The following is a 57,671-nucleotide window of genomic DNA, read 5'->3' as shown; positions in this document are numbered from 1 at the left end:
TCTCCAACGAAGCCGGCAACGAATGCTGTTTTCGGGTTGTAATAAAGATCTTGTGGTGCGCCCACCTGCTCAAAACGGCCGGCATTCATGACGGCAACCTGATCCGACATCACCAGCGCTTCGGACTGGTCATGGGTGATATAGACAAAGGTGGTGCCGATCTCGTGCTGAAGCTGTTTGAGTTCGACTTTCATATGTTCGCGCAACTTAAGATCAAGCGCGCCCAATGGCTCGTCGAGAAGAAGCACAGCCGGGTCAAGCACCAGACAGCGGGCAATGGCGATGCGCTGTTTCTGACCACCGGAAAGCTGATTGACCTGTTTGGGCCCGGCATCGGGCAACCCGACACGGGCCAAGGTTTCGTTGACCTTTTTGGCAATCGTTTGTTTGTCAACACCGCGCCGTTTCAGACCATAGGCAACGTTTTCCGCGACATTCATCATCGGAAACAGGGCCAAATGCTGAAACACCATATTGACAGGCCGACGGTTTGGCGGAACGCCAAGCACCGATGATCCCTTGATCAGGATGTCGCCGGATGTTGGCGCCTGAAACCCTGCCAGCATCCGAAGAAGCGTCGTCTTGCCACATCCGCTTGGACCCAGGATCGAGAAAAAAGAACCCTTCGGGATCGCAAGGGAAATGTCATCGACGGCGGTAAAGTCGTCAAAGGTTTTGACCACATTGCGGCATTCAAGGTCAAATTGGTCAGCCATAGGAGCCCTGTTCACGTTATTTTTGTTGGTGGAGCCTGTTGAACGGTTATTGCCGTTCCTGAAAGCACGATATCCCCGGCACATAAATATGCCGGGGACAAAGGTGTTTGGAAATGTGTTCCGTTAGTTCGACTGTGCTGCTTTCACACGGTCAAGGGTCTTGCCTTCGAGCACTTCCAGACCTGCCGGAACCGTCGGATACCACTTGATGTTGTCAAGATCAGCAGGCGGGAAACTGCCCTGGAACTGAGCTTTCAGCTTGTCATCTGCAAACTCGTCGGCACCTTTGGACGCGGTGAAGTTACCCGCACTTGCCGTGATTTTGGCGGCGATTTCCGGCTGCATCACAAAGTTGATCCACTTATAGGCGGCATCTTCGTTTTTGGTCTTGCGCGGCAAGGCAAAGGTATCGATCCAGCCAAGCGCACCAGACTTCGGTGCAACAAAGGTGATGTCGGCATTGTCGTTATTGAGTTTCCAGCCGCCGGTATCCCACGCCATTGCAGCAACAACTTCACCCGAACGCACCAGGTTAAGCAGCGCATCGCCGCCTTCCCAATAGGTTTTCACGTTGGCTTTGCATTCGATCAGCTTGGCTTCGACGGCATCAAGGATTTCCTGATACTTGGCTTCGTCACCATAAGCGGCAAACGGATCCATACCCATTGCATAGGCAAAACCGATCAGCGTCGGGCGTTTCAGACGATAGGAAACCTTGCCGGCCACTTCCGGTGCGCAAAGATCGGTATAGTCTTTGACAGCCGCCGCTTTGGAAGTGTCAACGATCAAGCCGCTCGTACCCCATACGTGGGGTACACCATACACTTCGCCGTCAACGGTGGTGTTTGATTTGGTTGCGTCGAGCATCGACGGAATGAATTTGTCGCTGTCAATTTTGCCAAGATCAATCGGCTTGTAGATGCCATACTCAAGCTGTGCACCTGCAATGCGATCCTGGGACGGCTGAGCAAGATCGAAACCGCCGCCGCCAGTAGCGCGCAATTTCGAGATCATGTCTTCGTTGTTCGACAGCGTCACTTCAACATCAATGCCGGTTTCTTTTTCGAACAGCTCGACAACTTCGTCAGGGGCATAGCCACCCCAGGTCAGCAGACGAAGTTCTTCAGCCTGAGCAGCCGAAACAAGCGAAACCATTCCTGCAAGTGCTGTAAGGCTGAGCAAGGAACCACGCAATGCGCCGTGTTTTTTTGACATTTTGAACCCTCGTAATAAACGTGATGGCATTTCCCTGTAGCCGGACCGCGCATGCCATTTGGCTTTTGTTTCGTTCCGGCACGGAGCAATATCGCAAACATTGTTGTTGATACGAAAGAAAAAAGGTCATTTTTTCTTTCTTTTGAACAAATCACGTTCATTTTTGCGCCGACACCCGCATCAGGGCAAGTTAAAGTTCTGCAACAATTAATCGACCTTGACGGTCGGTGCGCCCCCAAACGCCAAAAGGCGCCGGTTGTGGCGCCTTTTGATCCGAAGTCCTGAGATTGGAAGCTTTGTGAAATCTATTCTTCCGCGCTGAATTCAGCCGGACAATCGACTTTCTGGTACGCTTTGCCCTTGTCATTGAAAAGATGCGCGGCACCGGCTGGTGCGGATGCTGTAACGGTTTCGCCGATTTTGACACGGCTATGTCCCGGCGCGCGAACAGTGACTCGGTCACCATTGGCAAGCTTCAGATACAAATAGGTAGAGTCGCCCAGCTTCTCGACCACATCGACCACGCCACTGACAGTAAGCGCGCCTTCGTCGCCAAGTCCAAGATGTTCGGGGCGAATGCCAAGCTCAACCTGTTTGCCGATGTCAGCCTGATCAACATTGAACGGCAGAACCGATTGCATGCCCCCGGGGACGGAAACTGTGGCCTGCCCCTGCCCGACGGCATCAATAGTGACCTTGGTGAAGTTCATGGCCGGTGACCCGATAAAACCGGCAACAAAGCGGGTTTCCGGATGATGATAAAGCTGCATCGGCGATCCGACCTGCTCGACATTCCCGCCATTCATCACGACGATCTTGTCCGCCAGTGTCATGGCTTCGACCTGATCGTGCGTGACATAGATGATTGTTGATTTCAGGTCCTGATGCAGCTTGGCAATTTCAATGCGGGTCTGGACACGCAATGCGGCATCAAGGTTGGACAACGGTTCGTCAAACAGGAAGACCTTGGGTTGGCGCACGATCGCACGGCCAATCGCAACGCGCTGGCGCTGACCACCTGAAAGCTCGGACGGACGCCGGTCAAGAAGCTGATCAAGTTGCAGGATGCGGGCGGCTTCGCGTACCCGGGCATCGATTGCCGCCTTGTCCTGTTTGTCGAGCTTAAGCCCGAAGGCCATGTTTTTGTATACCGTCATATGCGGATAAAGTGCATAGGACTGGAACACCATGGCAATACCGCGATCACGCGGGCTTTTGGTGTTTACCACCTCTCCATCGATCATCAGATCGCCGCCCGTGATGTCTTCAAGGCCTGCAATAATTCGCAACAAGGTTGATTTGCCGCAGCCCGACGGTCCAACGAACACGACAAATTCACCGTCTTTGACATCCAGATCAATGCCGTGCAGCACATCCACAGCGCCATAGCTTTTACGGATCTGGTCAAGTTTCAAGTCAGCCATTTATTCAAAGCTCCTATCAGCCAACAGTTACTTCACCGCGCCGGATGTCAGGCCGCGAATGAGTTGTCGGGAGAAAATCAGATAAAGGATAAGGATCGGAATGATCGCAAGGCTTAGCGACGCCAGAACCGCATTCCAGTCTGTCACATACTGGCCAATGAATTGCTGCACACCAAGGGTGATGGTCTGCTTGCCGTCACCGGGTGCAAGGATCAGCGGGAACCACAGATCATTCCAGATCGGGATCATTGTAAATACAGCAACCGTCGCAACAGCGGGCCGGATCAAAGGCAAAATGATCGCAAAGAAAATCTTGAACTCCCCGACCCCGTCGCATCTTGCGGCTTCTTTCAAATCCTTGGGAATTTGATGCATGAATTCGGTCAGGATAAAGATTGCCAAGGGCAAGCCTTGTGCGACATAGACCAGCACCAGTGCCGTCAGGGTGTTGACCAACCCCATATCGACAATCAGGTTCAGGATAGATACCGATCCCAGACGGATCGGCACCATGATGCCAATCGCAAGATACAGGGCCAATGCGGTGTTACCCGGAAACTTGTATTCCGACAGCGCCCATGCCGCCATTGCTGCCAACAGCAGAACAATAACGATGGTCACGATGGTCACGGTAAAGCTGTTATAGAAAAACAGTTCGAAATTGGATTTCGCCAGAACCTTGGTGAATCCTTCAAGACTGAAGGTCTCCGCATTCGGCAAGCCCATCGGATCGCGAAAGATCCCTTTGCGCGTCTTGAAGGCGTTGATGACCACAAGAAAAATCGGATAAAGCGCAACCAGGGTATAGGTCAGCAAGATCGCGTGCACGATGACTGCGCGGCTGGCGTCTTCTCTACGGATGTTTGCAAAACTCATATTCGCCCCCGACTACAGCTGATAGCGCGCCAGTCGGCGCTGAATGGCGAACAGATAGAACAGAACGCCTGCCAGAATGATCAGGAACATCAAGGATGCAACGGTGGCACCCAAATGCGGATCGCCCAGCTGCAACTGATAACCAAAGAATGTGCGATAGAACAAGGTGCCCATAATGTCGGTCGAAAAGTTGGGGCCGGCCAACGCACCCTTTACCGCATATATCAGATCGAATGCATTGAAATTACCGACAAAAGTCAAAATCGACACCATCGCGACAGTCGGCAAAACCAATGGCAGTTTGATGTGAATGAAGACTTCGAAATGGGTCGCGCCATCAACAATGGCCGCATCCACCAGATCGTCCGGAATGGCCAGCAAGGCCGCATAGATCAGCATCAAAGGAATGCCGACCCACTGCCAGACCGAAATGAAGGAAAGCGTAATCAGTGCACTGCCTTCTTTGCCAAGCCACGGCCCAAACAGCGACTTCAGGCCAATAATATCAAGAAGGTCCGCACCAACTCCCCAAACCGGGCTCAGGATCAACTGCCAGATGAAGCCGACAATCACGACTGATAACATGGTCGGCATGATCATCATGGTGCGATATGTGTTGCGGAACCGCAATTGCGGCAGGCTCAGAATACCGGCCAGCGCGATACCGATCGGGTTCTGGATCAGCATATGAACCGCAAAGAACTTCATATTGTTCCAGAAGCTGTTCCAGAAGGTCGCAGACCAGTCCGGATCCGCCAAAATCGTACGGTAATTGTCAAGGCCGACAAAAGCCGCCTCACCGCCGCTTGGCGTTGCGTAGAAGCTTAACCGGATGGAATCAAGCAGCGGATAGATCATAAACAGTGTGTAAATGATCGTTGCTGGGGCCAGAAAGGCAATCACAGGCAGTTTTGCCTTGCGCCAATCGGTCATGGGGCCGGAATGCGCCATACCCTGTCCTGTTATCCAAGATTTGAAAGAATGAAGACCTGCTTGGATCTTCTGTAATCAGTGAACCGCATTTTCGCCCGGCGGTCGGGCTGCTTGCCTGCAATGTCACGGCAAACATCAACGATGAATGAAGGATGGCAGAAACCGGTCGTTCCCGCCATCCTTTCAGTTCTTTACTGGTGCGGTGCGTACCATTTCGCCAGACCAGCTTCCGCAGCGCCGGCTGCTTCTTCCGGGGTCAGCGTACCGTTGATAACCTGGGCGGAAAGGTTCCACAGGTCGTTTTCAAGGTTCGGCGTGCCACGCGAAAGGATCTGGTAAGAGTTACGAATGGTGGACTCGCACTTCTGGCGCCAGCTTACAAACTCGCTGGCGACCGGATCGGTTACTTCGACCGTGTGGTTCGACAAGGAGAAGAATCCCGGCAGCGCGTTGGAATAAAGCTCGGCAAATTCCGAACCGGTCATCCATTCAAGAAACAGCTTTGCTTCGGCCGCGTTTTTGGAATCCGCATTCAGACCAAGTGCAATATCGGTGTGGTCACTGATATAGCAGGTGTCTGCACCGGCTGCTGCGGGCGGCGGGAATGCACCGAACTCGAAATCGGCCTGGTTGTTAAACAGCGAAATGTCCCAGGAACCTGCCGGATAAACGGCGGCACGACCAAGCGAGAACAGGTTCTGTGCATCCGGATAGGAAATGGCTTCATAGCCGTCCGGAAGGTAGTTTTTCCAGCTTGCCAGTTCCTTGAAGGTGTCGACATAGGCGGCATCGGTGAATTTTGCGCTGCCATCGATCAATGCCTTGCGGCCTGCTTCACCGTCCCAGTAGTTGGGACCGATATTCTGGAAGCCCATGGTGGCTGCTTCCCACTGGTCCGCAGTGCCCATCGCCATCGGGATGTAGCTGCCGTCTTCCTTGATCTTATCAAGGGCAGCATAAAACTCTTCGCGGGTTTTCGGGACTTCAACACCAACTTCTTCAAAGGCTTCCTTGTTATAGATGAAGCCATGAATGACCGATGCCATCGGCAAGCAGAAAGTGACTGCGCCATCGTCGGTCTGCCAGGCAGATTTGGCAACGTCCGAGAAGTTGTCCATGCCTTTAAGGTCATCAAGAGCGGCAAGATTGCCCTGCTTGTAAAGTTCAAGCGATGCATCAAACGGACGGCAAGTGATCAGGTCACCCGCGGTACCACCAGCCAGTTTTGCGTTTACCGATGCGTTATATTCGGTCGGCGGGGTCGGCTTGAACGACACCTTGATGTCAGGGTGAACTTCATTGAATGCCGGAATGATTTTTTCATTCCAGATATCAATATCGTCATTGCGCCAGCTTTCAATTACGAGTTCGCCAGCAGACGCTATCAACGGAACCAGGGCGACACTTGCCGCCAGGGCCCCGGCCAGGCCTTTTGCTAAGACTTTATTCGACATTTATGCCTCCTCTGATCAATGTCGGCGGACTGGCACCGTGTTGATGTCAGTTCCTGTACTCAAGTGCCGCCCGGAGATTTCCATTAGACAGCGCAAGAATTTCTTTTGCCTGGTCGGGGCTGTGGCCCTTGGTCACCAGCACCGCCACGCGGATATCGAAATCGGATTTTTCAAGGGCGTCTGATGCAAGTTCGGCGTCGCAATATGCAATATGTGACACGATCCGTACTGCCCGGCCCCGAAGTTTGATGTTCTCGGCGCGCATGCCAACCATCAGGTTGTCAAACAATCGGCCCAACTTGTTCATCACAAGGGTCGACAGAATGTTCAAAGCTGCTTTTTGCGCGGTACCGGCCCCCATGCGGGTGGATCCGGCAACCACTTCCGGCGCGCTATCAAGAAAGATACCGGTTTCTGCGACGCCAAGAATTTTGCCATCCTGATTGTTACAGATGCCCACCGTGAAGGCCCCGCGATCACGGGCAAGTTCGAGCGCGCGCACCGTATAAGGGGTCGCGCCGCTGGCAGCGATCGCAATTACTGCATCATTTTCTGAAATGTTGTTCTGGGAAATTTCACGTTCGGCAAGGCTGGTATCATCCTCGGCACCATTGAATTCGTTCGGCGCACTTTGAACCCCGCCAGCCAGCATCACGATGGTATGGCTTTCAGGCCAGCCAAAGGTGCCGCCAAGTTCTTTGGCATCTTGCCAGGCGACAGTACCCGATGTTCCGGCTCCGACGTAAACGAGACGCCCGCCGCCCCCAAGGCGGCGCGCTATCCCGTTGGCGGCTGTCGCCAAATCCCCCAGGATCGGACCAACCGAGGCCACAGCGCGCATCTGGCCTTCCCACAAGGCCATAAGGAAATCGGCGTCGGACCATTGATCCAACCCGGCAAATCGCGAATCAAAATCTTCTGTGCGTGATGCCATTTTTCCGTCTCCCTCTGCAAATTAAATACCATTGTGATACCAGCAACGCAAGCCGCTTGATGAATAATTTGTGCCATAGCTCGGGTATTGGGAGATATCTCTAGTTAAAACAATGCATTGCATAGGGATGTCAATTTTGTGCAAAAGCTTCTGCGTAGATGTACGGACTCCAAACTCAGACCAGTAACAGTTTTAGTGGCGTTATATTGGTATTGCTTTTTAAGATACCACTCTGCTATGCTCGCCCCATGAATGAGAAGGCAGTTGCTTTGAGATGAAAAACGAACAGCTTTATCTTGGTGTTGATGGCGGCGGAACGCAGTGCCGCGTTCGGATTGCAGATGCATCCGGACGGATCCTTGGTGAAGCTGTGCGTGGTGGTGCGAATACGCGACTTGGAGTCGATTACGTATTTGGCGAAATCATCGCGGCGGCGAAAATGGCCCTTTCCAATGCCGGACTTGATGAAAAATACCTTGGCGATCTGCATGCGGGCCTTGGGCTTGCGGGACTTCCGCTGACGCGTGATCGTCAACTTGTGCAGTCCTATAATCACCCGTTCGCCGACATCTGCTTTGCGACTGATGCCTACACAGCATGCCTTGGTGCGCATGATGGCCAGAATGGCGCCATCCTGATTGTCGGGACCGGAACATGTGGTCAGGCAATCATCGGGGATCGACAGTTGTCTGTTGCCGGTTGGGGGTTCGAGGTTTCCGATCTTGGAAGCGGCGCGAGAATTGGACGCAATGCCATTGAAACCGCCCTGCTCGCCCATGATGGTCTGGCAAAGAAAACCGATCTGACCGCAGCGGTCATGGCCCGGTTTGATAATGACCCCGAAAATATCGTCATATTTGCGGAAACAGCAAAGCCGTCCGACTATGGAAAACTCTGCCCGATGGTGTTTGATGCCGAAGCGGCTGGTGACAGTGTGGCGATTGACCTGATCCAAGTTGCCGTCGACGCCAATCTGGCAATCTTGCGCCGGTTGGTTGATTTCGGTGCGCCGCGACTGACCCTGATGGGCGGACTGGCAGAACAGATGGCCCGGCGCATGCCACCCGAAATTGCCGAATTGCTGGTTCCCGCGAAATTTGACGCCATGCATGGGGCTATCTTGATGGCCAAGCAACATGAAAGAGCCGCCGCATGATCGCAACGTCGGACGTCATTGCCAATCTCAGAACCCGCGACATCGAAAATAACGGGAATGGTCCTTTGTACCGTCGGCTGCAATCGGCGCTTAAGGCTGTGATTGATGATGGAATTTTGCAGGTCGAAGATGCCCTGCCCAGTGAACGCGATCTGGCAACGGAACTTGGCATTTCACGGGTAACGGTTCGCAATGCGATGCGCGCCCTTGTCGAGGAAGGTGTTCTGGTTCAACGCCACGGTGCCGGAACGTTCGTTGCACCGCGTGTCGAGCAGGCCCTGTCACGCCTGACATCCTTTACCGAGGACATGATCACCCGTGGCATGGATCCCGGTGCCATCTGGATCGAAAAAACACTTGGCCATGCCTCACCCGAAGAAGCCATGGCGCTTAATCTGTCGCCGGGTACCGAAGTTACAAGGCTGCGTCGTCTGCGTACTGCCAATGACAAGCCGATGGCACTTGAATATGCGGTAATTCCGCGCGCTTTCCTTCCCAGCCCGGATGAAGTCGACAAATCGCTTTATGACGCGCTGGCGAAATACAACAAAAAGCCTGAACGTGCGCTTCAGCGGCTTCGGGCAGAACTTTTCGATGGCGAAACCGCCAAAATTCTGGGCGTTCCGGAAGGCAGTGCCGCGCTCTATATCGAGCGGCGGTCCTTCCTGGCAAATGGAACCCCGGTTGAGTTCACCCGGTCCTATTACCGCGGTGACAGTTACGACTTTATTGCTGAAATGCAGGTGGATGCCCGTTGACCAGATCAACGCATCCACCGGAAACCAAGGGAATACGGCATATGACAACGAATTGGCGCCCGCAAACACAGATGGGCCGCGAATTGGCAGAGGCCCCGGAAGTCGTTGCAACGCAGCTTGCCGGCAACAAGGACGCAATTGCCAAACTTGCTGACGATCTGCGCGCCAATCCACCGAAATTTGTTGTGACCTGTGGTCGTGGCAGCTCGGACCACGCGACCCTTTATGCCAAGTACCTTATTGAAAGTCAGTTGGGCATTCCGGTGGTATCGGCCGCACCCTCGATCGTATCAATCTATAACCGGTCGATCGCTTCAAAGGATGCACTGTTCATCGCAGTTTCCCAATCAGGCAAGAGTCCCGACCTTGTCAAAAATGCCGAGGCGGCCCGTGACGCAGGCGCGCGAACCGTCGCACTGGTCAATGTGGTCGACTCCCCGCTTGCCGAAACTGTCGATCATGTCATCCCCCTGATGGCTGGTCCGGAAACAAGTGTTGCGGCGACCAAATCCTATATCGCCACATTGTCGGCGATTGCCCAGATCGTCGGTGCATGGACACAGGACGACGCATTCAACAAGGGTCTTGGCAATCTTCCGCAATCCCTGCGCACGGCACTTGAAAAGGATTGGCTGGGGGCCTCGGAAACCATCGCCAAATCAAACGGGCTTTATGTCATTGGCCGCGGACCTGCCTTTGCAATCGCCCAGGAGGCCGCCCTTAAATTCAAAGAAACCAGTAGCTTGCATGCCGAAGCTTTCAGCGCGGCTGAAGTCAAGCATGGCCCGATGGCGCTGGTAACGCCGACCTTCCCGATGTTGGTCTTTTCACAGCAAGACGCATCGCGTGACAGTGTCGAGGACTTCCTGGCGGAAATGCGTGCCAAGACCGACAACCTGTTTGCAGCCGAAACCGGCTATGCGGACGTAAAGGGACACCTTCCGGTGGTCGAGGATATCCATCCGTTGCTTGCCCCGATTACGATGATCCAGACCTTCTATACACTTGCTGAAAGTGTTGCGCTGGCGCGCGGCTGTAATCCGGATGCTCCGCCGCATCTATCGAAAGTGACGGAGACGCACTAATGACCAGTTTTGCCATTGCAAATGCCCGCATTTTCGACGGGACAGAATTTCTCGACGGAATGGCGGTTGTTATACGCGATGGCAAAATTGATGCCATTTGCCCGGATACCGCCCTGCCCGACGGGATTGACGTTGTCGATGGCAAGGGACAGGTTCTTGCCCCCGGACTGATTGATGTTCAGGTCAATGGTGGTGGCGGTGTTCTTTTGAATGATCACCCGGATGTCGCTGGTATTCGCGCCATCATGGCAGCCCATCGCAAATTTGGCACCACGGCGATGCTACCGACCTTGATCACGGATTATCGTGACAAGATGGAAGCAGCCATTGCGGCGGTTGAGGACGCGATTAACGAAAACGTCCCTGGCATCGTCGGCATTCATCTTGAAGGGCCGTATCTGAACAAAGAACGCAAGGGTGTGCATTCAGCCGACATCATCCGCCCGATGGAAGATGACGCAATCGATCTTCTAAGCCGTCTTCCAAATGGCCGGATACTGGTAACAATGGCACCGGAAAAGGCCACCAGCGGGACGATCAAGAAGCTTTCTGACAAAGGCGTTCTTGTCTGTGCCGGGCACACGGCAGGTACCTATGACGACATTCAAATGGCGATCAGCGAAGGTTTGCGCGGCTTTACGCATCTGTTCAATGCCATGAGCCCCCTTACCCATCGCGAACCCGGTGTTGCCGGGGCTGCGATGGCGGATGATGCGACATGGTGCGGCCTGATTGTTGACGGTTATCACGTTCATCCGGCCGCGGTGAAGATTGCTGTAAACGCAAAGGCAACCGGCAAGATCATGCTGGTCACTGATGCCATGCCTACTGTCGGGGCTGCGGACAAGCGATTCAATCTTGGCGGGGAAGAAATCATTGCCACGGATGGCCGTTGCGCCCTTGCGGATGGGACACTGGCGGGCTCCGACCTTGATATGATTGGTGCGGTTCGAAATTGTGTGGAAATGGTCGGGATTGACCTTGGCGAAGCCCTTCGGATGGGATCACTTTACCCGGCTGCGTTCTTGAAACTGGATCATAAAATGGGGCGTATCGCCCCGGGTTATCAGGCGGACATGATCCTGTTTGATGGCGAATACAACGTGACCAGAAGCTGGATCAATGGCGCCGAATAACAGGTACAATCAATAATTTATCAGGTATTTCAGGAGGCACAAAATGAAGCCGGTTCGCATTCTTGTAATTGGGCTTGGCAATATGGGGATGTCCCATGCAAAGGCCTATCACGCCCTTGACGGGTACGAGATTGTCGGCATCTGTGCCCGGTCGCCAATTCCTGCTGATAAATTGCCGGACGGTTTTGCAAACTATCCTCAGTTTACCGATTTTCACACTGCCCTTGCCGAAACGAACCCGGATGCAGTTTCGATAAATACATATACCGAGACCCATGCGGACTTTGCGATTGCCGCCTTTGAAGCCGGTGCGCATGTCTTTATCGAAAAGCCGCTTGCAGCCACTGTCGAAGATGCCGAACGGGTTGTGGCAAGCGCACGCAAACATGACCGCAAGCTCGTGATTGGCTATATCCTGCGCCATCATCCGTCCTGGGAAAAGTTTGTTGAAATTGCCAAGACCCTTGGAAAACCGCTTGTGATGCGCATGAACCTTAACCAGCAAAGCAGTGGTGCATTCTGGGAAACCCATAAACGCCTTCTGAACAGCGTATCGCCCATTGTCGATTGCGGTGTTCATTATCTTGATATCATGTGTCTGATGACCGGGGCCAAACCGGTGTCGGTCAATGCAATCGGTGTTCGCCTGTCTGACGATGTCGCGCCCGACATGTATAATTACGGGCAGTTGCAAGTTCGCTTTGATGACGGTTCTGTTGGCTGGTACGAAGCCGGCTGGGGCCCGATGATCAGCGAAACCGCCTTCTTTGTGAAAGATGTTATTGGCCCGAAAGGCAGCGTATCAATCACCGATGTCGAAGAAAAAGGTGCTGGATCGGCTGACATCGATACGCATACCAAGACAAATGCATTGCGCCTGCATCATTCGGAAACAGACAGTGCCGGTGAATTTACCCGCACAGACGAGATTATCCGCACCGATGACGAACCTGATCATGATGGTCTTTGCCTGCGCGAACAGCAATTTTTCCTAAAGTCTATAACAGAAAATCTTGACCTGACGCAGCATATGGAAGATGCATTGGGCTCTCTACGGATTGCCCTTGCCGCGGATCAGTCGGTTCGCACGGGGGCACCTGTTTTACTCTGACCCCCAGGAGGAGTACCCACATGCCTTCCGTTAAACCCGGTGTTGTTACCGGTGCTGCCTATCGTGACCTTGTCGCTGCCTGCAAGCAGGACGGTTACGCCCTTCCTGCTGTGAATATTACATCGTCAAGCACGATGAACGCAGCCCTTGAAGCCGCTGCGAATGCCGGTTCTGACATCATCATTCAGCTTTCGAATGGTGGCGCACAGTTCTTTGCCGGCAAGGGCATCAAGGACGCCGATGCGGCCCGTGTCGTGGGCGCAGTCTCGGCTGCCCGTCATGCGCAGCTTCTTGCTGAATATTATGGTGTTGCTGTTGTCATGCATACCGACCACGCGAACCGCAAGTTCGTTCCGTGGGTCGATGAAATGCTGAAATGGAGCGAAAAGGCCTATGCCGAAACCGGCAAGGCGCTTTACAGCTCCCACATGCTTGATCTGTCCGAAGAATCGCTTGAAGACAACCTGTCGACTTGCGAAACCTTCCTCAAACGCATGTCCGCCATCGAAATGAGCCTGGAAATCGAACTGGGTGTAACCGGTGGCGAAGAAGACGGAATCGGTCACGAACTTGATACTTCAAGTGACGAGATCGACCCGCGTCTTTACACCCGTCCGGAAGAAGTCGAAGAAGCCTATCGTCGCCTTTCGCCGCTTGGCCATTTCTCGGTCGCAGCTGCATTTGGTAACGTCCACGGCGTCTACAAGCCGGGTAACGTCAAACTGCGTCCGGAAATCCTTTTGGAAAGCCAGAAGTTTGTCGCCGAGAAGCATGGTCTTGATGACCGTCCGCTGGACTTCGTGTTCCATGGCGGTTCGGGTTCGGAAAAAGAAAAAATCGAAGAAGCCGTCGACTATGGCGTCTTCAAGATGAATATCGACACCGATACCCAGTTTGCCTATGCCCGTCCGGTCGGTGAGTATGTTGAAGCAAATGCACGTGCTTTCAAATACCAGGTCGATCCGGAAACGGACAAACCCTACAAGAAAAATTACGACCCGCGTGTCTGGATCCGCGAAGCTGAACTGTCGATGGCAGCGCGCCTCGAAGAAGCCTTCAAGGATCTTGGTGCCACCGGTCGTTCCGTGACCAAAGGCTAAGCCATCTTTTGCTTTGTCTGACCCGTTGGGTCACAGGATTTATGAAACCCGCCGGACTTGTTCGGCGGGTTTTTTCATGCATTTTTGGGTGCGGCGATTGTGTAATGTCAGTCTCCTGACAAATACTGACAGGAACTGTCAGGGGTGCGCTTGCGTATAGTGTTTGCGTCCTCTATACACTTTCCGAACAATTCAGGAACAAAAGGCCCGACATGCTGACGAAAATTTCGGTTCGCGGTGCGAAAGAACACAATCTTCAGAACATTGATGTTGAATTGCCCCGCGATTCACTGGTGGTCATTACCGGCCTGTCGGGATCGGGTAAAAGTTCGCTTGCGTTCGATACGATCTATGCCGAAGGCCAGCGTCGCTATGTCGAAAGCCTGTCTGCATATGCCCGTCAGTTCCTTGAACTGATGCAAAAGCCGGATGTCGAATATATCGATGGTCTGTCGCCGGCCATTTCCATCGAACAAAAAACCACGTCGCGTAACCCGCGTTCGACCGTGGGGACCGTGACCGAGATTTATGACTATATGCGCTTGCTTTGGGCGCGTATCGGCATCCCCTATTCGCCGGCGACCGGCCTTCCGATTGTCAGTCAGACCGTGTCGCAGATGGTCGACCGTGTGATGGAAATGGAAGAAGGAACACGGTTGTATCTTTTGGCGCCGATCGTCCGTGGTCGTAAGGGTGAATACAAAAAAGAACTGCGTGATTTGCGCTCGCGCGGGTTCCAGCGCGTCAAAATTGACGGCGAAATGTATGACATCGATGATGCGCCGGAACTGAATAAAAAGCTGAAGCACGACATTTCTGTTGTTGTCGATCGGTTGATCGTGAAAGACGGCATCGCAACCCGCCTGGCCGACAGTTTTGAAACCGCTCTTGAACTGACTGACGGCATTGTTCTTACCGAAGATGCCAAAACCGGCGAAACAACCGTATTCTCGGCAAAATTCGCCTGCCCGGTTTCCGGCTTCACGATCGAGGAAATCGAACCGCGTCTGTTTTCATTCAACAACCCGTTTGGCGCCTGCCCGGCCTGTGACGGTTTGGGAACCCAGATGGAGTTTGATCCGATGCTGGTTGTTCCCGATGAAAGCAAGACGCTTGAAGATGGGGCGGTCGCACCATGGGCCAGCACCACGTCGAAATATTACCTGCAGACCCTGAAATCAGTCGCAAAGCATTTCGGCTTTAAAACCAATGTTGCCTGGGAAAAATTGCCCAAAACGGCGCAAGACATCATCCTGCATGGGTCGGGTGACGAAGAAGTCACTGTCACCTATGACGATGGATCGCGCAGTTACAAGGTTTCGCGCCCGTTCGAAGGTGTCATTCCGAACATGGCGCGGCGCTGGCGCGAGACAGACAGTCAGTGGGCCCGCGATGAACTGGCCAAATATCAGATGGTGTCGCATTGCCCAACCTGTGCGGGTAAACGTCTGAAGCCCGAAGCATTGGCTGTCAAAGTCGATGGTTGCGACATCTCGCAGGTGACGGATCTTTCAATTGCCAAAGCAGGTGACTGGTTCATCGCCCTTGAAGGCAAGCTGAACGAAAAGGAAACCGAAATCGCGCGCCGTATTCTGCGCGAAATTAATGACCGCTTGCGCTTCCTGCGCGATGTCGGGCTTGATTATCTTTCCATGTCGCGCACATCAGGCACCCTTTCGGGTGGTGAAAGCCAACGTATCCGTCTGGCGTCGCAAATCGGGTCGGGTTTGACCGGTGTTCTGTATGTGCTGGATGAACCGTCCATTGGTCTGCATCAGCGCGACAATGACCGCCTGCTCGATACACTTAAGCGGTTGCGTGATCTCGGGAATACGGTTCTGGTCGTTGAACATGATGAAGACGCCATTCGTGCGGCGGATTATGTGATTGATATGGGCCCGGGTGCCGGTATTCATGGCGGACGCATCGTTGCCCAGGGCACCCCGGAAGAAATTCAGCAAAACCCCGAAAGCCTGACCGGCAAGTATCTGGTTGGTCTTGAACAGATTGCCGTTCCAAAGGAACGTCGCAAAGGCAACGGCAAGTCCATCACGATCAAGGGGGCCAAAGCCAACAACCTTCAGGGCATTGATGTCGACTTCCCATTGGGCAAGTTCATCTGTGTTACCGGCGTGTCAGGTGGCGGGAAATCCAGTCTTGTCATCGAAACGCTATATAAGGCGCTGGCAAAGCGGATGCATAATGCCCGCCATCATCCCGGGGCACATGATGCAATTACCGGGATCGAGCTGATCGACAAGATCATTGATATCGACCAAAGCCCGATCGGGCGAACCCCGCGTTCGAACCCGGTGACCTATACCGGTGCCTTTACCCCGATCCGTGACTGGTTTGCCCAACTGCCGGAAGCCAAGACCCGCGGTTACAAGCCCGGACGTTTTTCATTCAACGTCAAAGGTGGTCGTTGCGAAGCCTGTCAGGGTGACGGTGTCATCAAAATCGAAATGCACTTCCTGCCCGACGTTTATGTCACGTGTGATCAGTGCAAGGGCAAAAGATACAACCGCGAAACGCTGGAAATATCTTTTAAAGGCAAATCGATATCTGATGTTCTTGATATGACGGTGGAAGAAGGCGCGGACTTCTTCAAGGCCGTCCCATCGATCCGTGACAAGATGGAAACCCTTAAACAGGTTGGTCTGTCCTATATCCATCTGGGCCAACAGGCCACAACCCTTTCGGGCGGTGAAGCGCAGCGCGTGAAGCTTGCCAAGGAACTGTCAAAACGGGCGACCGGGCGGACAATCTATATTCTGGATGAACCGACCACCGGTCTTCATTTCCATGATATCCGCAAATTGCTTGAGGTCCTTCATACCCTTGTTGACCAGGGCAACACCGTCGTTGTGATCGAACACAACCTTGATGTCATCAAGACTGCCGACTGGATCATTGATATTGGTCCCGAAGGGGGCGACGGTGGTGGACAACTGGTCGGCACCGGCACGCCCGAAGCCATCATGGCCAATGAGCGAAGCTATACCGGGCGCTATCTTAAACGGCATTTAGGGCTTGAATAACCAAAGGGCTGCTTTCACCAACCGCCGTTACAAAAGCCGCCACGATACAAAGAGAGGCACGAACATTTTCTATGATGTTCGTGCCTCTTTTCTTTTGGACCCTGTATGAGCAGGTATCTTTGTCCTAACTGTTGCTTGCCACCCGGTTTTCGACCCGCCGCACAAGTGCAGTGCTTAGTCGTTCACTAAACCCGGACAGAAACGCAAAAACCAGAACGATTGACAGTTGCCGTCCGGCCGGTGACGAACTGCTGATCTGGTCGAGGTCGTCAAGATTATGCAAATCGTCAAGCGGAATGGGCAACATCCCTGCCCGCAGCGCGAAAAGCACAATCAGGGCGAAACAAAATCCCATGCATGGACGGAACAGAAAATTGAAAAAGACCGATGATGGCTCCATCTCGGCCCATGGTGTCTGTTTGCCAAGCCGCATCATCATGCTGGTCAGAGCCCCGATCGCGCCAAAGCTGCCAACAAAGAACAAAAGATCATAGCTGAACCCGAAAAGCTTGCCGTTTCCGGTACTGATGATGGTGTCAATCTGAACAAACAGCAGCACCGCAAAAATCAATACGATCGGCGACAGGGCAAGTGCCAGTGCGGCAATACGCAGACTTTTGTTGAATGCCTTTTGCAGGGTTGTTTGCGGTGATGACGGTTTCGGGTGTTCTTTGGCCTCGTCCTGCAGATCATGCAAATAGCCATGAACGAACCCGTCACGGCCCTGGTTAAGTGCAAGAAGCATCAAAATCGCATCTGACTGCTTGCGCTCCCGGCCGGGATCATCAAGGGTTTCGTCTTCATTGCGCCACCAACGCAAAAACGCCCGTGTAACAAGGGATGCGCGCCATCCCTGACGTGTTGCAACCACATATTCGATCATGCTTTCGATGTCGGTGGCGGTGAAATTGCCGTCATTAAAGCCGCCGAATGGAAAACCGACCCTGCGTTCACTGTTATCAGGCTTTTCATTGTCCTGCGCGTCGCATCTGTCCTTGTCATCAATGATGACGGGGCGCCGCCGTGGCACCAGACCGATAACCGGGCAATGTGTGGGTTCGTATCCATATGGGTGATGCGGGTAGCTCATGTTGGCCCCAGTTTCACATATGTTTGACAGAACGGGTCTGGCATTTATGACGGGGAAGATGTGGCTTTGTGAATTATTCATGCCTGCATGCACAAAGCCCACGGGCAATATGGCGCAAATCACTTGAAATCTTCCCCCATGCACCGCTATGTGTGTGCCAAGCATTCAAACACATTCTTCGCGAGGAGTTCGCACACGTGAATACGGTGAAACCTGTTCATATCATTGGCGCCGGTCTGGCGGGCAGTGAAGCCGCCTGGCAACTGGCCGAGGCCGGTGTGCCGGTGGTTCTGCATGAAATGCGCCCGGTTCGCCCGACAGACGCGCACCATACCGACAAATGCGCCGAACTCGTCTGTTCAAACTCGTTCCGGTCCGATGACAAGGAATATAATGCCGTCGGCCTGATCCATGACGAAATGCGCCGTGCGGGTTCGATCATCATGCGGTGTGCCGATCAGCACAAAGTCCCCGCTGGCGGTGCCCTTGCCGTTGATCGCGAAGGTTTTTCGCAGGCGGTCACCGATGCGCTTGAAAACCATCCGTTGATCACAATGGAGCGCGGCGAGATTGATGGTCTTCCCCCCGAGGAATGGGAACAGACCATCATTGCCACCGGTCCCCTGACATCTGGTGCGCTGGCCGACGCTATCCGCAAGGTTACCGGCGAAGAAAGCCTGGCCTTCTTTGATGCGATTGCACCGATTGTCTATAAGGAAAGCATCGATTTCGACAAGGCCTGGTTCCAGTCGCGATATGACAAGGGCGACGGCAAGGATTACATTAACTGCCCGATGGATGCGGACGAATATAACCGCTTTATCGACGCCCTGATCGAAGGCGAGAAAACCGAATTCAAGGAATGGGAAAAAGACACGCCCTATTTCGACGGCTGTCTTCCGATTGAAGTCATGGCCGAACGCGGTCGTGAAACCTTGCGCCACGGGCCGATGAAGCCGGTAGGACTGACCAACCCGCACAACCCGACTGTAAAGCCACGCGCGATTGTTCAGCTTCGTCAGGATAATGCCCTTGGTACGCTTTACAATATGGTCGGTTTCCAGACCAAACTGAAATACGGTGCACAGATCGACGTTTTCCGCACCATTCCGGGGCTGGAAAATGCCGAGTTTGCCCGCCTTGGCGGCATTCATCGCAATACGTTCCTGAATTCACCGCGTTTGCTTGATGCAACACTGCGTCTTAAAGCCCGTCCTGATCTGCGATTTGCCGGTCAGATTACCGGTTGCGAAGGCTATGTTGAAAGTGCTGCAGTCGGTTTGATGGTTGGTCGGTTCACAGCTGCGGAAAAAGCCGGTGTTGCCATCCCCACCCCGCCGCTGGCGACCGCGATGGGCGCCCTTCTGAACCACATTACCGGTGGTGCCGATGAAAGCACCTTCCAGCCGATGAATGTCAATTTTGGTCTGTTCCCTGATCTGGAGCTGACCAAACGGGTCAAGGGCCGCGACCGCAAAAAGCTTTATACAGATCGTGCCATTCCGCTGTTTGATGAATGGCTAAGTGCGATCAACGCCGCCTGATATGACAAAAGCCGCATCTTCGGATGCGGCTTTTTCATTGGCACCAGTGCAATGCGCGACTAGTAGCTTTTCTTCTGACGGGTCAGTTTCCCGGTAACATCGCGGATTTGCTCGCCATCGCGGAACCGCCGGAAAATCAGATCCATATTGCCGTCTTCGTCAAGTTTCCGTTCATAGACCTGCATCTCGTAGCCGCCCTCGTCCGTGATATAAAGGGCGTGTATGGTCAAGGTCTTGTCAACGATACGGGCCCAAAAGAACGGCTCGCCCTTTAACGGGTCATTGGGAATGCGTTTCCCGAACAATCCCGAACGCATGGCACTGCCATAAATGTCGGGACGTTCGGTCGAATAAAACTCGATGCTTAGTGATACGTTCTTTTCGCGGCCATCGGCCTTGTGGATGACAGTCGCCCAATCAACGTTGAAACCGCGTTCTGTCTTGGCGATTGTAACGTCAAGATCACGTGCCTGCAGCTCACCTTCGGCATGTTCAATGGTCACCCCGTGATAGACCCCGACAAACGGGTCAATGCTGGCGGCCTGGCCAATTGATGGCAAAAATCCCATCAGGCAAATCACCCCGGCCAGCATCAGCCGGGTCAGCCAATCACGTCCGGGTCTGGAATGCGGATATGCCATATGAGCCCTCATTCTGGGTGGCTACTGAACGTTACGCCGCGAAATCAACGCGTTAATCACGCTAGCACGGACAGAACAAACCTGTCTTATCCTTTATCGTTAATGTAGATGATATTTTTGCAATATCCAGTCTGTCCGATGAAACCTAATATCGTTTCAACAGACCACTCACCATCAGACGGACACTGGCCGGGCGCGCCAAACCAAATTCGGCCGAGAACGGATCGAATTTCGCCTTGGCAAGTTTGCGCAAATATCCATCGGCCAGCACAGTCGGCAGGACTGCGGCATGTGCGCCCTTTGGAACAGCGCGGCGATGTTTGCGTGCTTCTTTGATGCGGCTTTGCGCAAGTTCGGCCAGTTCACGGGTCAGATTGCGAACTTCATCCTTCTTACGAAATTCGAAAATGTCACTTTGTACGACATTGTGGTGTTCCATCCGGTCCTTCGGCAGATAAAGACGTTTGGCGCGCCCGTGAAACACCATGGCGCGCATAATCCCGACCAACCCGTAAGCGTTGCCGGCAAGGCGCACAGCCTGCTGGCCCGCTTCATCCGTAACACCCAGTATACGTGCTGCAAGAACCGCCATCTGACCCGATGTTTGATCAATATATCGGTCAAGCTCTGCCTGATCTGCCGGTTGGCGATCCTCTAGATCGAATTCACGTGCGGCCACAACGGTTTCCAGATCGTCGACGGACAAAGCCCCGGTTTGCACCAGATTTGCCAGCGGTTCGACGACCTCATGCTTTCGGACCTTGCCTTCGGCGATTTCCGAAAGCGTATCGCGCCACCATTGCAGGCGGATATGGCCCAGCATGATCTCACTGACCATTTCACGGGTTTTCGAAACTTCCTGATTGAAGGCATAAAGGGTGAAAAGGTCTTCGCGCTTTTCCGGTGCCGCAAACAGGGCACACAGAAAACGGTCGCGGTCGTGGCGGCGCGTATAGTCTGCACAATGTGATAATTTTGGCGTATCAGTCATTCTGTTTATCCGATCTGACGTGCGGGTCGCTGATCGTTTTTGGTGTCGACAAGGTTATCAGGAAGGCTTTCGACATAAAGCGATTGGGATGGGAAGGCAAAGGCAGCGTCTTCTTCCTCGACGATGCGCTTGAATGCGATGATGTGGCGGTTACGAATTTCACGCCATGTAACCCAGTCAGTGGTCTTCGTAAAGTAATACAGATCAATATTGATCGAGCTTGCACCGAAATCGGACAAATGAACCATCTGCGCGACATTCGTCTGTGCGACGTCGTCGTCATTTTTCAGAAAGTCACGCAGCTTTTCAACAATCTGTTCCATCTGTTTGGCTGTTGTGCGGTATTCCAGTCCGATGACCATTTTAATGCGACGATGGGTCATGCGTGACCAGTTGATCACGGGTGAGTCCACAATCTGGGCATTCGGCATGGTAACAAGCGCCTTGGCAAAGGTCCGGACCTTGGTCGCCCTGAGGCCCACCTCCTCGACCGTTCCTTCGAAATGGGGCGTTTCAATCCAGTCACCGCGCTTGTAAAGATTGTCCGCAAAGATCGTCAGGCCGCCAAAGATGTTGGCAACCGAATCTTTGGCCGCCAGCGCCACAGCCATCCCGGCAAGGCCAAGCCCGCCCAGAAAGGCCGAAACATCAATTCCCCACCCTTCAAGGAAGATAACGAAGCCGATCACAACGATCAGCGTTTTGACCCCGCGGATAAAGAATTGCCGCAAGTCGTCACCAAGACCCGCACCAAACCGCCCGATCAGGCTGTTAAGTGACACCGCAACCGGTTCGACAGCCCGAAACAGGGCCCAGAACACGCAAAACATTGCTGCGATATGGACTGCCTCGATCAGGGGCGCATCAATCGCCACCGGCAGGTCCAGAAGCTCCACGGCGAAATACGCGCCAAGCAACATCACCAGCACCTGAAGCGGCAAGGCAAAGGCATCAAGGACATTTGCAATCATGCTGCGTTCGGTTTGATGCGCGATGCGTCTCAAAACGCCAAGTACCCCGCGCACCAGAACGCGCTTGAACACAAAGAATACGAACAGGACCAAAACCGCACCAACAAGCCGTCCGACTTCGCCGCCGCCAAGCAGATCGACCCAACTGTTCATTTGGTCGATGACTTCGGTGTTCAGGCTGTCCAGTTCGTTTGAAATTTCATCCATGGCTTGTAAGCTGTTCTGCTGTTAAGGTTATTTTGTCAGACCGAATGACACGATAACGTGCAAACCAGTTAATTCTGGCCTTGTATAACAATTAAAGTGGCGCAGGCATATGGCATCCTTCACGTCTGGGAAAGTTCACGTTGTTGGCGGCGGCCTTGCCGGGGCGGCATTGGCAACCCGGATGGCAGAAGATGGTGCAGAAGTCGTCCTTTATGACGAAGGCGAGCCGTTTGAAAGCCGTTGGACGCGTGGCATGCAAACCGCCCCTGAAAACCACAAAACTGCTGAACCCGAGATTTTCTATGACCCCGAAGGACTGGCTGCCGATTATTTTGCCGGTTTCCCGGAAATTCCCAAAAAGCTGATCCGGCCAGCCCATTGCGTGATCGGACTTAAACGAGGCCGGCGCAAACCAGCCGTTATTTCACTTGATCACGGTATCGCGCGTGCCCTTGTTGCCCGACGACTTGGCTTTGTCGCGCGCGCCTATACTGCCCTGGGTTTGTCGCGGCAACGCTTTGCCAGTGAAGAAAGCCGGGTTGATAACGTTTTGTCTTCGGGTGACTTCGATAGTGACGAACAGGCCAACCAGCCCGGCACATACCATCGCGATGCATTGGCGGTGTTGGCGGAAACATTGTTTTCGATCCCGGCGCACCGGTGTTCACGCGCCCTGTTGGCACGTGTTCTTGTTCCGAAAATATCCGCATTGTTTTCAAAGTCACATGAACCGGTATTCTCGGCCATTGATCCGATCATCCTGAATGACATTGCCCTTCCGACCTTGCGCGAACGATTTGTTGCCGCGGGTGGCACAGTGATGGCACGCACAAAACTTGGTGACATTGACAGTACATCGGAGTTCGCAACAGACTTGCTGTTTAATGATGATATTCAGGTGGTTCTGAAGCCAGGTGACGCCGTTGTGCTGGCGCTGCATCCACGGCCGCTTTGCGATGCGGTGCCTGATATCGGCATTCCACCAGCCCCTGCCCGCCGTCAGACCGTTGCCTTTGAAATGCGACGGCCATTTGCCGAACCAAGTTGCCTTCTGGTCAGTGACGACCTTGTCCGGGCAATCTACTGTCATCGCCGCCACGTGCAGGTCAGCCTCAATAGCAGCTTTCACATGCCGACCGACGGCACCACTGATCAGATTGTTGCCCGGGTCTGGCAAAGATGTCTGTGGTTATGCAATCAATATCTCAATGTCGATCTGCAAGCACGGTCTCGCAATGCTGACGGGATCGACCATCCGAAATTCAGCTTCATCGATGCCGAGGCCCCCTTCCCGGAATTCACACCGGGCCATGCGGCTTTACGTGATCGTTTGCGATTGCCGTGGAAGAACCTGTTTCTGTGCGGGGAATCGTTCCCGGCCGGTTATGCACCGGGCCCTGCTGCAATATTTGCCAGCGTAAAGCAGGTTCGCCATCAGTTGCAGTACTATCTGCGCGGCTAGCCTTGATCAAACCGCAATCAAGGCTGCGGCGACGCGGCGTGCTTCGGCGACAAGAACGTTATAGGTCCGGCATGCAGCACCGGTATCCATCGGTTCGATCACAATGCCATGTTCCTTCAATGCGTGGCGCCACGCCAATGGCACCGGCATCAGGCGGCTGCCCATACCAAGCAGCAGAATTTCGATCTCGTCTGCTTTTTCGATCACGCGGGCGAATGAGTCGACCGTGATATCGTCCATGGATTTGACATTCCAGGAATAGATCGATTCCGGAAACAGCAAGACCGACCCATTGACGGTTTCTTCGCCAAAGCGGAACAGACCGTCACCGTAACTCGACACCAGATTGCGACCTTCGGCAACAAGTGGGCTGACTTCAAGTGACATGGCAATCCTCATATGGTCTGGTGCGCAGTTTTCCACCCGGTTCAGGCAGAAAGCCAAAAGAAAAAGGCCGGGGCGTTTTCGCACATCCCCGGCCTTCTTGCAAATTCTAGATCATCCGATCAGCGATCAGGCTTTTGCTTCCTGACCTTCTTCGGCTTCCGGAATTTTCCGTTTGAGACGCAACACAATCAGAAGCGGCGATGCCACACAGATCGATGAATAGGTCCCGATCACGATGCCAAAGATCAGCGCCATGGTGAAACCGCGGATCGCCTCGCCGCCAAAGGCAAACAACGCAATCAGCGCCAACAAGGTCGTGAACGACGTCATGGTCGTACGCGACAATGTCGAGTTGATCGAAAGATCAAGCAGATCCGGGATTTCCATTTTGCGGAACTTGCGCAGATATTCACGGATGCGGTCAAACACAACGACCGTATCGTTGATCGAATAACCTGCAACCGTCAAAACCGCCGCCAGCGTTGCCAGATCAAACTGCACACCAGTGATCACAAAGAAGCCAACCGTGATCACGACGTCATGCAAAAGCGCAACAACGGACGCCACGGCAAACTGCCATTCAAACCGGAACCAGATATAGATCATGATCAGCAGAAGCGAGATCACAACCGAATAGAATCCGGCCTCCTTGAGTTCGTCACCGACTTTCGGGCCGACGAGCTCGCTTCGACGGATGGTTACATTTTCGCCAAGGGCTTCTGTAACTTTCGCCAATGCGGCCATCTGGGCCTTTTCATCACCATCCTGACGCTGGAGCTGGATCAACACGTCGTCAGCCGCCCCAAATTCCTGGATCGAGACATCGCCAAGACCAAGACTGCCCAACTTGTCGCGCAAACCGCTAATGTCTGCTGGGCCTTCGGTCTTGATCTCGACCAGGATACCCCCGCGGAAATCGATCCCGAAATTAAGGCCTTTGGTCGCAAACAGTGCCGCCGATGCAAGAACCAGCACCATCGATACGATGTAAAAGATTTTCCGGAATTTGAGGAACGGGATGTTCACGTCATCCGGGATAAGATGCAAAGGTTTCATATCTTCCCTGTTCCCTTCCTCAAAGTACCAGTTCCGTCGGGCGGCTGCGCTTGACCCAGACGGAAATCATCAAACGGGTCAGCCAGATCGCCGAGAACATCGACGTAATGATCCCGATGGCCAGCGTCACGGCAAAGCCCTTGATCGGGCCAGAGCCGAAGCTGAACAGCACCAGGGCCGCAATCAGCGTCGTGATGTTCGCATCAAGAATGGTCGACATGGCACTGCGATAACCGGCATCAATCGAATTGATGATCGTTCGGCCATTACGGCGTTCTTCGCGAATACGTTCAAAGATCAGAACGTTGGCATCAACCGCCATACCGACCGTCAGAACGATACCTGCAATCCCCGGCAGCGTCAGTGTTGCCTGCAAGACAGACATCACCGCCAAAACAAGGATCAGGTTCATCATCAGGGCGATGTCGGCATAGATGCCAAAACGTCCATAGCTGATCACCATGAAGGCAATAACAAACACCAGACCAAGAACAGCAGCGATTTCGCCAGCTTCAACTGAATCCTGACCAAGGCCTGGACCGACAGAACGTTCTTCAAGGATCTGCATTGGGGCCGGCAATGCACCAGCGCGCAGCAGCAGCGAAAGATCGTTGGCTTCCTGCACGCTGAATTGTCCGGTGATGATGCCGTTGCCGCCCAGGATCGGTTCATTGATCCGCGGCGCGGAAATCACTTCACCATCCAGAACGATTGCCAGGCCACGCCCGGCATTCTTGCTGGTGACATCGCCGAAACGGGCGCCACCGGCCGCATCAAAGCGGAACGATACAACAGGACGACCGTCACTGAAGGTCGGCTGGGAATCAACAAGATTGTCCCCGGATACGACAATACGACGATCAATCAGATATTCGCGGATGCCCGCGGCCTTGTCCGACGCATCAGCAGCCGGCAGGATCATGGTTCCCGGCGGAAGACCGGTTGCACGGGCTTCAGCAGCCGTTTTCTCGTTATTCACAAGATGGAAGTTCATCTTGGCGGTACGGCCAAGGATCGCACGCAACCGCGACGGGTCATCAAGACCGGGCACCTGAACAACAATGCGATTTTCGCCCTGACGCTGGATCGACGGTTCCGTCGTACCAAGTTCGTCAACACGGCGACGCACCACTTCAAGTGACTGCGCAATGGCACGGTCGATCAATTCCTTGCGGGCAACGACGTTATAGGTGACGTGGATGTTGTTCCCCTCGCCGCTCAGCTCCGTATTGGGTTCTGCTGCGCGGGCGATCTCGCGGGCTTTTTCAACATCTTCAGGCTTGAGGATGGTGATCTCGGCACCGTTAGCGGTCGCTTCGCGCGGGCGGTTGCGGATCTGTTCCTGGCGCAGGTCGGTGCGGATCGTATCGGCAAGTGCGTCATAACGTTCACGCAGGACACTGTCCGTATCGACTTCAAGCAGCATATGCGAGCCGCCACGAAGGTCGAGGCCAAGATTAATCTGCTTGCCGGGCAAATAGCTTGCCTCGGTCGGGAATGTTCCCGACGGCAGGAAGTTTGGCGCGGCGTATATCACGCCCAAAGCACACACCAGAAGGACCAGTGCTGCTTTCCATTTGGTAAAATAAAGCATGTGTTCTTTGACCGGATCTGTCTGGGTCAACCTTGGTCTGGTTCCAAGGTTCTTGGAACAACGGGTATTTTGTACCGCTTCAGGCCACCGGTAAAATGCAAGAAGGCGGAGCCATGTGCCCCGCCTCACTTAGCGCGAAGAGATCAGTCTTTTTTGGTCTCTTCTTCTTTTTCTTCATCTTTGGCGTCGTTCTTGGCCGGTTCGGTTTTCGACAGAACTGTCGAAACCATGCCGCGTGCCACTTTGACTTTTACGCCTTCGGCAATCTCGACGGACAACTCGTCATCACCAACAACTTTGGCAACGGTGCCGATCAGGCCACCTGCGGTGACGATTTTGTCGCCACGGCGGATCGCCTCGAGCATTGCTTTATGTTCTTTCTGTTTTTTCTGCTGAGGACGGATGAGCAGGAAATAGAAAACAACGAAAATCAGGATAAGCGGTGCGAACTGCATCAGTGCGCCTGCACCATCTGCACCACCAGCGGCCTGAGCGTAAGCCGTCGAAATAAACATTAGGAACTCCTAATTCCTCAGAACAAAAAATATCAACTGCCGGAATATAACGGCGTACAACGCCAAAGCAAGGAAGAACCGGATATAAAGGCGGAAAATTGGAAAACATGTGGTTTGGATCACCTCGATCCCGAATGGGTCTGACCGTAACAAGCTGTTCCATTTGGCAGTCGGTATGCTAGTTTTCCCGCCAACAGGGTCTGTATTTAATGCAAGGACTGAAATGATCACCCGTCTTGAACGGGTCATGGCGCGACCTGCCCTACGTAACGTGCGGGCTTGGTGTCGTGTCATTCGTTTCGGCAACCGGTTTTCCGCAGTCCCTTGTGTCACCAAAAACAACAAACATCCAAGAGGCTTCGATGAGTACGGATTTCGATAAGTTGCTGCCAACGCTTGAACGTATTGCAACAGCACTTGAACGCATGGCCCCACCTGCACGAACCGAAAATGACCTGAGCGCGGCGGACGCCTTTGTATGGCAGGCCGAAACCGGCTATTTGCAGCCGGTGCGCAACGTCAACCGTATCGATATCGAGCTGCTGCAAGGCATCGGCCAGCAAAAGGAAATCCTGTATAACAACACGAAACGTTTTGCGGACGGATTACCAGCCAACAACGCCCTGTTGTGGGGCGCACGCGGCACGGGCAAAAGCTCCATCGTCAAGGCGATGCACGCTAAAATCAACGCAGAACGTCCGGCCGCCTTGGCCCTGGTGGAAATTCATCGTGAAGACATTCCCAGCCTGCCCGACTTGCTTCACATTCTTGAACAAAGTGGCCGCCGCACGATCCTGTTTTGTGATGACCTGTCATTCGATATGCAGGATGAAAGCTACAAGTCGCTGAAAGCCGTGCTTGAAGGCGGAATTGAAGGCCGTCCCAAGAACGTTATTTTCTATGCCACGTCAAACCGCCGTCACCTTATGGCCCGTGACATGATTGAAAATGAACGTTCAACCGCGATCAACCCGTCCGAAGCGGTTGAGGAAAAGGTTTCACTGTCGGACCGCTTTGGTCTGTGGCTTGGCTTCCACAACATTTCCCAGGACGTCTATTTCGAAATCATCGAAGGCTACGCAAAGGAATTCAACCTCGATATGCCGGTTGAAGAACTGCACGCACGGGCCAAGGAATGGACCGTTACCCGTGGCAGCCGTTCGGGCCGCGTTGCCTGGCAGTTTATTCAGGAAATTGCCGGCGAACTTGGCAAGTCGCTCGATTAAGCCGGTGCACAAGCGCGTTGGCGCCACATCAAAAAAAAAACACCCGGATCTTTGTCCGGGTGTTTTGCTATCTGGAAACCATGACACTTGGCAGATATTTCAACGGGTCTGATGACTTGCGCCCGTTGCGGACTTCAAAATGAAGCTGCGGGAATGTCACAGCGCCGGTTGTGCCGACACTTGAGATCCGCTGCCCACGTTCAACAACATCGCCGCGCGCCACCAGCGGGTTTTCGGTATGGGCATAGGCCGTAACAAAATTGTCGGCATGCTTGATCAGGATCAGGTTCCCGAAACCGCGCAACTCATTCCCGACATAGGTCACAACACCATTTTCGGCTGCAAGGATCGGTGTTCCGCGATTGGCCTGAATGTTGATCCCGTCATTAAACAGGCCCCCCGTACCGGCCCCGTATTTCAGGACCACCTTCCCTTGCACTGGCCAGATGAAGCCTTTGCGATCGGCCGGCTCGGCAATCACCACATTCTTGCGGGTGTCGCTTCCTTCACCGGCAACCGGTGTCGGTCGGGTGTCTGTTACCCAGCTGCGTGTGGATGCGATTTCACGCTGTGCATCCGCAGCAAAGTCTTGCGGCTTGATCCCGGGTGTTGGAATATTCCCGCCTTCTCTCGGAGCGACACGGGCCACCTGTGTTTGAACAGTCGATCGTGTTGCTGAGGACGAAGTGTCTTTTTCAAGCGGGATTCTGACCACCTGTCTTTGACCGCCAATCGTTACTGTTTTCGTCGGCGACGAAGTCGATGTGCGTGATGCGACGCTGGTTGGGGGCGAACTGTCATAATCTGGCGTCCATGGCGGCAATACAAGTCGCTGGCCCGGATAGATGACATAGGGTTTTCTAAGGTTGTTCCGGGCAGCAAACTGAGTAAAGTCCGTGCGATACCGTGTTGCCAGTTCGGATACCGTATCGCCGGGTTCCACAGTAATCACCCGTTCTCCGTTTTGGAGTTTGGGCATGCTATAGGGGCTGTAGCTTGCCCCGTCGCCATAAACCACCGGCACAGGGACGGAATTCAGCAAACAGCCACTCAGCGCCGCGCTTGTCGCACAGACAAGCAGCAGTCGTTTTCCGCTATGAACAGCAAATTTGACACAATTTTCCATCATGTTAACGATTGTCTGCGAACAGCCGTTAACAATCGGTAAGCAAGCTTGCGATTTGACCCGATATTCGGTGAATTTGGTCTAGAATTCTTCTGTGCCGGGCAACATCGGGACAAAGCGCACCGGCATCAATTCGGTGACTTCAACCCCGCTTGGGGTGCGCAACACACGCAATAGCAGCTGCGTATGTGACACTTCACCCACTGGCACCACCATGATCCCGCCAACCGCAAGCTGATCAACCAATACCGGCGGCACATCCTGGGCCGCAGCCGTGACAATGATACGATCAAACGGTGCCTGGTTTTTCCAGCCAAGTCCCCCGTCACCATGAAGAGTGGAAATGGTGTGCAAGCCAAGCGCACGGAACTGTTCTTCTGCCTGACGCAAAAGCGGTTTGTGCCGTTCAAGTGTATAAACACGGCGCGCCAGCTTGGCCAGAATGGCGGCCTGGTATCCGGATCCGGTGCCAACTTCAAGAACCTTCATACGGTCATTAAGCTCAAGCGCCTGGGTCATCAGTGCCACGATGTAGGGCTGCGAAATCGTTTGGCCCTTGCTGATCGGAAGAGCCACATTTTCCCAAGCACGATCAACAAACGGCTCGGCAACAAATGACTCGCGCGGGACTTCCGCCAATGCACGCAAAACTGCCTCGTCATGAATGCCGTCATGGCGAAGCGTCTGAAGCAAATCGGCTATTTTTGATTCACGTGTAATGACCGGCTCGTTCACGGGAAAGCTTTCGTCAGGTTGTCAAAAGTCTCGTAATGGGTGAAATCAAGGCTGATCGGGGTGACCGAAATATTGCCCTGTTCAATAACGCGCAGATCAGCAGACGGATCTTCCGGCAATTCCGACCGGATGGCACCGATCCAGTAATATGGTTCACCACGCGGATCAAGACGCTCGGCAATATGATCGCCGATCTTGCGCTGTCCCTGCTTGGAAATCTTGACCGAAGCACCGCCGGGTGCTTCGTGCTCGGGGAAGTTGACGTTGATCAGCACACCTTTGGGCCAGGTATTTTTGACCAGTGTTGCCGCAACATCCTTCAGATATTTTTCCGCAGTGGTCCAGTCGATCATCTCGCCGGAAAAATACTGGGAAAATGCAATGGCCGGAACATTCAGCAATGTGGCTTCCATCGCGGCTGCGACGGTCCCCGAATAGGTCACATCTTCGCCAAGGTTTCCGCCGCGGTTAATACCGGAAAGAACAATGTCTGGCGGGCTGTCACGCATTACCTGCTGCAAGCCCAGAAGAACGCAGTCTGTCGGCGTGCCATCGACGGCAAAATGGCGTTCATCGCGCTTGTGAATGCGCAAAGGACGGCGCAGGGTCAATGAATGACCTGCGCCGCTTTGCTCGATTGACGGAGCGATGACCCAGACGTCATCAGAGAATTCCCGCGCAAGACGTTCAAGCAGCTTGATCCCCGGTGCATCAATGCCGTCATCATTGCTGATCAGGATACGTGCGTTGGTCAGATCAATCATGCCGGTTTTGCCTTAGCGCGGGGAAATAACCTCGAGACCGCCCATATAGGGCTTGAGCGCGTCCGGAACCCGGATCGAACCGTCTGCCTGCTGATAGTTTTCCATCACTGCAATCAGGCAACGTCCAACCGCAAGCCCAGAACCGTTCAGTGTATGGACAAACTGGGTTTTCTTGTCACCAGCGGCACGATAGCGGGCATTCATGCGGCGAGCCTGAAAGTCACGGGTGTTCGAACATGACGAAATTTCGCGATAACGTCCCTGCCCCGGCAACCAGACTTCAATGTCATAGGTCTTGCATGCCGAGAACCCGATATCGCCGGTGCACAGGATGACCGTACGGTACGGCAGACCAAGGCGTTCAAGGACGGTTTCCGCACAGCGTGTCTTGCGGGTCAGTTCCTCGTCAGACTTTTCTGCCTCGACGATCGAAACCATTTCGACCTTTGAAAACTGATGCTGACGGATCATGCCACGCGTATCACGGCCAGCAGACCCGGCTTCGGAACGGAAGCATTGCGTCAGCGCGGTATAGCGTAGCGGCAATTTTGCCTGATCAATGATGTCGCCGGCAACCTGATTGGTCAGGGTGACTTCCGATGTAGGAATCAGCCAGTAATCATTGGTGGTTTTAAACGAATCCTCGGCGAATTTCGGCAACTGTCCGGTGCCGAACATCGCGTCATCACGCACCAGCATCGGCGTTACGGTTTCTTCGTAACCGTGTTCGGTGGTGTGAAGGTCGATCATGAATTGTGCCAAAGCACGTTCAAGCTTTGCCAGACCGCCACGCAAAATGACAAATCGCGAACCCGACAGTTTGGCTGCGGTTTCGAAGTCCATCATGCCAAGCTTTTCGCCAATTTCGAAATGCTCAAGCGGCTTGAACTCGAATTCTGCCGGTGTGCCCCAGCGATTCACTTCGACATTGTCATCTTCGTCATCGCCAACCGGTACTTCCGGATCAAGAATATTGGCAAAGGATGACAGTAACAGATCAAGTTGCTCGTTCAGGGCGGCCTGCCCGTCTTCGGCTTCCTTGATCTTGTCTTTGAGCGTGCCCATTTCGGCCATCAGGTCGTCGGCATTCTCACCTTTCTTGCGAAGCATGCCGATCTCGCCGGAAATGGCCTTGCGGCGCGCCAGCATTTCCTGATGTTCTGTCATCAGTTTGCGGCGCTCGACGTCGATATTCATCAGACGTTCTGCGGTAATTTCCTGTTTGCGTGCAGCCATTGCTGCGTCAAAAGCCTCGGGATTTTCCCGAATCCATTTAATGTCGTGCATCGAACAGCACCCTGTCAGTCAAATATTTGTGGCTTTATACGATGGGGTGAACACAAGGTCCACCCCACCAAATCAGACGTTTCGGGGTCACAATTCCAACTAGCGCGCGTTATTGAAATCGTCTTCACCATCATCGCGTTGCGATGGTCCCGCAATTTGGGAGGAAGGCTTGGCTGATGACGTGTCTGTCAAGGATGCCTGGCCGTCATCATAAGATGCCGCGGCGGCCGCCTGCTCATCCACATTGTCATCCGCGCCTTCTTGCGCATTTTCGGACGTCTCGTCTTCTGACGGATCATCTTCATCGTCATCTTCGTCTTCGGCCGCCTGACGCTTCTTGCGCTCGGAAATTCGCGCCATGACGATCGAAATTTCATAAAGAATAATGATCGGAATGCCGAGACCAACCTGGGAAATCAGATCAGGCGGCGTCAAAATTGCCGCAAACACAAACGCGATCACAACCGCATATTTGCGCCGCCGTGCCAGTCCGTCGGCCGTAACAATGCCCGCGCGTGCCATAAGCGTAAGCAAAACAGGCAACTGGAAGCAAAGTCCGAACGCAAAAATTAGCTTCATGACCAGGGACAGATACTCGCCCACCTTGGCTTCAAGCTGAATGGCAAGTCCCGATCCGTCACCCGCATGCTCGAAACTCAGGAAGAATTTCCAGGCAAGCGGCATGATGAAGTAATAAACAAGCGCCCCGCCCATCAGGAACAGAACCGGGGTCGCAAACAGGAACGGCAAAAATGCCGACCGTTCGTTTTTATAAAGCCCCGGGGCGACAAAGGCCCACAACTGCCCCAGAAATACCGGTGCAGAAACAAAACAGGCCGCAAAGAAGGACACTTTGACATAGGTGAAGAACACTTCTGTCAGCGCCGTATAGATCATGCGGCGATCCGGGCCCATCTCGTTTGCCAGTGGCCTGACGAGGAAACCGTAAATGTCCTCGACGAAATAATAGCAAACCGCAAAGGTAATAAACAAAGCCAGAACCGCCCAAGTCAGGCGGTTCCGCAGCTCTATCAGATGCTCCATGATTGGCATCTGTTTGTCATGCGATTGCATGTTCACGCCTGGCTCTCCGGGTGGTCGTTCTTTTTGCTCTCTCCAGCCGCAGATTTGGCAACAGGCTTTTCGGCTTCCGCTTTGGGTTCAGACTTTGTGTCTGCCTTGGCATCGGCCGGTTTTGCCTTGGTGTCTTTTGCCTTCTCGTCGCCTTTGGGAGCGCCAATGCTTTTTTCCAGGAAGTCGGATCCACTGGTCGGCGCACTGCTGACCTGCTTGCGCAGATCATCGAGTTCGGCCTCGCGGATGATGTCATCAATGCCACTTTGGAACTCGCGCGCCATGCCACGCACTTTTTTCCAGTAGCCCGCCAACTTGTAAAGAAGATGAGGAAGCTCTTTGGGGCCGACGACGAACAACGCGACGACGGCCACAAGAGCCATTTCGGTCCAGCCGATATCAAACATTTGACACGCCTATCTGAAGGAAATCCGACAGACGATCAGGATTTCACGGAATCCTTGTCTTTGCTCTCGGATGAAACCGATGCAGAGGTCGTGTTTTCAATGGTCTTGGCCGATGCGGCTGCATCTTCTTCTTTTTCGTTGATGCCCGCTTTGAAGCTCTTGATGCCTTTGCCCATGTCACCCATCACTTTCGGCAATTTACCAGCACCGAAGATGATCAGGACAATCGCAAGAATCAGAACGATTTGCCAAACGCCAATACCCATAACTTCAATCTCCAAAGATCCATTCTGCCTTCCGGCGATATGCTCGGATAATGGCAGAAAGCCCCCCACTGTGCAATGCGACGGTTGGGTTAATAACCGTGATCACATACACCTGTTAATTATACCTGATCCGACAGCCTGCCTTGATTTTTGTCAACCCGGCAGTTCGTCTTATCACGACATAGGAAACACGAAGGTCATCTCGGGATCAAGCGTTATAGCGACAGATTTCTGATTTAATGTCGAAAAACGCCGCGGCACGCGGGCATGGATATGACCGCCGGAATGAAGGGTAAGGTGCATCAGATTGACCTCGCCAAGGGCGCGCACGGCATCAACATTGGCCAGAATGTCATGACCGTTGACCGCATCACCGATATGAAGCCCTTCGGGCCGGATCAGCACATCAACATCCGTACCATCCGCAAGGCCGACATCATCAAGCACCCCGACCGGGGTTTTCACACTGCCATTGGCAACAACGGACGGAAAATGGTTCACTTCACCAAAGAAGGACGCGACAAACCGGCTTTCAGGACGGAAATAAAGGGTTTCCGGCGTTCCGTCCTGCATAATTTGACCTTCATTCATGATGATGATGCGGTCCGCCATATACATGGCTTCCTGCGGATCATGGGTGACCATCACCGTCGCAATGCCGGCATTTTTCAAAACGTGCAGTGTGGTATCGCGCAAGTCAGCACGACGCGCGACATCGAGTCCGGAAAACGGTTCATCAAGCAACATGATGCGCGGTGTGGGTGCCAACGCCCGCGCCAGCGCAATGCGTTGCTGTTGACCACCTGACAATTCATGCGGGAAGGTATGTTCGTAGTCGGACATACCGACCTGATCAAGCGCCCTTTTGACAGCAGTCGACCGATCCTGTTCGGAAAAATGACGCAAACCAAAGGCGATGTTTTTCGCAACATTCAAATGGGGAAACAGCGCGTAATCCTGAAAGACCATACCAACCCCGCGCTTTTCGGGTTCGACATATTCACCGGGGCGTGCAACCACCTGATCACTGACCGAAATCTCGCCGACCTGTAATTTTTCAAGTCCGGCGGCAAGTCGAAGTGCGGTCGTTTTCCCACAGCCCGACGGTCCCAGCAGACAGACTAATTCCCCAGGGGCGACATCGAAACTGATATCCCGCAATACCCGGTTTTTCCCGAACATGTGCGAGACGTTCGACATCTTAAGGCCGTCGGTCATTCAAATTCTCTTCTTGTTGCAGTGGCCATGCATCCAAAGATGCAAATGATTGGCGAAATCTTTCTGAAATTTAAGGTCCCCGCCCGCAGGATGCAAGCAGATGGATCAATTCCGATCATCATCCGGCGAATCAACATCATCAGCAGCAGGTGACTTGGTGGCTGAACGTTCCGCATCATCAAGCAGGTTGGGATTGTCGGAATAAATCGTTTCATCAAGATCTTCGAGGTTGCGCGTCGTAAGCGCCTCCTCGACGACCGCATCGGTCACTTCGCCATCATCGACCAGTTCTGGCAATACATCGTCATCAGAGCTTGCACCGTAACGTCCCATACCCGGACGGCTGTCAAGCAACCCGGCAGCCTTGAGATCGGCAAGGCCCGGCAGATCATCGCGACTTTCCAGACCAAAATGATCAAGAAAATCATCAGTTGTCGCCCACAGAACCGGACGGCCCGGCACGCGTTTACGCCCCCGCGGACGGATCCAGCGCGCTTCAAGCAAGATATCAAGCGTGCCCTTGGACAAGGCGACGCCACGAATTTCTTCGATTTCCGAACGGGTTACCGGCTCGTGATAGGCGATGATCGCCAGCGTCTCGAGCGTCGCGCGCGTCATTTTTTTGGCTTTTTCGACTTCAATATGAAGGTCACCGGCAAGATCGACGGCGGTTCTGAATGCCCATTTTTCGCCGATACGATTAAGGTTAATCCCCCGCGCAGCATAGGTTTCCGACAAGGTCGCCAGAATGGCCGATACGTCCGTGCCTTCTGGCAGTCGGGCGGCAATCACGCGTTCGCTGACCGGGTCGGCTGATGCAAACAGGACGGCCTCGACAATACGGACATGTTGGAAATCAATGTCGGGTGCTGTTTCCACGCCCTGGATTTCAAGCTGTGCGTCATTGCTCATCAAATATCCCTGCCCCTCAATCCCGAATCAAATCGTCGTCTGACGCAATTGGTCTGTCCATATCCCCGTCACGGCGCTTTTGCGGCGAGCGCAACAAAATCGGCCCGAAGACTTCTTCTTGTGAAATTTCAAGTTCGCCATCGCGGCACATTTCAAGGCTGGCGACAAAATGCGCGGCCAGTGCCGATCGCGCCTTCAAGGGCGATCCGAGGCCGCGTGGCATGAATTCAAGCAATTTGGTCCATGTCGGCACGACGCGTCGACCAAACAGATCACGCAGGCGCTGAATGGCATCATCCATCGCATAAAGGTCGAATGCCTCGATTTCGAGTGTCTTGCTTTCGGATGTCAGCATGATGCGGGCATATGACTTCAACAGATCATAAAGCGACGCGTCATAGACAGATGCCGTAGTGACCCGCACTTCTTCGGGGGCGCCGCGCGCGAAAAAGTCACGGCCAAGGTTTGGACGTTCAAGCAACTTTTCGCCCGCGGCCTTCATGGCCTCAAGCCGTTTGAGCTGGAAGGCAAGGAGCTCTGCCATTTCTTCGGCACTAAGCTCTTCGTCATCATTTTCCTGCTTGGGCAGCAGCAACCGCGATTTCAGATAGGCAAGCCAGGCCGCCATCACCAGATAGTCTGCCGCCAGTTCAAGACGCAAACCCTGTGCGGTTCTGATAAATTCAAGATATTGTTCGGCCAGCGCAAGGATCGAAATCTTGATGATGTCGACTTTCTGATCGCGTGCAAGTTCAAGCAGAACATCAAGCGGGCCTTCAAACCCATCAAGATCAAGGATCAGGCGTTCGGCAAGGCTCGGCCCGTCTTCATCGACGGGCTTCTTGTCAAACACCTCGTCCGGGATTTCCAATTCGAATTGGTCTGCCATCTGTCCCTGACTGTCCCCTGTCCTTCGCTGATACCGTATCAGGCGAAAATATTTGCCAGAAGCCGCACCAGCGCATTGGCCGGTTCAAGCACCAGCCACTGAAAAATCGGCAGGTCAACCCCAAGCTTGCTGGTCACGTATGGCAGCAAAAAGACCAAGCCGATCAAAATGATCATGCCGGTTTTTTCCATACGCGCCAAGACCCGTGCAACCGGCATCGGGGAAATCGCCGTCAGAACCCGCCCGCCATCAAGCGGCGGGATCGGCAACATATTGAAAACCGCCAAAATGCAGTTCAGCCAAATCGATTGGTTAAGCGTGGTACCAAGCCATTGATTGATTGATGGCGAAAAGTCGGGCAACCACACCAGAAGAAGGATCGAGACAATGGCAAGCAACACATTCGTTGCCGGACCGGCAACCGCCACGCCAATGATGCCAAGCCGTTGTGGGTGCAGACGATGAAATGCCACCGGAACCGGCTTGGCATAGCCAAACAGGAATGGTGCGGCCGTTATCAATAAAAGCCCCGGGATCAAAATGGTGCCGACCGGATCAATATGGCGGATCGGGTTCAGGCTAAGCCGTCCCATCCGCTGCGCGGTATCATCCCCGAACAGCTTGGCGGCAAACCCGTGTGCGGCCTCGTGCAACGTCACCGCCAGCAAAACCGGAATGACCCAGGTTGATGCCGATACAATCAATTCAACAATGTCGTTCACTTGGCTGTGTCCTCGGCCTGCCAAACCGGTGCAAGCAAGTCCGCCAACCGGACCCGCCAATCCATCACCTGTGTCGATGACGGCACGTCGGGTTTGAATGCGGCAATCTGGTTGGTAAATGTTTGCGCACGAACCAATCCCGCACCGGACAGCAGCGGTGCCATGGAAACCACTTCTTCCATCTCGGTCCGTTTGCCGTTGCAATGAAGCGCAATATCACATCCGGCATGCAGACATTCATGGGTGCGGCTGGCAATCGACCCGCCAAGGGCCTCCATTGACAAATCATCGCTGATCAACAGATTTTCAAACCCGATTTCGGTTCTGATGACATCATTGATGACCTTCGGGGAAACGGTCCCCGGTCGCTGATCGTCGATCGCTGTAAACAGCAAATGCGCCGACATGGCCGCCAACACATCTTTCATCTGTACGAACGGCGCGAAATCAAGCTGGCTTAGGGTGTCGTGCGATGCCGATACGACCGGCAGGTCCTTGTGGCTGTCAACAGCGGCCCGACCATGTCCGGGAATATGTTTAATTACGGGCGCGATTGCACCGTCAAGCAAACCTGCCGCAACCGCACTGGCCAGTGCAACCACCTTTGCAACATCTGCGCCGTAAGACCGGTCGCCGACAACGTCACTCATGCCAGGGAACCGCAAATCAAGAACCGGTGCACAGGTTGTGTTAAAGCCAGCTTCCCGCAGATCCATTGCCATCAAACGTGCATTGATATAGGCCGCCTCGCGCGCGTCTTCGGGGTTTCGATCAAAAAGTTCTCCAAACACACCAGCCGCGGGTATTTTGCGCCAATGTGGCGGCTTCAGGCGCATGACACGCCCGCCTTCCTGATCGACAAAGATCGGAATATTGCTGTTTCCAACCGTATCCCGCAATGCAGACGTCAAAGCACGGATCTGGTTGCGATCTTCGACATTGCGGGCAAACAGAATAAAGCCATAGGGATCAGCTTCACGGAAGAATCCCTTTTCCCAGTTGCTTAACTCGGTTCCGGCAACGCCCAGAATACAGGCGCGCGGTTTTTTGACTTCAAGGCCGGACAATGAGGCACCCCACATTGCGTTGTTTCAGATCACCACACAGCTTTTCTGCCGCAGCTGCATCGGCCAATGGCCCTGCCTGCAAGCGATAGAATACGCCCTTGTCACCAAGATCCGTACGCTGCACGAACATCTGAAGACTACCAAGCAAGTCTTTGTTTTTCGATGATAATCTTTTCCATTCGGCAGCCGCGCCATTTTCATCGCGCACCGAAACCAGTTGAATGCGAAAATCATTCGTCGAAACCGCGTTTGCCGATGCTGGCGTGTCGCCAGACGCTGGTTTGGCAGGTGCTGCTTTGGTTTCGCGCGCGGTTGCTGCGGCGATTGCCTTTTGCGCATCTGTCAATTCCGGCTCGGAAATTTCTGGCGCACTTACGCTTTGCTCTGCTGCGGGGGCATCATTTGTTTGCGCTGCGTCCTTGGACGCAGACACTGCGTTCCCTTCGACAGTCGGGCTATCGCCACCCTCGCCCGTCTCTGATTGCGCATTGTCGGCGACGGGGTCCTTAACGGTCTCACCGGTCGCCGGCTGGGATCGCGTGACTTCCGGTGCACGCGGCATATCGGGAAGTTCCTGCAAAACCACATTCGCATCGGGATCAACGTCATTGAGTTGATCATAAACCGTGGTGTTGCGATGTGGCACTTCCATCCCCCCGGGATCATCGGGGCGGATTTTGATCGGCGACGGATCCGGCAAAAGGATTGGCAATTTGCCATCATCCTGGATCGGCTGCCCTTGGTGATAGAACCAGTACCCGGCACCGCCAAGCCCGCCTGCCACCACAGCCAGACCGAAGAACACGGTAATCGCCCCTTTTAGCATGCTTTTGCGCGCTGGCTTTTCAGCCCGATAGTGGGGTGCGCGTTCTGCATGGAGGCCACGGCCGTGTTCTTCGTTCATATCTTACATCTCCTCGACAGGCTTAACGCCAAGCACCTCAAGACCCGATGCGATCACGGTCGCAACCGCACGGATCATTGCAAGACGTGCCAGAGTCGCTGCCAGATCATCCGCAACGATGAAGCGCAGCGCCGTATTGTCACGTCCCTTGTTCCACAATGCATGGAATTCTGCTGCAATTTCTGTCAGGAAAAAGGCAATTCGATGCGGCTCGTGCGCGACGGCAGCCTGTTCAACAATACGCGGCCATTCCGCCATACGACGGACCAGAAGTTTTTCTTCGTCACTGGAAAGCTGGCTCAGATCCGCATTGATCAAGGATTCCGGCGAGAAGTCCTGATCCGGGAATGCTTCGGCAGCCTGACGGAACACCGAATTCACCCGCGCGTGGGCATATTGCACATAGAATACCGGGTTGTCTTTTGACTGCTCGGTCACCTTGGCAAAGTCGAATTCAAGTGCGGCATCGTTTTTACGGGTCAGCATGATGAACCGTACGACATCCTTGCCAACGCGTTCGACAACGTCACGCAGGGTGACAAACGTGCCGGCACGTTTTGACATTTTTACCGGCTCGCCGTTATCAAACAGACTGACCAACTGACACAGTTTGACATCAAGGTCGCCCTCGCCACCGGTGATCGCCTTGGTTGCCGCCTTCATGCGTTTGACATAGCCACCGTGATCGGCACCGAAAATGTCGATCATCAGGTTGAAGCCGCGCTCATACTTGTCAAAGTGATAGGCAATGTCAGATGCAAAATAGGTCCAGCTGCCATCCGACTTTTTAAGCGGACGGTCAACATCATCCCCAAAATCGGTCGCGCGGAACAATGTCTGCGGACGCGGTTCCCAATCGTCGGGTTTCTTGCCTTTCGGCGGTTCAAGAACACCGACATAGATGTCGCCTTTTTTCTCAAGATGTTCGAAAGCCGCCTGAACCTTGCCGGCTTTAACCAACCCATCCTCGGATGTGAACACGTCATGAGAAACGCCAAGAAGACGCAGGTCTTCCTTGATCAGGGCCATCATTTCGACGATGGCAAAAGCGCGGAATTCCTCAAGCCATTCTTCTTCGGGTGCATTTACCCACTTGTCGCCATCACGCTTTGCCATTTTCTGGCCCGGCTCGACCAGGTAGTCGCCCGGATACAGGCCTTGCGGGATTTCGCCGATATCTTCGCCAAGCGCCTCGCGATAACGCAGATGCAGGGAGCGGGCAAGAACGTCAACCTGTGCGCCAGCATCGTTGGTGTAATATTCCTTGGTGACTGCATAGCCGGCCTTGGCCAGCAGGTTTGCCAGAACGTCACCCACAACAGCGCCACGGCAATGACCGACATGCATCGGCCCGGTCGGGTTTGCCGAAACATATTCGACATTGATCTTTTCGCCTTTGCCCAGGTCACTCTGACCATACGCTGTCCCGAGCTCGAGCACCTTGGAAACCTGTGACAACCAAAAGCGGTCCGCCATTCGCAGGTTGATAAAGCCCGGCCCGGCGATTTCGACATTTTCGATGTGGTCGATCTCGCGCAATTTTTCAGCAAGCTTTTCAGCAAGATCGCGCGGTTTCATACCAGCGGCCTTTGACAGCAACATGGCGGCATTGGTGGCCGCATCCCCATGAGACGCATCGCGCGGCGGTTCCACCGTCACACGAGAAGTGTCGCTTCCGGCGGGAAGAACACCATCTTTTTCAAGGGCGAGAATCTGGTTCTCGATGTCGCTTTTCAACAGGCTGAAAACATTCATGACTTTGAACTTTGCATTTTCTGGTTTTGACCCAGTGGGCCTTTTGACTGGCGCCTGTTTTGAGCCATTTCGCCCCAAAACGCAAGTCACCCTTGATTAGAGTGATTACAGGTTTTGACATTTCAGCCATGCGCGCTAAATAGTGACTTAAATACTGCGATCTGACCGTGCTATTATAACGCCATAAGATCGGAACTATTCCTGCCCGTCTGCGGGCAGGTCTAAGACCAAGGAGTGTTGAATGACCGAAGCTTCACGGCAAGTTCAAATGACTGAAAGTGCTGCGAAACGTATTCAGGAACTGATCGCATCGGAAGGTGCGGCAAACACCATGCTGCGCTTGCAGGTTTCTGGCGGCGGTTGCAGTGGTTTTCAGTATGAGTTCTCGCTGGACTCTGACACCACGGACGAAGACTGCATCTTCGAAAATTACGGTGCAAAAATGGTAATTGACGAAGTATCGCTTGATCTTCTGGGCGGTGCTGAAATCGATTTCGTCCGTGAAATGGTCGGGTCAGCTTTCCGTGTGAACAACCCGAACGCCACATCGTCTTGCGGCTGCGGATCAAGTTTCTCGATTTGATTCAACCGCGATTGAATTTACCCCTTAGACGGGGCCCGCTTCATGCAGGCCCCGTTTTTTATTTCGATGACAGAAAATGTCAGAAATTTTCAAAGTATTGTAATTGCAATTACTTTGGCTTCTCGACTACAAACTTTCCGCCACCATACATACACGCTATGATTTTAATGAGTAGTCAAAATGCAATCTTGGAAACCCGCTGTTGCAGTTGCAACTGCAATTATTTCGTTGTCATCACACGCTTATGCGGAATCAAGCCTGCTCGGCTCATCCATTCTGCAAAAACCCGACAACTCTTCACTATTTTTCGGTTCGGTTGGAGCCACCAGCAAGTTTTACAACGCCCCAAATTATCACGGTAACTATTCCAATCTGTCTGCCGGACAGAGCAGCCCGACATCAGATTCCCAGTATTACATAGACTATGACGAGATGATGATTTTAACCGGCCCACAAATCGAGGCTGGATTTTATCTGCCCGAAAACGGACTTACCGATATTATCGGTCAAAATCCGCGTGCCATGATCAAGGGACATTATCTCAGCGGAGATGATTCTGAAACCGTATTTGGCAAGACCTTTGCGTCGGGCAACACAGGCCAATCTGCGGTCAATGGCACAAATGCCGTCAATCAGAACTTCGCAGACCGTATCCACAACACATTTATAGATATTGATCAGAAAGACAGATCCTTCGAGATCATCGTTGCGGCGGATCGCATTTTGTCGGAAAGCCTTACGATTACGCCGCTGCTGGCTATCGGATACGAAAATGCTTCCTCTGAAGTCGATACACGGGAATTCATTCCTGTGCGAAACGATCTGGTTACCCAGAATTTTGATTTTGATACTGACGGCTTCAAAACACGCATAGGCAGTGCCGTTAACTACACGGCAACATCCTGGCTTGACCTTGGACTTTCCGGTTTTGTCGGGGCAAGCTATCGCAAGGCCAAACTGAACGCCTCTGATTGCGGCGATGGTTTCTCGACCGACCTGTTCGGTGTCTGTGACGGCTCAGGCTGGAGAACCTCTGTATCGGATTCAGACCATACGATTGCCCTGCTTAGCGGCATAGCCTTGGGCGTAACGGCTCATACCGGTTCGATGGCCTTAAACTTTAATATCGGGGCTGAATACGATTCCAGCGTTGCCAGCTACTGGACACCAAGCGGCGCAGACGGAGGCACGGCACGAGTCAACTTTGAAGACCAGATCAGCGGTTATGCGTCTGTCATGGGGACTATTCGGTTCTAGGAATTGTCGCCAAAGGTTGACATAGTTTGGACCAAATGCTTCAAGGCTCCCGGTTAACGGGGCCTTGAAGGTTCAGAAAAAACAACTGAGGCACGCATGAAAATCGCCACATGGAATGTCAATTCAATCAAGGCTCGCTTGCCCAATATCATCGAGTGGTTGCAAGACGCCAAACCCGACATTGTTCTGTTGCAGGAAACCAAGACAGTTGATGAAGCCTTTCCGGCGATGGAGATCGAAGATCTTGGTTACAACATCGCGATCCATGGCCAAAAGACCTATAACGGGGTTGCCATTCTGTCGAAATATCCGATCGAGGATGTCGAACGCGGTCTTCCGGGCAATGATGATGACGAACAGGCGCGCTATATCGAAGCCACTGTTTGTGCGCCCCGCCCTGTTCGGGTGGCATCCATTTATGTCCCGATGGGAACCGCAGTCGGGGATGAGAAATTTGATTACAAGCTCAACTTCCTCGATCGACTGATCAAGCGGTTTGAAAAAATCCGCGCCAGTGGCGAAGCCGCCGTCATGGGAGGCGACTACAATATCGCACCGGATGATGCCGACGTTTACGATCCGATCAAATTGCGCGAAACCGTCCTTTGCACCACTGTTGAACGCAAACGACTGCGCACGATGATGAATATGGGCTTTACCGACGCTTTCCGGACATTCAACCCGAAAGGACACCAGTATAGCTGGTGGGACTACCGTGCGGGTGCCTGGAACAAGGATAATGGTCTTCGCATTGACCACCTGTTGCTGACCCCGGCTGCCGCTGATCGCCTGAGCGCGTCTGATATTGACCGCGACCCGCGCGGCAAGGAAAAGGCATCCGACCACACCCCGGTCTGGTGCATGATTGATGACTGATCGCGGGGAATATACCCCCGAAAAATCAAAGGGCAGCGTACTTCACGCTGCCCTTTTTGTATCTGGCTCTAAGCCCGAAACGGGTTTCTTGTGCAGTTTATTCTGCGGCCTGCTGCATCGCGGTGCGGTATGCAACAATGTCTTCGATACTGATCACAACCAGGTCATGGGACCGGGCATATTCGATCAGCTCAGGAAGACGCGCCATGGTGCCGTCCGGATTGGTGACTTCGCAAAGAACGCCGGCCGGCTTCAAACCTGCCAGGCGCATCAGATCGACCGTTCCCTCGGTATGGCCGCGCCGTTCTAGAACACCACCGGCACGCGCACGCAGCGGGAAAACATGCCCCGGACGCGCAAGATCAGACGGCTTTGCATCATCGGCAATGGCGGTCTTGACCGTGGTCACGCGATCGGCCGCCGACACACCGGTGGTGACCCCGACTTTGGCTTCGATGGTAACGGTAAAGCCCGTTCCCATGCTTGATGTATTGGTCGCGACCATCGGTGGCAGATCAAGCGCCGTTGCCTTTTCATCGGTCAGGCACAGGCAAACAATGCCGCTGCAATCGCGAATAAGCATCGCCATCTGTTCATTGGTCAGATTTTCTGCGGAAAAGATAAGATCGCCTTCATTTTCGCGATCTTCATCATCGACAACCAGAACGCCCTTGCCTTCACGCAAATCAGCAAGCGCACGTTCCATGCGTTCATGCGGATCGCCAAAGATCGAAAGACCTGATTGTGGTTCAATACTCTGATTCATAACCGTCCTCTACGGATGGGGCTTACGAACCAGGGCAACAAAGAAAGGCCCGCTTTATGACAAATCGCCACATCGCGGTCGCAGGCAGACGCCAAAACAGTCACGCAAATGCGTTCTTGCCCTGTACGTCACGCTTTATCCTCTCCCATCCGGACTATTACCGTCGGCCCCGGAATTTCACCGGATCTGCTGACCCCGAAGATCGTGTGATCGTCGGGCGCTCGCGGGCTTCCCAGAAATCTGGATTACCGCCGGTCGGGATTTACACCCTGCCCTGAGAATAAGCGCCGTGTTTTAACGACATAGCCAATCATGATTGATCAGCTGCGGGCACTTTATGAAAGCACCACGCGGTTGTCAAACATCTAAAAAGCGATGGAAATCTTTGATTTAAACCTCGGCAAGCCGTTTTCCGCTTCGGAAATGGAAGTTGCAGCCATTCTTGCGCGCTTCGCGTGGCGCCCACTGACATACCGCACAACGTTTGTCGGTTGACCGCCGTTTTGATTTGCATTCCCGGTGCAAATAGGATCCCAGCATCGCATCAATGTAGCTGCCCTGGAACACTTCAACGCCAAGACTTCGTCCCATGCGCAAGGCCGTCCGGCTGTCACATCGTGTCAGAACAAGACTTCTTTCGACAAACAGGCTCGCAAATTCACGCAGACGTTCGGCGACTTCTGTACGCCGTGATCCGATGATGTTCTGATCCCAGATCACCTTGATGAAATCGACATTCATCTTGCGCGGTGACAGAAACTCCAACGCAGGCAATGTGATCCGATCCAGTCCGACCTCGATCCCCGACGAATGCAGGAATTCACAGGCATCTTCAAATTCCCACCAGTTGGCAATGGCGTTTTCCATCGAAAATTCGATCGCCATGTTTTTGATCAGCTTGCCATCGTCATGATTGACGAATTCGGCAAAAGTGTCGCTCAAAACAGTTTGCACCCGCATGTTAAGATGCAGCTTGTCGGGCAGGATCGACGGCGCGATCGTCCGCGTCACTTCCATTACTTTTTCATCGAGTACCCGCGACAGGATTTCAAGTTCGCCCGGCCCTTCAAGCAAAAAGCTGGCAAGGTGGTGTTGGCGTAAATAATCAAGCGAACAATAGATTTCATGACCAAGGATCTGCCGACGGGTGTCATCGAAACTCAGGATCGCTTGACGCCGGCAGGAGTCAAACACGGCTTCTGTAGTGATCGCGCCGCGCAGCATTTCTGACATATCGAAACGCGCCCAGCCATCCCCCATCAGCCGTTCTGATAACGGAATACCAAGCAATTGGCCAAGTCGTTCGTCATCTTCGGGCCAACGAAAACGGCTCCACAGATTTTTGGGAATCGTGCCAAGGCCTTGTCGTTCGATCACTTCTTCAAGTGTTTCGCGGACATGCTCGACAAAACTGGAATCGTCTTCTGTCCATTTCGTGCCGCGCACACAGGCCACCATCCCGTTTTCAAGACGGTGGATCTGTGTATTTTCCGGCAAGTGGTGAAAAGCATCACGGCTGATTGCCTGATAATCTTCGGCCCCAAGACGCAAGTCTGGCGGGATGTTCAGAACACCCAAATGCGGCGTTTTACCATTGGCCGCGTTTTTGCGCAGTCCTTCGATAAACCGGTTAAGTGTCAGTGCGGGTTTTGTGGTTTGGGCGGTCATAGGCAATCCTGTAACAGGTCATTGCCCATGATCATGCAGATGCAGGGTTAATTTACCCTAAAGAACTATACTTTCGCATAGCGATGTTTCCACCGTTTGAGCAAGTTCTGCAAAGAATGTCATTGCCGGTACACCGATCACAAGACCGTCCACCATATCAACAACCCGCAATCCCTGAAGGGCATTCGCTGTAAAAATAGCATCGAATTCTTTGAGCATATCGGGTGTTTTGGCTTCAAATTCAACGTCTCGGCCGGTTTCTTCGGCCCATTCCAAAATGAAATCACGCGCCAGCCCGCACAGAATTCCGGTATCTTCATCCGGTGTCCAAAGAGTTTCACCCTTGATCCCGAAAATATTGGCAATCGTTGTTTCGGCAACATTGCCGTCCGAAGACAAAATCAGGGCATCGTCACCGCCATATGATTGCGCTTCCTGTTTGGCTGCAATGTTATCAAGGTAATTGATGCTTTTGATCCCGCCCGCAACCGAATGTGCGTTCCGACGTACTTTCTGGGATGTAAACAGCTTCATCCCGACCGCCGGTTCGACGGGTTCAAACGGTGAAACGGTAATCAGGATGGTCGGATCCGGATCGGCCGGCGGCAAAAGCCCCCGTTCCCCGGAACCGCGCGACACCGTCAGGCGCACGACCGCATCCTTGCGATGAATCTGTTCAAACAGGGTGGAAACCACATTTGCCACTTCATCGGTTGCCGGCAACAGATCAACCGGAAACTCGATTTGTTCGGCGTGATAGTCCAAACGCTCCATATGGGCATCGATCCAGGCGATCTTGCCTTCGTGGGCACGCATGGTTTCAAAAAAACCGTCACCCAGCAAAAATCCGCGATCCGTTACCGGGATAGATGCCTCGTCAAGGTCACGAAAGCTCCCGTTCATCCATACCTGCATCACGCCGTCCCTTCTGTTTTTGTGCCTTATGAAGAAGCCCGCTTCAGGAAGTTTGCCAACAAATCATGTCCTTGCTCGGTCAATACGGCTTCCGGATGGAACTGTACACCAAACAACGGAAAATCTTTATGTGCAAACGCCATGATTTCACCTTCGGGGCCACGGGCCAGTTCAATCAGACTTCCATCTTCAGGCAATTCAACGATTAAGGAGTGATAACGCGTTACTTGCAAAGGATTCTTTAATCCCGAAAACAATTCCGTACCACTGTGATGGATTTCAGATGTCATTCCGTGCACGGGGCGCTTGGCACGTTTGACCTTGCCGCCAAAAACCTGGGCGATTGACTGGTGCCCAAGACAGACGCCCAACATCGGATATTCCGATTTCAGGGTATCAATCAGTGTCAGGCTGTTGCCTGCTTCATCCGGGCCACATGGTCCGGGCGAAAAGATGATGGCGTCGGGATGCAGTTTGCGGACCTGGTTTGGACCAATTTCATCGTTACGGACCACAATGACATTGTGACCGAGTTCCTCGATATAGCGGGCCAGATTGAAAACAAATGAATCGTAATTATCAATCAGAAGGATCATGACACGACATCCTGCCCATCGATCCCGAACAGCTCGAACATCTTGGTCGCCTTGACCAGTGTTTCTTCATATTCAAGCGCCGGATCACTATCAGCAACAATGCCGCCGCCAACATTGAATGCCATGCGCCCGCCATTCACACATAGCGAACGAATGGCGATATTTGTATCCATGCTGCCATCAAACCCGATAAATCCGATCGCACCGCAATAGGCCCCGCGCGTTGTCTGTTCCAGTTCGGTGATAATTTCCATTGCCCGGATTTTCGGGGCACCCGTGATCGATCCGCCCGGGAAACTTGCCTTCAAAAGGTCCACTGCTGTTTTGCCGTCACGCAATTCACCGGTGACCGTCGAAACAAGGTGATGCACGTTCGCATAACTTTCCAAGGCACAGATTGCTGGCGTATGAACGGAATGCGGTTTGCAGACCTTTGACAGATCGTTTCGCAAAAGGTCAACGATCATAATGTTTTCTGCGCGGTCCTTTGGGGATCGCATTAATTGCTGTGCAAGTTCCGCATCGCTGAGCGGAGTTTCTCCGCGTGGCCGCGTTCCCTTGATAGGTTTGGTTTCAACCTGCCCTTCGGCTACTTTAAGGAACCGTTCCGGCGAGTTCGACAGAACTGCAAATTCACCAAAATTCAAAAAGGCCCCAAATGGCGCGGAACTGATATCGCGCAGCCGCCGATAAAGCCCGAACCGTTCAGGGACCGCATCGCGCGGATATTCCGCCCGGATGCTTTGCGACAGGTTTGCCTGGAAAATGTCGCCAGCAAAGATGTAATCAATGACCTTTTGCACACTGGTTTCAAACCCTGTGCGGTCAAAATTTGACGTCCATTTCCGGATCGCTGGCGCATGCGGAACACCCGGGCTTTCATGCAGCGGTCTGGCAAGACGCAAATATTTGCGCAGCAACCCCATGCGTTCTTCTGCACGTTGCGCGCGTGCCGCCCCGATACGTTCCGGAATACCCGTTGAAATCAGCCACATCTTGCGATCTTCCTGATCAAAGGCAATCACAAGATCATAGATGCCGATCGCCATATCAGGCATGCCCAGCCAGTCATCGGCGGCCTTGGGGAGGATTTCGGTCTGATGGGCCAGCTCATATCCGAAATATCCGACGGCACCACCCTGAAACGGTGGCAAATCATCACGTCTGGTTTGCGGATAACGCGCCAGAAGGTCCCCCAGCACATCAAACGGATTTCCGGGAAACGGAAACCCGTCCAGGGTGACCTGACCATTTTTCGCCGTCAGCTTATGAAGCGGCGACACAACGATATAGGAAAAGCGATCCCGATCAGCAGAATCAAGGAAATGACTGTCCGCATAAGGCGCAAACGCACCATAAGCATCGACAGGCTCAATATAGGGGCATTCTTCAATCAGCATTCAAAACGCATTCGTTCGGGAAATACGATCAATGTCCGGCAAATGGTCGGGCATCAATTCCGGCACGCGGCAGGGAATGGAAATTTACGCGATTCGCATCCCGTCCGGTGAAAAATTTGCGTCACTTTCGATTAAACAGCGGTCCCAAATGAAAAAGGCCAACCGCTGTGGCTGGCCTTTGACATTCAACAAAATCGCATGATTACATCGAAGCAATCCGGTCATAGGCCTCTGTCAGTTTTGCCAGAGTATCGCGGGCTTCCTCAAGTTTGGCCTTTTCGGTCGCAACGATATGTTCAGGCGCGCGGCTGACGAATTTCTCGTTCGACAGTTTGCCTTCCTGTGCCTTGATGTACTTCGTTTTGTCCTGCATTTCCTTTTCGAGACGCGATTTTTCCGCCGCGACATCGATAAAGTCAGCAACCGAAACGAAGACCGCAACACCGTCGACAACGGTCTGAATTGCGCCTTTGGCGATGACTTGGACATCGCCCTGCCCCTTAAAGGCAATATCGGCGACACGTGCCAGACGTTTGACCTGTGCTTCCTGTGCGGTGACTGCCGCTTTCATCGCGTCGGTCGCATCAACAAGATAGATCGGCACTTCTGCCGCCGGCGGAACATTCATTTCAGAACGAACACCACGAATGTTGCCAATCAGACGAATTGCAAGATCAACCTCGGCTTCGGCCGCGCGATCAATCAAGGATTCATCGAATTGCGGATAGCTTTCCGAAATCAGCATCTTGCTGCGGTTCTCGGAAATCTTTTCCCAAAGTTCCTCGGTGATATAGGGCATTACCGGATGCAAGATCAGAAGGATCTGATCAAGAACCCATGCAGTAACGGCACGGATTTCTGCTTTGGCTTCCTCGTCCTGTCCCATCAGAACCGGCTTTGCCAGTTCCAGATACCAGTCACAGAATGAACCCCAAACGAACTGGTAGGCGCTGCTTGCCGCATCGTTGAAGCGATAGGTCTCAATCCCCGTCCCGACAGCCTTGGCGGCCTCGACGGTTTTTCCGACAATCCAGCGCGCAAGGGTGGATTTGACCGATGCCGGGTCAAAGCCTTCGACCGGCTTGCATTCGTTCATTTCCGCAAAGCGCGCCGCGTTCCATAGCTTGGTCGCGAAGTTGCGATACCCTTCAACGCGTGATGCCGCAAGCTTGATGTCACGGCCCTGTGCCGCAAGCGCGGTCAGGGTAAAGCGCAGCGCATCACAACCATACTCGTCGATGATTTCCAGCGGGTCGATCACATTGCCCTTGGATTTTGACATCTTCTGCCCGTTTTCATCACGGACCAGCGCATGGATATAAATATCCTTGAACGGGATTTTACCGTCCATGAAATGCATGCCCATCATGATCATGCGGGCAACCCAGAAGAAGATGATGTCAAACCCGGTAACCAGAACATCACCCGGATAGTATTTGCCAAGTTCCGGGGTCTTTTCCGGCCATCCAAGGGTCGAAAACGGCCACAAGGCAGATGAGAACCACGTATCAAGAACGTCGGTTTCCTGCGTCAGTTCGACATCCTTACCGTAATGTGCTTTGGCTGCGGCAATTGCTTCTTCTTCGGTTTCCTCGACGAAAATCTCGCCATCCGGACCGAACCAGGCCGGGATGCGATGCCCCCACCAAAGCTGACGGGAAATGCACCATGGCTGGATGTTGCGCATCCACTCGAAATAGGTGTTTTCCCAGTTTTTCGGAACAAAGCGGATCCGACCGTCTTCGACCGCCTCGGTCGCCGGTTTTGCCAGCACTTCGGCATTCACGAACCACTGATCGGTCAGATACGGCTCGATCACAACGTTGGAACGATCACCATAGGGAACCATGTGAACGGTATCTTCGATTTTCTCAAGAAGACCCAGTTCATCCATCTTGGCCACGATCTGCTTGCGGGCTTCGAACCGGTCAAGACCACGGTATTCTTCCGGCGCATTGTCATTGATGCGCGCATGGTCATCCATGATATTGATCTGATCAAGACCACCACGTTTACCGACTTCAAAGTCATTGAAATCGTGCGCCGGGGTGATTTTCACCGCACCCGACCCTTTTTCCGGATCTGCATATTCATCGGCCACGATTTTGATGCGACGTCCGACGATCGGCAGAATGCAATACTGCCCGATCAGGTCCTTGTAACGCTCATCATCAGGATGAACTGCTACACCGGTATCGCCAAGCATGGTTTCCGGGCGTGTGGTGGCAACGGTGATGAATTCGCCGTCGCGGCCTTCGATCGGATATTTGAAGTGCCAGTAATGGCCTTTGACCTCTTTCTGCACAACTTCAAGATCCGAAATTGCGGTTAGCAGTTTCGGGTCCCAGTTGACCAGACGTTTGTCACGGTAAATCAGACCTTGCTTGTGCAGGGTAACGAACACCTTACGGACCGCTGCCGAAAGGCCTTCGTCCATGGTGAACCGTTCTCGGTCCCAATCGGGGGATGCGCCGAGACGACGCAACTGATTGGTAATTGTCCCGCCTGATTTTTCTTTCCACTCCCACACCTTTTCCACGAATTTTTCGCGGCCAAGGTCATGGCGCGTGACATTCTGTTCACCCAACTGGCGTTCAACGACCATCTGTGTCGCGATGCCGGCATGGTCGGTGCCGGGCTGCCAAAGGGTATCCTTGCCATTCATCCGGTTGTATCGGATCAGAATATCCTGAAGCGTGAAAGTAAGCGCATGCCCCATATGGAGGCTGCCGGTCACGTTGGGCGGCGGCATCATGATGACATAGGGATTGGCGCTTGACGCCGTATCGCAGGCAAAGGCCCCCGATTTTTCCCATTTATCGTAAAGTCTGCCTTCCACTTCGGCCGGGCTGTAGGTCTTCTCCAACATGGTCTTTTGATCCGCTGCGGGTTTAATCAATCATACAAAGAAAAAGCGGCGCACCCCGGGCGCGCCGCTTCAAATCAACTATCGGCTCGCCTACAGGTCTTCGGCGCGGTTCACAATCCGCTCGATTTCCTTCTTCACAAGGCGTTCGATCATATAGGGCAGGTTTTCGTCAAGCCATTCCTTAAGCAACGGACGCAACATATCACGTACCAGATCTTCAAGGGTGGCATGTCCTGCATTGATGCCAAGCGCAACTGCGCGTTTCTTTGCAACAGCTTGCGCCAGTTCCGAGATGGTGCCGGTCGCCGAAGATTCCGTCATGTTCGAAATCAGCGGTTCGTCATCATCATCGTCATAAAGTGCCGGCATCGCCGGTTCAGGCTCGGGTTCCGGTTCCGGCTCGTCGAATTCGTCTTCTAACGGTTCCGGGTCATCCTCAAGCGGAGTCTCATCGAAATCGAGCATGTCATCAAGTTCGAGCTCTTCTTCAGGCTCGTCGAGTTCAAGCTCTTCCGGTTCATCGTCGAACTCAAGTTCTTCGGGTTCATCGTCAAGAACGAGTTCGTCAATTTCTTCTTCCGGTTCCGGCTCGGGTTCTGGCTCGGGCTCAGGTTCCGGCTCGGGTTCTGGCGTCGGTTCGGGTTCAGGAGCGGCTTCCTGTTTTTCTTCGTCCCCCTCATCAGCAAGAATCTTGCGGATGGACTGGAGGATATCCTCCATTGAAGGTTCTTGTTGCCCGTCACTCATAATTAAAATTCCGCACTAGTGTCATTTAACCAGACCGATCCGAAAGCGCGCTCAGGACAGGATGACGACCACCCTGCCCTGAACATTCAAAAGGTCAGTCTGTTCCCCACCACTGGTCCTTGACTTTATTGTAGTTGGACTCAGTGTCGTAAACTTCGACCGGCAGGCCGAGGACCTGCGCATTAAGCGCGCCCATTGCGGCCTTGACCTGGAATTCGGCGACTGCCGCATCACGGCGCGACCCGACAAGATCGACACGTGCCTGCAACAGTTCCTGTTCCTGATCAAGGACATCAAGAACAGTACGCGAACCGACAGATGCTTCACGCTGAACACCGTCCAGGGCGACTTCCGCCGAAGATACCTGCGCCTGCTGGGACTCAATGCTTGCACGTGCCGTCACAAGGGTTTCCCAGGCACTGGTTGCATTTTCAATCACAGCACGGCGTGCTTCATCAACCTGGATCCGCGCCTGACCTGCGGTCTGCTTGGCAGCACGAACGCCAGAGAAAACAGCGCCCTTCTGATAAAGCGGCACGGATACCGATGCGATGATATCGGCGCTATCGGCAGTGAAATCTTCGGTCGACCCTTCATGGGCACGTTCGACACCTGCCGACAGGTTTACTTCCGGATAAAGCGACCCTTCATTCAGACGTATGTCCGACTGGGCTGCTTCTTCGGTATAAAGTGCCTGCAATACGTCCGGATGCTGACCCTGTGCGATCGACAGAACATCGGCCACACTGGTCGGAAGACCTGCAAGCGGGTTCGGAATCTCAAGATCGGTCGGCGGATTGCCGACCAGTCGCTCATACTGTGCACGCGTATTGGCAAGTGCACCCTGGGCTGAAATCAGATCGGCCTTCGCACCGGCAAGGCGCGCCTCGGCCTGCGAGACGTCCGTACGGGTTACTTCACCAACAGCAAAACGGTCGCGGGTTGCTTCAAGCTGACGCTCAAGCACGCGAACGTTGTTCTGGTTCAGTTCCACAACGGCCGTGTCACGCAGAACGTTGAAATAGGCTGTCGCGACCTGCAACATCACATCCTGTTCGGTAGAACGAAGTGCCGCACGCGCTGCCTTGATACGGGCTTCTGCGCGTTCGGTCTGGGCCGTCGTACGACCACCACGATACAGCGGCTGGGTAACGTTCAGACCAACAGTATAGGGTGTCAGACTGTTTTCCGTTTCCGATCCGTTGACTTCGGTATTGTATTCACGGAAACCGGCATCACCAGAAAGCGTAACACTCGGACGCCAGTTTGACAGCGCTGCCGAAATTTCTTCGTCAGTCGAACGCAAAGACGCACGACCCGCTTCGAGTGTCGGGTTGCTCTGATATGCCTTGATGAGAGCGTCCTCAAGACTTTCTGCAGATGCGCCACCAGCGACCAATCCGCCGGTCGCCAGAATACTGCAGGTCAGCAAGAACCGTTTTATCATTTATCTACCCTTGTAAAATCCTACACCAAGTCCCGACCCCGGCGCAGTTTCACGTATGGTAACGACGGAAACAAAATTTTCCAAGAAAAGAGGCATTTGGAACCCAAAAAAGTATTCGCCCCGTTTTCCGGTCGTTACGGCAATCAATCGTAGCGTGTCATATCCGGCGCAACTTCAAGCGCCCAGACATCTATACCGCCAGTAACATTAAAAACATCTTTAAATCCATATTCTTCAAGGAAAATTCCCGCATGGCGACTGCGCACCCCATGGTGGCAGATGATCGCAATTGGTTTATCATCTGGCAATTCCGCCCGTCTCCCCGGCAATTCCGACAAGGGAATATGCAAGGAGTCCCCGATCATACAGATTTCGACTTCCCAGTCTTCACGCACATCCAGAAGTATAATCGGCTTCTTCTGATCGAGCTGTTCCGCCAAATCGCGGCATGAAAGTTCCTGAACCATGAAACCCTGATCAGTTGGATATGTTCGATATGCGTAAAAAAGAAATGCCCGGCATGAACCGGGCAATTTCAAGAATCAAAATACAAAGCTTTCCGCCGGTTCAAAGCCCGGAAGATACGGAATGTTTGCATCGAACAGATCACGATGACCGATAACGCCGTTTTCGCGCTCATACAGACGTGCGACACCGACCTTGCCTGCTTCGCGGACAACCGCCAGAAGACGACCACCTTCTGCAACCTGGTCAAGAATGCCTGTCGGCACTTCGCTAACAGCACCATCGAAAATGATCACGTTATACGGCGCCTGCTTGGCGTAGCCTGCGGCAAGATCACCTTCGACGACGATTACGTTGTCATAGTTGACCTTCTGGAACGCGGCTTCGGCTGCTGCGGACATTTCCTTGTTGCTTTCAACGGCAACCACGGTTTCTGCGACGCGCGAAATCAGTGCGCTGCCATATCCGAAACCTGCCCCGATCACGAGGGCCACATCCGTTTCCGCGATTTGTGCGCTCTGCATCAAACGGGCAATGACCATCGGCTCCATGGCAAAGCGACCATCGCCAACCGGGATATCTTCATCAACATATGCAATGCCGCGTTTGCCTTCAGGCAGGAACAGTTCGCGCGGAACTTCCTCCATCGCAGCGATGACCAGCGGATCGGTAACCTTGTTGGTCCGAACCTGATTTTCCACCATGTTATGGCGCGCGATTTGGTAATCCATGATTATCTGACCTGAAAATTCTCGCGAGAAAGAAACCGCAACAATCCTTTTTGTCCCCAAAGACGGTTGCGGTAATTGCCCTGTTTATAGTCAGCACATAAGCACCTGACAACATCGGATCAATGTGTGACTTGGATTTTAACGCATTGACCGCGCTAAATGATTGACCATTTCCACCCGTCATCCACCCGCAGTTCGGTCAAATGCAAAAATCCGGCGCAATTTTAAACCAGCATTTTGCCCGTTCAAAACCTGGCAAAAGTGCAAGCGTCACCTTGTTATTTGATGCATCTCAAACATTTACACGGCATTTTTACAGTACGAATTACGCGAAAATATGCGCAACCGTTACTTGAAAAGCAAAGATCGCACGTAAACATATGCCAAAGTGGGACAAGGATAACCTCAAAGCGCCACTTCGCCGATGAGCTGCCCCTGCCCTCTGATCAAGTGCAACCCGATTTCCAGTCGGACATGACCCAACTGAACTTACTTGTGACATCCAGGGGAATACAATGCGTGACAATGGACCGGTAACCAACCGCGAAGTTCTGATGAAGGACAAGGATATCCTTGTCTCAAAAACCGATTCCGGCGGGAAAATTACCTTTACCAACAAGTCCTTCGTCGAGATCAGCGGCTTTACCGAGGAAGAACTGCTTGGCTCCCCCCATAATATTGTCCGTCATAGCGACATGCCCAAAGAGGCTTTTGCAAATCTGTGGCAGACGATCAAGGCCGGCTTGCCCTGGCAGGGACTTGTCAAAAACCGGGCAAAGAACGGCGACCATTACTGGGTGCGCGCCAATGTCACGCCAACGGTCGAAAACGGAAAAATCGCAGGTTTTATCTCTATCCGGACAAAGCCGACGGATGAAGAAAAGAAAACAGCCGAACGCGTCTATACCAATATGCGGGCCGGAAAGGCCAAGGATGTCTCGCTTGAATATGGCGAGATCACCCACAAGGCAAAAACACCGGGCTTTATGTCAAGCATCCGGGGCAGCCTGACTGCGGCATTCGCGACAATGATCCTGCTGATGATGTTGCTTAGCGGGTATGGCTTGTACGCCGAATATCAGACCGAAAAGAATCTGGAAAACCTGTATGAAAACCGGGTCAAACCGTTGCGTTTGCTCAAACAGATTTCATCAGACTATTCCATGTCAGTGATTGATGCGTCTCACAAGGTCCGCGCCGGCAGCATGGACTGGCAGCAAGCCATTGAAAGCATCGACACAGCCAAAGCGCGAATCAACGAAAACCTTGAGACCTATGTAAAGCGTGAGCTGGGCCCGCGTGAGGCCCCGGTTGTGCAAGAAATCCAGAAACTTCTCCCCGCTGCCAACGGGGTGATGGATCGCCTGCGTCAGGCTATGGTCGCCAAGGACATGGCCGCACTTGATGCACTGGTCACCGACGAGCTTTATCAAAATCTTGATCCGGTGATGCAACAGGTCATTACCCTGACGGTTGTTCAGAACGAAGTCGCAAGTCAACGTATCGCCAGTGCCGAAGGCGCCTTCCTGAAGGCCGTGATCTTCGAAATTGCCATTTTCATTGCTGCGGTTGCCTTGACCATTGCCTATGGCGTCTGGATGA

Annotated in this window: 54 protein-coding genes and 1 riboswitch (2 of these 55 cut by a window edge); of the genes, 15 read left to right on the top strand and 39 right to left on the bottom strand. The window is 53.4% G+C overall.

Annotation, left to right across the window (positions count from 1 at the left end; genetic code table 11):
• A protein-coding gene (locus WA429_RS12335) for an ABC transporter ATP-binding protein (RefSeq protein ID WP_287465061.1) crosses the window boundary here: on the bottom strand, positions 1 to 716 show its 5' portion. Its footprint begins 394 nt before the window's first position; 716 of the gene's 1,110 nt are visible here — the first part of the coding sequence; it begins with the start codon at positions 714 to 716; its stop codon lies off the left edge, out of view.
• 123 nt (positions 717 to 839) lie between these two features.
• On the bottom strand, positions 840 to 1,931 hold the full coding sequence (locus WA429_RS12330; protein ID WP_068519094.1) for an extracellular solute-binding protein: 1,092 nt from the start codon (positions 1,929 to 1,931) through the stop codon (positions 840 to 842).
• Positions 1,932 to 1,982: 51 nt separating this feature from the next.
• Here WA429_RS12330 and WA429_RS12325 point away from each other — a divergent pair, with 51 nt between their 5' ends.
• Positions 1,983 to 2,216 carry a hypothetical protein gene (locus tag WA429_RS12325; RefSeq protein WP_068519095.1) on the top strand — a complete coding sequence of 78 codons (234 nt, stop codon included), beginning with the start codon at positions 1,983 to 1,985 and terminating at the stop codon, positions 2,214 to 2,216.
• Between the two features lie 20 nt (positions 2,217 to 2,236).
• Here the strand turns inward: WA429_RS12325 and WA429_RS12320 are convergent, their stop codons facing one another.
• The 5 genes from WA429_RS12320 to WA429_RS12300 form a co-directional block, all read right to left on the bottom strand.
• Positions 2,237 to 3,355: an ABC transporter ATP-binding protein gene (locus WA429_RS12320; RefSeq protein WP_206927581.1), complete on the bottom strand. Its 1,119-nt coding sequence runs from the start codon at positions 3,353 to 3,355 to the stop codon at positions 2,237 to 2,239.
• A 27-nt stretch (positions 3,356 to 3,382) separates the two neighbouring features.
• On the bottom strand, positions 3,383 to 4,231 hold the full coding sequence (locus tag WA429_RS12315; protein WP_068519097.1) for a carbohydrate ABC transporter permease: 849 nt from the start codon (positions 4,229 to 4,231) through the stop codon (positions 3,383 to 3,385).
• 12 nt (positions 4,232 to 4,243) lie between these two features.
• Positions 4,244 to 5,182: a carbohydrate ABC transporter permease gene (locus WA429_RS12310; protein ID WP_250283522.1), complete on the bottom strand. Its 939-nt coding sequence runs from the start codon at positions 5,180 to 5,182 to the stop codon at positions 4,244 to 4,246.
• A gap of 173 nt (positions 5,183 to 5,355) precedes the next feature.
• A complete protein-coding gene (locus WA429_RS12305; RefSeq protein WP_287465063.1) occupies positions 5,356 to 6,618 on the bottom strand; it encodes an ABC transporter substrate-binding protein in 1,263 nt (420 codons plus the stop codon).
• A 46-nt stretch (positions 6,619 to 6,664) separates the two neighbouring features.
• Complete coding sequence (locus tag WA429_RS12300; RefSeq protein ID WP_287465065.1) at positions 6,665 to 7,552, bottom strand: N-acetylmuramic acid 6-phosphate etherase; 888 nt, start codon at positions 7,550 to 7,552, stop codon at positions 6,665 to 6,667.
• A 274-nt stretch (positions 7,553 to 7,826) separates the two neighbouring features.
• On the opposite strand from WA429_RS12300, the gene WA429_RS12295 reads away from it, so the two are divergent.
• The 7 genes from WA429_RS12295 (at position 7,827) to uvrA (ending at position 16,939) form a co-directional block, all read left to right on the top strand.
• Positions 7,827 to 8,708: a BadF/BadG/BcrA/BcrD ATPase family protein gene (locus tag WA429_RS12295; RefSeq protein ID WP_287465066.1), complete on the top strand. Its 882-nt coding sequence runs from the start codon at positions 7,827 to 7,829 to the stop codon at positions 8,706 to 8,708.
• Positions 8,705 to 9,466 (top strand): GntR family transcriptional regulator, encoded by a 762-nt coding sequence (locus tag WA429_RS12290; protein WP_068519102.1) that lies wholly within the window; start codon positions 8,705 to 8,707, stop codon positions 9,464 to 9,466. The genes WA429_RS12295 and WA429_RS12290 overlap by 4 nt, the downstream gene beginning before the upstream one ends.
• A gap of 41 nt (positions 9,467 to 9,507) precedes the next feature.
• A complete protein-coding gene (locus WA429_RS12285; protein WP_068519103.1) occupies positions 9,508 to 10,551 on the top strand; it encodes an SIS domain-containing protein in 1,044 nt (347 codons plus the stop codon).
• A complete protein-coding gene (gene nagA, locus WA429_RS12280; protein ID WP_287465068.1) occupies positions 10,551 to 11,687 on the top strand; it encodes an N-acetylglucosamine-6-phosphate deacetylase in 1,137 nt (378 codons plus the stop codon). Before WA429_RS12285 ends, nagA begins: the two co-directional genes overlap by 1 nt.
• A 43-nt stretch (positions 11,688 to 11,730) precedes the next feature.
• Complete coding sequence (locus WA429_RS12275) at positions 11,731 to 12,798, top strand: Gfo/Idh/MocA family protein (RefSeq protein WP_287465069.1); 1,068 nt, start codon at positions 11,731 to 11,733, stop codon at positions 12,796 to 12,798.
• A 20-nt stretch (positions 12,799 to 12,818) separates the two neighbouring features.
• Positions 12,819 to 13,898, top strand: a complete 1,080-nt coding sequence (gene fbaA / locus WA429_RS12270) for a class II fructose-bisphosphate aldolase (RefSeq protein ID WP_287465070.1) — start codon at positions 12,819 to 12,821, stop codon at positions 13,896 to 13,898.
• A gap of 212 nt (positions 13,899 to 14,110) precedes the next feature.
• Complete coding sequence (uvrA, locus tag WA429_RS12265) at positions 14,111 to 16,939, top strand: excinuclease ABC subunit UvrA (protein ID WP_287465072.1); 2,829 nt, start codon at positions 14,111 to 14,113, stop codon at positions 16,937 to 16,939.
• 124 nt (positions 16,940 to 17,063) lie between these two features.
• Here uvrA and WA429_RS12260 read toward each other — a convergent pair whose 3' ends face one another.
• Positions 17,064 to 18,029, bottom strand: a complete 966-nt coding sequence (locus tag WA429_RS12260) for a hypothetical protein (RefSeq protein ID WP_287465074.1) — start codon at positions 18,027 to 18,029, stop codon at positions 17,064 to 17,066.
• A gap of 197 nt (positions 18,030 to 18,226) precedes the next feature.
• Here WA429_RS12260 and trmFO point away from each other — a divergent pair, with 197 nt between their 5' ends.
• The gene (trmFO, locus tag WA429_RS12255) at positions 18,227 to 19,573 is read left to right on the top strand and encodes a methylenetetrahydrofolate--tRNA-(uracil(54)-C(5))-methyltransferase (FADH(2)-oxidizing) TrmFO (protein ID WP_228195436.1); all 1,347 of its coding nucleotides are present in this window, start codon (positions 18,227 to 18,229) and stop codon (positions 19,571 to 19,573) included.
• Between the two features lie 59 nt (positions 19,574 to 19,632).
• Here trmFO and WA429_RS12250 read toward each other — a convergent pair whose 3' ends face one another.
• The 3 genes from WA429_RS12250 to WA429_RS12240 form a co-directional block, all read right to left on the bottom strand.
• On the bottom strand, positions 19,633 to 20,214 hold the full coding sequence (locus WA429_RS12250; protein ID WP_287465076.1) for a hypothetical protein: 582 nt from the start codon (positions 20,212 to 20,214) through the stop codon (positions 19,633 to 19,635).
• A 145-nt stretch (positions 20,215 to 20,359) separates the two neighbouring features.
• Entirely contained in the window at positions 20,360 to 21,205 is an 846-nt protein-coding gene (locus tag WA429_RS12245; protein WP_287465078.1) for a phytoene/squalene synthase family protein, read from the bottom strand.
• Between the two features lie 5 nt (positions 21,206 to 21,210).
• Positions 21,211 to 22,383, bottom strand: coding sequence for a mechanosensitive ion channel family protein (locus WA429_RS12240; RefSeq protein WP_287465079.1), 1,173 nt, complete (start codon positions 22,381 to 22,383; stop codon positions 21,211 to 21,213).
• Between the two features lie 109 nt (positions 22,384 to 22,492).
• Between WA429_RS12240 and WA429_RS12235 the strand changes: the two genes are divergently transcribed.
• Entirely contained in the window at positions 22,493 to 23,845 is a 1,353-nt protein-coding gene (locus tag WA429_RS12235) for an NAD(P)-binding protein (RefSeq protein WP_287465080.1), read from the top strand.
• A 6-nt stretch (positions 23,846 to 23,851) separates the two neighbouring features.
• Here the strand turns inward: WA429_RS12235 and WA429_RS12230 are convergent, their stop codons facing one another.
• The 4 genes from WA429_RS12230 to yajC all read right to left on the bottom strand — a co-directional run bounded on the left by WA429_RS12230 (position 23,852) and on the right by yajC (position 27,397).
• Positions 23,852 to 24,232, bottom strand: coding sequence for an Mth938-like domain-containing protein (locus WA429_RS12230; RefSeq protein ID WP_228195429.1), 381 nt, complete (start codon positions 24,230 to 24,232; stop codon positions 23,852 to 23,854).
• Positions 24,233 to 24,358: 126 nt separating this feature from the next.
• Positions 24,359 to 25,288, bottom strand: coding sequence for a protein translocase subunit SecF (gene secF / locus WA429_RS12225; protein WP_287465082.1), 930 nt, complete (start codon positions 25,286 to 25,288; stop codon positions 24,359 to 24,361).
• 19 nt (positions 25,289 to 25,307) lie between these two features.
• The gene (gene secD, locus WA429_RS12220) at positions 25,308 to 26,882 is read right to left on the bottom strand and encodes a protein translocase subunit SecD (RefSeq protein WP_287465083.1); all 1,575 of its coding nucleotides are present in this window, start codon (positions 26,880 to 26,882) and stop codon (positions 25,308 to 25,310) included.
• A 143-nt stretch (positions 26,883 to 27,025) separates the two neighbouring features.
• The gene (gene yajC, locus WA429_RS12215; RefSeq protein WP_287465084.1) at positions 27,026 to 27,397 is read right to left on the bottom strand and encodes a preprotein translocase subunit YajC; all 372 of its coding nucleotides are present in this window, start codon (positions 27,395 to 27,397) and stop codon (positions 27,026 to 27,028) included.
• A gap of 362 nt (positions 27,398 to 27,759) precedes the next feature.
• Between yajC and WA429_RS12210 the strand changes: the two genes are divergently transcribed.
• Entirely contained in the window at positions 27,760 to 28,623 is an 864-nt protein-coding gene (locus WA429_RS12210) for an ATP-binding protein (protein ID WP_068519117.1), read from the top strand.
• Between the two features lie 67 nt (positions 28,624 to 28,690).
• On the opposite strand, the gene WA429_RS12205 is transcribed toward WA429_RS12210, so the two are convergent.
• From WA429_RS12205 to argS, 14 genes are all read right to left on the bottom strand, one after another.
• Positions 28,691 to 29,752 (bottom strand): peptidoglycan DD-metalloendopeptidase family protein, encoded by a 1,062-nt coding sequence (locus tag WA429_RS12205; protein ID WP_287465086.1) that lies wholly within the window; start codon positions 29,750 to 29,752, stop codon positions 28,691 to 28,693.
• Positions 29,753 to 29,830: 78 nt separating this feature from the next.
• On the bottom strand, positions 29,831 to 30,469 hold the full coding sequence (locus WA429_RS12200) for a protein-L-isoaspartate(D-aspartate) O-methyltransferase (RefSeq protein ID WP_371833729.1): 639 nt from the start codon (positions 30,467 to 30,469) through the stop codon (positions 29,831 to 29,833).
• 11 nt (positions 30,470 to 30,480) lie between these two features.
• On the bottom strand, positions 30,481 to 31,248 hold the full coding sequence (gene surE / locus WA429_RS12195) for a 5'/3'-nucleotidase SurE (protein ID WP_287465087.1): 768 nt from the start codon (positions 31,246 to 31,248) through the stop codon (positions 30,481 to 30,483).
• 12 nt (positions 31,249 to 31,260) lie between these two features.
• Positions 31,261 to 32,535, bottom strand: coding sequence for a serine--tRNA ligase (gene serS, locus WA429_RS12190; RefSeq protein WP_228195425.1), 1,275 nt, complete (start codon positions 32,533 to 32,535; stop codon positions 31,261 to 31,263).
• Between the two features lie 99 nt (positions 32,536 to 32,634).
• Entirely contained in the window at positions 32,635 to 33,609 is a 975-nt protein-coding gene (tatC, locus tag WA429_RS12185) for a twin-arginine translocase subunit TatC (protein WP_336107491.1), read from the bottom strand.
• Between the two features lie 2 nt (positions 33,610 to 33,611).
• Positions 33,612 to 34,016: a Sec-independent protein translocase protein TatB gene (tatB, locus tag WA429_RS12180; RefSeq protein WP_287465089.1), complete on the bottom strand. Its 405-nt coding sequence runs from the start codon at positions 34,014 to 34,016 to the stop codon at positions 33,612 to 33,614.
• Positions 34,017 to 34,051: 35 nt separating this feature from the next.
• Positions 34,052 to 34,351, bottom strand: a complete 300-nt coding sequence (gene tatA, locus WA429_RS12175) for a twin-arginine translocase TatA/TatE family subunit (protein ID WP_318271661.1) — start codon at positions 34,349 to 34,351, stop codon at positions 34,052 to 34,054.
• A gap of 105 nt (positions 34,352 to 34,456) precedes the next feature.
• Positions 34,457 to 35,500: an ABC transporter ATP-binding protein gene (locus tag WA429_RS12170; RefSeq protein WP_287465091.1), complete on the bottom strand. Its 1,044-nt coding sequence runs from the start codon at positions 35,498 to 35,500 to the stop codon at positions 34,457 to 34,459.
• A gap of 105 nt (positions 35,501 to 35,605) precedes the next feature.
• Positions 35,606 to 36,412, bottom strand: a complete 807-nt coding sequence (scpB, locus tag WA429_RS12165; protein ID WP_287465092.1) for an SMC-Scp complex subunit ScpB — start codon at positions 36,410 to 36,412, stop codon at positions 35,606 to 35,608.
• Positions 36,413 to 36,428: 16 nt separating this feature from the next.
• Positions 36,429 to 37,301: a segregation and condensation protein A gene (locus WA429_RS12160; protein WP_068519126.1), complete on the bottom strand. Its 873-nt coding sequence runs from the start codon at positions 37,299 to 37,301 to the stop codon at positions 36,429 to 36,431.
• 38 nt (positions 37,302 to 37,339) lie between these two features.
• Entirely contained in the window at positions 37,340 to 38,023 is a 684-nt protein-coding gene (locus WA429_RS12155; protein WP_068519127.1) for a site-2 protease family protein, read from the bottom strand.
• Complete coding sequence (gene nagZ, locus WA429_RS12150) at positions 38,020 to 39,105, bottom strand: beta-N-acetylhexosaminidase (protein ID WP_114113226.1); 1,086 nt, start codon at positions 39,103 to 39,105, stop codon at positions 38,020 to 38,022. Before nagZ ends, WA429_RS12155 begins: the two co-directional genes overlap by 4 nt.
• The gene (locus WA429_RS12145; RefSeq protein ID WP_287465093.1) at positions 39,077 to 39,994 is read right to left on the bottom strand and encodes an SPOR domain-containing protein; all 918 of its coding nucleotides are present in this window, start codon (positions 39,992 to 39,994) and stop codon (positions 39,077 to 39,079) included. The genes nagZ and WA429_RS12145 overlap by 29 nt, the downstream gene beginning before the upstream one ends.
• Before the next feature lie 3 nt (positions 39,995 to 39,997).
• Complete coding sequence (gene argS / locus WA429_RS12140) at positions 39,998 to 41,749, bottom strand: arginine--tRNA ligase (protein WP_287465094.1); 1,752 nt, start codon at positions 41,747 to 41,749, stop codon at positions 39,998 to 40,000.
• Between the two features lie 241 nt (positions 41,750 to 41,990).
• Between argS and erpA the strand changes: the two genes are divergently transcribed.
• From erpA to xth, 3 genes are all read left to right on the top strand, one after another.
• Positions 41,991 to 42,332, top strand: coding sequence for an iron-sulfur cluster insertion protein ErpA (erpA, locus tag WA429_RS12135; protein WP_068519131.1), 342 nt, complete (start codon positions 41,991 to 41,993; stop codon positions 42,330 to 42,332).
• Positions 42,333 to 42,512: 180 nt separating this feature from the next.
• Positions 42,513 to 43,589, top strand: coding sequence for a hypothetical protein (locus WA429_RS12130; RefSeq protein WP_287465095.1), 1,077 nt, complete (start codon positions 42,513 to 42,515; stop codon positions 43,587 to 43,589).
• 96 nt (positions 43,590 to 43,685) lie between these two features.
• Positions 43,686 to 44,465: an exodeoxyribonuclease III gene (gene xth, locus WA429_RS12125; RefSeq protein WP_114113222.1), complete on the top strand. Its 780-nt coding sequence runs from the start codon at positions 43,686 to 43,688 to the stop codon at positions 44,463 to 44,465.
• A gap of 97 nt (positions 44,466 to 44,562) precedes the next feature.
• Here xth and ribB read toward each other — a convergent pair whose 3' ends face one another.
• The 10 genes from ribB to WA429_RS12075 form a co-directional block, all read right to left on the bottom strand.
• Positions 44,563 to 45,231, bottom strand: coding sequence for a 3,4-dihydroxy-2-butanone-4-phosphate synthase (ribB, locus tag WA429_RS12120; RefSeq protein WP_068519133.1), 669 nt, complete (start codon positions 45,229 to 45,231; stop codon positions 44,563 to 44,565).
• A gap of 133 nt (positions 45,232 to 45,364) precedes the next feature.
• Positions 45,365 to 45,517: riboswitch (FMN riboswitch) on the bottom strand.
• A 104-nt stretch (positions 45,518 to 45,621) separates the two neighbouring features.
• Entirely contained in the window at positions 45,622 to 46,899 is a 1,278-nt protein-coding gene (locus WA429_RS12115) for an EAL domain-containing protein (protein ID WP_250283474.1), read from the bottom strand.
• Between the two features lie 57 nt (positions 46,900 to 46,956).
• Positions 46,957 to 47,802 (bottom strand): aminotransferase class IV, encoded by an 846-nt coding sequence (locus WA429_RS12110; protein WP_287465098.1) that lies wholly within the window; start codon positions 47,800 to 47,802, stop codon positions 46,957 to 46,959.
• A 38-nt stretch (positions 47,803 to 47,840) separates the two neighbouring features.
• Complete coding sequence (locus WA429_RS12105; protein WP_068519136.1) at positions 47,841 to 48,410, bottom strand: anthranilate synthase component II; 570 nt, start codon at positions 48,408 to 48,410, stop codon at positions 47,841 to 47,843.
• Positions 48,407 to 49,810, bottom strand: coding sequence for an aminodeoxychorismate synthase component I (gene pabB / locus WA429_RS12100; protein WP_250283472.1), 1,404 nt, complete (start codon positions 49,808 to 49,810; stop codon positions 48,407 to 48,409). The genes WA429_RS12105 and pabB overlap by 4 nt, the downstream gene beginning before the upstream one ends.
• A 202-nt stretch (positions 49,811 to 50,012) precedes the next feature.
• Complete coding sequence (locus tag WA429_RS12095) at positions 50,013 to 52,679, bottom strand: valine--tRNA ligase (protein WP_287465100.1); 2,667 nt, start codon at positions 52,677 to 52,679, stop codon at positions 50,013 to 50,015.
• Between the two features lie 90 nt (positions 52,680 to 52,769).
• Complete coding sequence (locus tag WA429_RS12090) at positions 52,770 to 53,399, bottom strand: DUF2497 domain-containing protein (RefSeq protein ID WP_068519139.1); 630 nt, start codon at positions 53,397 to 53,399, stop codon at positions 52,770 to 52,772.
• 121 nt (positions 53,400 to 53,520) lie between these two features.
• The gene (locus WA429_RS12085; protein WP_287465102.1) at positions 53,521 to 54,873 is read right to left on the bottom strand and encodes a TolC family outer membrane protein; all 1,353 of its coding nucleotides are present in this window, start codon (positions 54,871 to 54,873) and stop codon (positions 53,521 to 53,523) included.
• A gap of 143 nt (positions 54,874 to 55,016) precedes the next feature.
• Positions 55,017 to 55,340 carry a rhodanese-like domain-containing protein gene (locus tag WA429_RS12080; RefSeq protein WP_287465104.1) on the bottom strand — a complete coding sequence of 108 codons (324 nt, stop codon included), beginning with the start codon at positions 55,338 to 55,340 and terminating at the stop codon, positions 55,017 to 55,019.
• A gap of 75 nt (positions 55,341 to 55,415) precedes the next feature.
• A complete protein-coding gene (locus WA429_RS12075) occupies positions 55,416 to 56,069 on the bottom strand; it encodes a protein-L-isoaspartate O-methyltransferase family protein (RefSeq protein WP_206927556.1) in 654 nt (217 codons plus the stop codon).
• 515 nt (positions 56,070 to 56,584) lie between these two features.
• Here WA429_RS12075 and WA429_RS12070 point away from each other — a divergent pair.
• Positions 56,585 to 57,671, top strand: the 5' end (the start) of a protein-coding gene (locus tag WA429_RS12070; protein ID WP_101246165.1) for a methyl-accepting chemotaxis protein. It continues 1,349 nt past the right edge of the window; 1,087 of the gene's 2,436 nt are visible here — the first part of the coding sequence; its start codon is at positions 56,585 to 56,587; the stop codon falls past the right edge of the window.

The organism is Thalassospira sp. CH_XMU1420-2 (genome assembly GCF_037029325.1).
Taxonomy (GTDB): Bacteria; Pseudomonadota; Alphaproteobacteria; order Rhodospirillales; family Thalassospiraceae; genus Thalassospira; species Thalassospira povalilytica.
Note: the sequence above shows the minus strand (reverse complement) of the source record. Positions and strands in the feature narration are given on the sequence as shown.

Excerpts from the sequence above, each read along its gene's own strand:
- WA429_RS12330 (WP_068519094.1), bottom strand. The coding sequence starts at position 1,931 with ATGTCAAAAAAACACGGCGCATTGCGTGGTTCCTTGCTCAGCCTTACA.
- WA429_RS12325 (WP_068519095.1), top strand. The coding sequence starts at position 1,983 with ATGCCATTTGGCTTTTGTTTCGTTCCGGCACGGAGCAATATCGCAAAC.
- WA429_RS12320 (WP_206927581.1), bottom strand. The coding sequence starts at position 3,355 with ATGGCTGACTTGAAACTTGACCAGATCCGTAAAAGCTATGGCGCTGTG.
- WA429_RS12315 (WP_068519097.1), bottom strand. The coding sequence starts at position 4,231 with ATGAGTTTTGCAAACATCCGTAGAGAAGACGCCAGCCGCGCAGTCATC.
- WA429_RS12310 (WP_250283522.1), bottom strand. The coding sequence starts at position 5,182 with ATGGCGCATTCCGGCCCCATGACCGATTGGCGCAAGGCAAAACTGCCT.
- WA429_RS12305 (WP_287465063.1), bottom strand. The coding sequence starts at position 6,618 with ATGTCGAATAAAGTCTTAGCAAAAGGCCTGGCCGGGGCCCTGGCGGCA.
- WA429_RS12300 (WP_287465065.1), bottom strand. The coding sequence starts at position 7,552 with ATGGCATCACGCACAGAAGATTTTGATTCGCGATTTGCCGGGTTGGAT.
- WA429_RS12295 (WP_287465066.1), top strand. The coding sequence starts at position 7,827 with ATGAAAAACGAACAGCTTTATCTTGGTGTTGATGGCGGCGGAACGCAG.
- WA429_RS12290 (WP_068519102.1), top strand. The coding sequence starts at position 8,705 with ATGATCGCAACGTCGGACGTCATTGCCAATCTCAGAACCCGCGACATC.
- WA429_RS12285 (WP_068519103.1), top strand. The coding sequence starts at position 9,508 with ATGACAACGAATTGGCGCCCGCAAACACAGATGGGCCGCGAATTGGCA.
- nagA (WP_287465068.1), top strand. The coding sequence starts at position 10,551 with ATGACCAGTTTTGCCATTGCAAATGCCCGCATTTTCGACGGGACAGAA.
- WA429_RS12275 (WP_287465069.1), top strand. The coding sequence starts at position 11,731 with ATGAAGCCGGTTCGCATTCTTGTAATTGGGCTTGGCAATATGGGGATG.
- fbaA (WP_287465070.1), top strand. The coding sequence starts at position 12,819 with ATGCCTTCCGTTAAACCCGGTGTTGTTACCGGTGCTGCCTATCGTGAC.
- uvrA (WP_287465072.1), top strand. The coding sequence starts at position 14,111 with ATGCTGACGAAAATTTCGGTTCGCGGTGCGAAAGAACACAATCTTCAG.
- WA429_RS12260 (WP_287465074.1), bottom strand. The coding sequence starts at position 18,029 with ATGAGCTACCCGCATCACCCATATGGATACGAACCCACACATTGCCCG.
- WA429_RS12250 (WP_287465076.1), bottom strand. The coding sequence starts at position 20,214 with ATGGCATATCCGCATTCCAGACCCGGACGTGATTGGCTGACCCGGCTG.
- WA429_RS12245 (WP_287465078.1), bottom strand. The coding sequence starts at position 21,205 with ATGACTGATACGCCAAAATTATCACATTGTGCAGACTATACGCGCCGC.
- WA429_RS12240 (WP_287465079.1), bottom strand. The coding sequence starts at position 22,383 with ATGGATGAAATTTCAAACGAACTGGACAGCCTGAACACCGAAGTCATC.
- WA429_RS12235 (WP_287465080.1), top strand. The coding sequence starts at position 22,493 with ATGGCATCCTTCACGTCTGGGAAAGTTCACGTTGTTGGCGGCGGCCTT.
- WA429_RS12230 (WP_228195429.1), bottom strand. The coding sequence starts at position 24,232 with ATGTCACTTGAAGTCAGCCCACTTGTTGCCGAAGGTCGCAATCTGGTG.
- secF (WP_287465082.1), bottom strand. The coding sequence starts at position 25,288 with ATGAAACCTTTGCATCTTATCCCGGATGACGTGAACATCCCGTTCCTC.
- secD (WP_287465083.1), bottom strand. The coding sequence starts at position 26,882 with ATGCTTTATTTTACCAAATGGAAAGCAGCACTGGTCCTTCTGGTGTGT.
- yajC (WP_287465084.1), bottom strand. The coding sequence starts at position 27,397 with ATGTTTATTTCGACGGCTTACGCTCAGGCCGCTGGTGGTGCAGATGGT.
- WA429_RS12210 (WP_068519117.1), top strand. The coding sequence starts at position 27,760 with ATGAGTACGGATTTCGATAAGTTGCTGCCAACGCTTGAACGTATTGCA.
- WA429_RS12205 (WP_287465086.1), bottom strand. The coding sequence starts at position 29,752 with ATGATGGAAAATTGTGTCAAATTTGCTGTTCATAGCGGAAAACGACTG.
- surE (WP_287465087.1), bottom strand. The coding sequence starts at position 31,248 with ATGATTGATCTGACCAACGCACGTATCCTGATCAGCAATGATGACGGC.
- serS (WP_228195425.1), bottom strand. The coding sequence starts at position 32,535 with ATGCACGACATTAAATGGATTCGGGAAAATCCCGAGGCTTTTGACGCA.
- tatC (WP_336107491.1), bottom strand. The coding sequence starts at position 33,609 with ATGCAATCGCATGACAAACAGATGCCAATCATGGAGCATCTGATAGAG.
- tatB (WP_287465089.1), bottom strand. The coding sequence starts at position 34,016 with ATGTTTGATATCGGCTGGACCGAAATGGCTCTTGTGGCCGTCGTCGCG.
- WA429_RS12170 (WP_287465091.1), bottom strand. The coding sequence starts at position 35,500 with ATGACCGACGGCCTTAAGATGTCGAACGTCTCGCACATGTTCGGGAAA.
- scpB (WP_287465092.1), bottom strand. The coding sequence starts at position 36,412 with ATGAGCAATGACGCACAGCTTGAAATCCAGGGCGTGGAAACAGCACCC.
- WA429_RS12160 (WP_068519126.1), bottom strand. The coding sequence starts at position 37,301 with ATGGCAGACCAATTCGAATTGGAAATCCCGGACGAGGTGTTTGACAAG.
- nagZ (WP_114113226.1), bottom strand. The coding sequence starts at position 39,105 with ATGTGGGGTGCCTCATTGTCCGGCCTTGAAGTCAAAAAACCGCGCGCC.
- WA429_RS12145 (WP_287465093.1), bottom strand. The coding sequence starts at position 39,994 with ATGAACGAAGAACACGGCCGTGGCCTCCATGCAGAACGCGCACCCCAC.
- argS (WP_287465094.1), bottom strand. The coding sequence starts at position 41,749 with ATGAATGTTTTCAGCCTGTTGAAAAGCGACATCGAGAACCAGATTCTC.
- erpA (WP_068519131.1), top strand. The coding sequence starts at position 41,991 with ATGACCGAAGCTTCACGGCAAGTTCAAATGACTGAAAGTGCTGCGAAA.
- WA429_RS12130 (WP_287465095.1), top strand. The coding sequence starts at position 42,513 with ATGCAATCTTGGAAACCCGCTGTTGCAGTTGCAACTGCAATTATTTCG.
- xth (WP_114113222.1), top strand. The coding sequence starts at position 43,686 with ATGAAAATCGCCACATGGAATGTCAATTCAATCAAGGCTCGCTTGCCC.
- ribB (WP_068519133.1), bottom strand. The coding sequence starts at position 45,231 with ATGAATCAGAGTATTGAACCACAATCAGGTCTTTCGATCTTTGGCGAT.
- WA429_RS12115 (WP_250283474.1), bottom strand. The coding sequence starts at position 46,899 with ATGACCGCCCAAACCACAAAACCCGCACTGACACTTAACCGGTTTATC.
- WA429_RS12110 (WP_287465098.1), bottom strand. The coding sequence starts at position 47,802 with ATGAACGGGAGCTTTCGTGACCTTGACGAGGCATCTATCCCGGTAACG.
- WA429_RS12105 (WP_068519136.1), bottom strand. The coding sequence starts at position 48,410 with ATGATCCTTCTGATTGATAATTACGATTCATTTGTTTTCAATCTGGCC.
- pabB (WP_250283472.1), bottom strand. The coding sequence starts at position 49,810 with ATGCTGATTGAAGAATGCCCCTATATTGAGCCTGTCGATGCTTATGGT.
- WA429_RS12095 (WP_287465100.1), bottom strand. The coding sequence starts at position 52,679 with ATGTTGGAGAAGACCTACAGCCCGGCCGAAGTGGAAGGCAGACTTTAC.
- WA429_RS12090 (WP_068519139.1), bottom strand. The coding sequence starts at position 53,399 with ATGGAGGATATCCTCCAGTCCATCCGCAAGATTCTTGCTGATGAGGGG.
- WA429_RS12085 (WP_287465102.1), bottom strand. The coding sequence starts at position 54,873 with ATGATAAAACGGTTCTTGCTGACCTGCAGTATTCTGGCGACCGGCGGA.
- WA429_RS12080 (WP_287465104.1), bottom strand. The coding sequence starts at position 55,340 with ATGGTTCAGGAACTTTCATGCCGCGATTTGGCGGAACAGCTCGATCAG.
- WA429_RS12075 (WP_206927556.1), bottom strand. The coding sequence starts at position 56,069 with ATGGATTACCAAATCGCGCGCCATAACATGGTGGAAAATCAGGTTCGG.